This window comes from Thalassotalea euphylliae (assembly GCF_003390335.1).
In the GTDB taxonomy this organism is placed as follows: domain Bacteria; phylum Pseudomonadota; class Gammaproteobacteria; order Enterobacterales; family Alteromonadaceae; genus Thalassotalea_F; species Thalassotalea_F euphylliae_B.
In genome coordinates this window covers 3,459,429-3,517,099 of the sequence record NZ_QUOU01000001.1, presented here as the reverse complement: position 1 = coordinate 3,517,099, position 57,671 = coordinate 3,459,429, and the positions used below count along the sequence as shown (strand labels likewise).

Below are 57,671 nucleotides of genomic sequence, written 5' to 3'. Positions count from 1 at the left end.
AACGTGCAATATCAAAAGCTTCTCTAAGCCTTAATTGGTTCATCATAAATTCAAACGGCAGCTCCTCTGCACCTACTGTGTTGAGGTGATCAAGGGCAGGGCGATCTGCTTCAAGGTAGCCTTTGGGGTGTTTGACTTTTACGGTGCGATAAATCTCGCCGCTGGCAAGGTCAGTAATTTTGCCATGTGCACCGCAGCCAATGCCAAGGTAATCGCCAAAACGCCAGTAATTGATATTGTGTTGACTGCGCTTACCCGCTTGGCTGTATGCCGAAATTTCATACTGCTGAAAGCCCGCGTTGGCGAGTACTTGCACTCCTTGCTCTTGGATATCCCACAAGGTTTCATCTGCGGGCAGTTTTGGCGGTTTTGAGCCAAACGCGGTGTTAGGCTCAATGGTCAGTTGATACCAAGACAAATGATCAGGCTCAAGTGCGACAGCTTGCGCTAAATCATCCATCGCAGCATCGAGCGACTGCCCCGGCAAACCATGCATCAGGTCTAAATTAAAGCTTTTGACCCCGCAGCTCTTGGCAAACTGTGCCGCACGGATTGCTTGCTGGTTATCGTGAATGCGGCCTAATTTGATCAGCTTATCTGATTCAAAGCTTTGTATGCCAATAGATAGGCGCGACACGCCAGCTTGGGCAAAGCCTTTGAATTTATCAGCTTCAACCGTACCTGGGTTGGCTTCCAGTGTCACTTCGATATCACTGTCGTGATCAAAGCGTGCAAAAACACCCGCAAGAATTTCACCAATGGCCTTAGCTGAAAACAGGCTTGGTGTACCACCACCAATAAAGATGCTGTGCAGTTTGCGATCGTTAAGTTTGAAACGCGCAATATCATCGTCTAAATCTTTGAGCAGTGCTGCTGTGTATGCTTGCTCTGGCAGTGCTGATTTGATGCCATGTGAATTAAAGTCACAATAAGGACACTTTTGCACGCACCACGGAATGTGGATGTATAGCGATAACGGCTGTTGAACCAATAAACTCATCGATTAGGTAACTTTTTGCTGGCTACATTTAAAAATGCTTAACTAACTGGGCAAGCGCTTGACCGCGATGGCTCAGCTGATTTTTATCGCTGCGGTCAAGCTCAGCAGAGCTACATTGGTACTGCTCTACCCAAAACAGCGGGTCGTAGCCAAAGCCTTGTTCGCCGCGCTTTTCGGTTAAAATTGAACCTTCCCACACACCGTGGCAAATCACTGGCGTTGGGTCGTCGGCATGGCGCATATACACTAACACGCAGTGGAATCTGGCTGTGCGCTCTTGTTCTGGTACATCGGCAAGGGCAGCAAGTAGTTTATCGTTATTTGTCGCGTTGCTAACTTGGTCGGCGATGTCACTGGAATAACGAGCAGAATACACGCCCGGAGCGCCGCCAAGCGCGTCAACCGCCAGACCTGAGTCGTCGGCAATCGCCGGTAAGCCGGTAATTTTAGCTGCATGGCGCGCCTTGATAATGGCATTCTCAACAAAGGTGGTGCCGGTTTCGGCAACATCCGGCACATCGAATTGGCTTTGTGGCAATACTTCGATGTTATGCGCTGCCAATAAGTTGGCAAGTTCATTAACTTTACCTTGGTTGCCTGTGGCTAAAACAATTTTGGTCATAAGGCTTAGGTTATCCAGACGGGGTGAATTGAAATTGCGCGCATTATAGCGTTAAACAAGACGCTAGGGTAGGAGTGGGCTATTCAATACGGCTAATGAATGTAGCTAATAATAGAGGCGTATCACAAGCTACACAGAAAAGTGATTTTTGTTGAACAAATTGTATATGTTTTCAGCGATGTTTAGTTGTTAGATTAAGCTGCTAGCGTGTGCTTCGCTCGTTTGTTTTTTACGGTTTTTTAGGCTTTTTTAGAGAGGTTCGCCATCGAAGTCGTAGCGGCTTGGTTTTACTCTCCTTGGATTTGCTAATCTAGGGTTTACTGGAATATATGGATGTCACTTAAAGATAGTTTGCTCGCTTTTGTTATCGTCGCCATCTGGGGTTTTAATTTTATCGTTATCGCATGGGGATTAGCGCATATGCCGCCACTGATGATGGGCGCGGGGCGCTTTTTGTTTGTCGGTGTGATTGGTTGCTTATTGGTGAAACGCCCGAATATTAAGCTGCGCTGGTTAGCACTATATGCATTAACTTTGTGCTTTGGGCAGTTTGCTTTACTCTTTTGCGCGATTGCCTTTGGTATGCCAGCAGGGCTTGCTTCGCTGGTGTTGCAATCACAAGCGCTTTTCACCATTGTGTTGTCGGCATTACTGCTAAGCGAAGCGATAAAGCCTGCGCAACTACTCGCCATGCTGGTGGCCGGGGCTGGCCTGACAATTATTGGTTTGAGCGAGCAAGCTACGCAGATGACAGCTATTGGCTTTGCACTCACTATTGCCTCCGCAGCACTTTGGGGCAGTGGTAATGTGATTAATCGCAAGATCAATCAAGCGGGCTACTTGGCTAACGCTCATTCATCGAGCGGAAGTCGCGCACCGAGTCTAAGAAATAATCCTGGGCTTGGTTTAGTGGTGTGGTCTTCTTGGTTTGCATTGATCCCTTTTGCCGTCGCAAGTTTGCTATTTGAAGGTAGCGAGGCAATTGTGGCGAGCTTAGCGCAATTTAATCTCACCGGGTTTGGTGTACTGCTGTATTTGTCAGTTTGTGCGTCCATGCTCGGTTATAGCTTGTGGAGCTACTTGCTCACCCGTTATCCAGCAGGCCAAGTGGCGCCGCTAACTCTTGCTGTACCCGTTGTCGGTTTGCTCTGCGCTATGGTGTTTTTAAATGAACAAGTGACGAGCGGGCAATGGCTAGGGATTGTGGTTGTGATGTTTGGATTAGTGATTAATATGAAAGGCGAGCGGCTGGCGCAATTATTCAAACTCAAGGTGAGTCGCAACGCGAAAGGCTAGCAGGAAAATAAAAAATAAGTGGCATAGGTAAAGGAGCATACAAACGGTGAAAGGTAAATTACAGGTCGCCATCAGCAGCGCTGTAATCTTGGTATTAATGTCGTGCACAACGGGTCAGCTTTATTATCAGGATGCACAGGGAAGGAAAAAGCTTGCCTGTGATGTTGAATTTGTCGGGCTGCCTAGTGTTGATAAATATGCGGTTGAATACGCATTGAGTCTGTGTGCGAAGAGTGTGGTTAATAAAGGCGGGGTAATTGAAGAAACTTACCTGCTCGATATTGATACCCGTATTCCCGATGCGCCATGTGGGCAACAATGGTCACATGAGGTCGCCAAGTCTCACTATAAACAAGGCATACTTGCCAAGAAAGAGTATGGTTATATCGTTGCTCATATCGATATGGGATTGGCTAAAGTCAATCAGTGTACGGGATAACTTTTGAGGTAGGAAAAGCAGGGTGAGCTAACCTAACACCCCAACTTTGTTAGGCTAGCATGAATGAGAGCCAATACAGGTTTACAACGTATGCTCAGAAATCACTTTGGAAATCGCCAAAATCGACGTTTGACCATTAAATTCGAACTTCACTTTACCCAAGGCTGAAAAGTAAATTTCTAGCTCAGAATCTAAGTCAAACGTACCTGAGGTTTCCACTGAGTAGGCGACAATATTTTTGTAAGGTAGTGAGGTAAAGTCTTTCTTGCTGCCAGTAATGCCTTGCACGTTAACGGCGATAATACGTTTGCTGGTAAACACTACCCCGTCACGCATTGATTTATAGGCATCGATAATTTCTTCGCCATCAATCAACAACTCAGTGACCATCTCACCATACTCTTCATTTTGTTTAAGCTTAAACACTTCTTTATTATTAAAATCAATCATTGTTATTCCTTGTGGTTTAGCGAAGCAAATTTGTCAGTGATTATGTTCTGGTTATAAATGTAGCAGCATAATAAAGCTGGGCTCAACAGCTTTATTTTAATAACAAAAAGCCGCCTTTAGTTTCCCAAAAGCGGCTTAATCAGTTACTACAGCAGTATGGGCTGCTTTGGATTAATCAACATAAAACGTTTGATCAAAGACTAACTGGTGCGTTTCATTGCCATCGGTAATGTTAATTTCAAATTTAACTTTCTCTTTATCGCGAAAGTTAAGTTGTGCGAGGTAGTAAATGGCTTGCCCTTCACGCACTTCGGCAAACTCCAGACGTTTGTATTGGCCTGTTAAGTTGAGTGCGGTACCAGAGATGCCAACAGCTTTGGCGGGTTTATTGGCCTTAGTGTTATCCATCACCGAGATATTAATCAGCGCATTGTATTTACTGCGCTCAATACCGTAACTTTTAGCCACTTGTGGCGTTAAAAATGTCGCGCCGATGGCCATGTAGTGAACGTCTAAAGAGCCCAAGGTTTTCATATTCTCCGCGCTGGCAGACAAGCTGGCAAGTGCTAGCGCAATGAGAGTCAATGTACTGCTCAGCCAAGTGCGAATTGATTTCATCGTAAACTCCATCCGAAATACGTTATTAACCATTATAGCTAATACCGCGAAAGTGGGACTTAAACGCCACCCCAGTATGGGACTGCGCCAGTCAGTAAAATATTGACTACGTTCAACGCTAAAAACGCGACTAAAATCGATAAGTCTAAACCACCAATCACAGGTACAACTCGGCGGATTGGGCGCAAGAAGGGTTCGGTAAGCTGCTGGAATATCACCATAGTAGGGTTATAACCTTGTACCACCCAGCTCATAATTGCCATCACTAGCATAATGATAAATAACAAGAAGCCCACTTGCTTGATCAGCGCGAGCGTTCCCAAGTACATGGCAAATAAGAAATCAATTTGACCTGTGCTCAAACCTTGGAAAACCACCCATTCTAAAATGGCGAAAAACAGTGCCACGACTATGGTTGCCACATCGAAACCGCCAATGCCGGGAATGAGGCGACGAAATGGCACAACCAGTGGGTTGGTCACTTTAACCACAAATTGACTGAGTGGGTTGTAAAAATCGGCTTGAACCATTTGTAGCCATACGCGAAGAATGAGTAAGGTCACAACGGCGTCGAAGAAAAATCGCAATAAATAAACGACTGCTTCCATTAAAAACTCCTAGTTGAGAAAACAGCTCAATCATAGGTGACAGCGCCTTGATGATCGAGCCTAAACCAATAAAAACTGTTAAATTATTTTGCTGCCATTGCTTTAGCACGGGCAATGGCTGCTTGCATGGCGTCACTCACCAGCTGTGCCAAGCCGCCCTCGGTAAAAGTGTTTAGGGCGGCTTGTGTGGTACCGCCCTTGGAGGTGACGTTTTCACGCAACTGGCCGATAGCAATATCGTTCTCCACGACCATTTGAGCCGCGCCCAGTGCCGTTTGCTGGACAAGTGTTCGAGCGTCATCAGCACTGAAACCTAGTCGTTCCGCTTCACTTGCCATGGCTTCCATAAATAAGAAAAAGTAGGCTGGGCCGGAGCCAGAAACGGCGATAATGTGATCGATTTCTGATTCTTGTGCTAGCCATTTTACAATGCCTGTGGCTTTCATGAGGCGATCGGCGGCGATCCGTTGTTCGTCATTCACTTGTGCTGAGGCAAAAGCCCCTGTAACGCCTAACCCCAGTTGAGAAGGGGTATTGGGCATAGCGCGAATAACGGCTTTGTCTTCGCCCAGTGCTGCCTGAATTTGTGCCATGGTGGTGCCTGCTGCCACCGAAATAAAGCACTTGTGGTCAATATCAATGGTCTGGGCTAATTCGCGGCAAACCGTTTCAATTAAGTGTGGTTTAACCCCAAGTACAATAGTATCGGCATGCTCCGCAGCTTGGCTATTACTTGGCGTTTGATGAATGCCGTAGTCATTGGCGAGCGCTTCGCGTTTGGGGGCTGAAGGGTTGGAAACCGTGATACTACTTGGCTCGACACCATTGTTGATCAAGCCAGCGATAATCGCGCGGTTCATGTTGCCTGCGCCGATAAATGCGATTTTGTTCATATGCTTCTCTGTGATTATTGTGCTCTGTGATTATTGTTCTCTGTGACTGTTGCGCTAGTCTCGGCTGCCAAAAATAGCGGTGCCAATACGCACCATAGTTGAACCCGCGGCGATAGCAGCGTCCATATCATTAGTCATGCCCATTGATAAGGTATCTATGGTTGGGTAGCTCTTTTTCAAATCGGTAAACAGTTGGTGCATGTGGTTGAACACAGAGATCGGCGCTTGTTTTTGTGGGATTGCCATCAAGCCACGCAAGGTTAAGTGTTGGCAATTATTCACATAGGCGGCAAGGGCATTTAGCTCGTCGAGCGTTGCGCCTGATTTCGCTTGTTCACCGCTAATATTCACTTGTAAACAGATGTTCAGGGGAGTATCTTGGGCAGACCTTTGATCATTAAGGCGCGTGGCAATTTTGATACGGTCAACACTGTGTACCCAAGCAAAATTTTCGGCAATGAGCCGAGTTTTGTTGGACTGAATTGGCCCGATAAAATGCCAGCAAATATCTGACAGATGCGACAATTGAGACACTTTATCGACAGCTTCCTGCACATAGTTCTCACCGAAGTGGCGCTGACCCGCTTGGTACGCTTGCATCACCATCTCTGCCGACTTAGTCTTACTGACCGCTAATAATTGCACCGCGTTTGGTGCGCGTTCAGTATTTTGGCAGGCGATGGCTATTTGTTGTTGGATTTGCGTTAAATTATCTTTAATGTTCATGGTGATTAATGAAAATTTACCCGAAATAAGAGGTTCTTATGGATATTACCGAATTATTGGCCTTTAGTGTTGAGCATAATGCATCTGACTTGCATTTATCGACAGGTACGCCACCGTCTATTCGCGTTGATGGCGATGTTCGTAAGTTGAATATTCCTGCCTTTGACGCCAAAGATGTAAACGCCTTGGTCTATGACATTATGAGCGACCGACAGCGTAAAGAATATGAAGAGCATATGGAAGTGGATTTTTCCTTTGAGGTGCCAAATTTAGCACGCTTTAGGGTAAATGCCTTCAACCAAGCGCGTGGGCCGGCGGCCGTGTTCCGTACTATCCCAAGCAAAGTACTGACCCTAGACGACTTGGGTTGCCCCGATATTTTCCGTGACATTGCCGATACTCCGCGCGGCTTAGTGCTGGTGACAGGCCCAACGGGTTCGGGTAAGTCAACCACGCTAGCGGCGATGATTGATTACATCAACTCCAATAAGTTCCACCATATTCTGACCATTGAAGACCCGATTGAATTTGTTCACGACAATAAAATGTGCCTGATCAACCAACGGGAAGTGCACCGCGATACCTTGAGTTTTGATAACGCATTACGCTCGGCGCTGCGTGAAGACCCTGACGTTATTCTCGTCGGTGAGATGCGTGACTTGGAAACGATTCGCCTAGCGATGACAGCAGCAGAAACGGGCCACTTAGTGTTTGGCACGCTACATACCACCTCAGCCCCTAAAACCATTGACCGTATTATTGATGTCTTCCCAGCGGAAGAAAAATCTATGGTGCGCTCGATGTTGTCTGAATCACTACGCGCCGTTATTTCGCAAACCCTGGTTAAGAAAGTGGGGGGGGGCCGAATTGCGGCTCATGAAATTATGATTGGCGTACCAGCTATTCGTAACCTCATTCGCGAAGATAAAGTGGCACAAATGTACTCTGCCATTCAAACGGGGATGTCGCATGGCATGCAGACCATGGATCAATGCTTGTTGAACCTCGTCAATCGCGGGTTGATCACGCGCCAAGATGCAGCGTCAAAAGCGGCAGACAAAAACCAGTTCCAAGGCTTCTAGGCTGTTTGACCAGTTAAGGAGTAAGTTAAGGAGTAAATGATGGACTTTCATCAACTACTAAGAACCATGGTAGAAAACCAAGCCTCTGATATGTTTGTCACGGCTAAGTTACCAGTCAGTGCGAAAATTAATGGCGAGCTGCGCCCGATTGACGAGCAAATGCTATCCCCTGAGCAAGCGCTTGGCTTAGTGCACGATGCCATGAACGATAAGCAGAAAGCGCAGTTTGACGAGGAAAAAGAGTGTAACTTCGCGATTTCTATCGACGAAATTGGCCGTTTCCGTGTCTCGGCCTTTTGGCAACGAGATATGGCGGGTATGGTCATTCGTCGCATTGTGACCGACATTCCAGATGCTGATGAGTTGGGATTACCGCCGATTTTGAAAGATGTGGTGATGTCAAAACGCGGTTTAGTGCTATTTGTCGGTGGTACGGGCACCGGTAAATCCACGTCGATGGCGGCCTTAATTGGCTATCGCAATAAAAACGCCCGCGGGCATATTCTGACGATTGAAGATCCGGTGGAATTTGTTCACGAGCACGGCAAGAGCATGATCACTCAGCGCGAGGTAGGGCTAGATACAGAAAGCTTTGATGCCGCGCTGAAAAGCTCTTTGCGTCAGGCGCCTGATGTTATCTTAATTGGTGAGATCCGCTCACAAGAGATTATGGAGCACGCGCTCGCATTTGCCGAAACAGGTCACTTGTGTATTGCTACCCTGCATGCCAACAACGCCAACCAAGCGATTGACCGTATCATGCACTTAGTGCCTGCTGATCAGCACAAGAAACTGCAATTCGACTTAGCCCTAAACCTGCGCGGTATTGTTGCGCAACAGCTTATTCCCACCAAAGACGGTCATGGCCGAGTGGCGGCGATAGAGATTCTGCTTAACTCGCCGTTTATCTCTGAGCTGATCAAAAAAGGGGAAGTGGGCAGCATCAAGGAAGTGATGGAGAAGTCCAATGAACTGGGTATGCAAACCTTTGACCAAGCCTTGTTTGAACTATATCAGCAAGGACTCATCAACTACGCAGATGCGCTCCACCACGCCGACTCGCCAAATGATCTACGCTTGATGATCAAACTGCGCTCGAACGACCAAGGCGGAACAGGTGGCTTACAAGGGGTCACTTTAGCGGGCATGGACGAAGAAAAAGAGAAAAACGATCTTAGGTTTTAAGACTGGGCTTTAATGCTTTGACAGCCTAATTCTTTTAGAAAAGAAAACAAAAATAAAATAGCGAGTTAGCATCGGCTTACTCGCTATTTTTTTGTCTGCTCAATACTGCGTTAATGGCAATCGTGGCTATTTAATTCACTTGAGCCCAATCTTGGAAATCAGCTGATTCGAGCAACGTGATTGTCCCACTGAATATGTAAGTTTTGGCTCCAAGTATCGCGTTTCACCCTGGCCTGTTTTTGCGCTATCCCGGGCTGACTGCCGACGATGCGGCCAAGACCATTGGTTAAAACAAACTCGTTTTGATGGTAGCTTACGCCTGCACCATCGCGATACTTGTGTTTGGCCAGTAAGGTCAAGTCCGATAATTGCCAATAAGAGGTAATATCACCTCGTGGTGAGCTAATCGCGGCAATCGTACCTTCGTCGTTAATGCAAACGCTGGCCGTGTAATGGTTGAATTGTCGCCAAATATCCTCATTTGCCTGCATTGGCGTCAGCTGATTCTCACCTTGGTGGGACAAAATGAGTGGCTCGATCAACCCTTGCTTGTTTTGCTGTTGAATGCCCATGATCACTTGTCCAGTGCTCGCCACCGCTAAATGGCGGATACTCGATTGAAAGTGGTTAGGCTGATAGCTGGCGATAATTTTACCTGTCGCAATATCCATATAACTCAAGTTCGGTGCCATGGTCGCGAGATTAAGCTTTTTTCGTGGTTGCTTGGGGTGCGTGTAAATACCACCATTGGCGATCACTAGGGTTTTGCCATCCGGCATTAGCTCACATTGGTGTGGGCCAACACCACCTGAGTCGTATTCTGCAATGACTTGATAGTTACGGCTATCGCGAACGACAATTTTGCCATGCACTGGCTTAGCAGGAAGTTGCTCTGTATAGGCGTGTTCAGTGGTAAATAAATACCTGCCGTCGGCACTGAAACAGCCATGACCAAACGAGTGATGGTGAGTTTCTGTGGTAAATTGTTGGCTAATCTCGCCGGTTAACGCATCAATTTCGACCAACCAGTTACCAGGACGACGCGCAAAGGCGAGCACTTTGTTCGCTTTGTTCGGGACATCAATCACTTGGTGGCCCCGGCCCGGCAATTGGGCTCGACTGATAATTTCACCAGCTTGATTAAATACGCCAATAAAATAAGGATCATCAGCAATACTGGTGTCTTTTAATGCGCTGACAAAAAGCCCCGTATTAGTGTTAACGTCAGAGGAGAGCAACTGACCAAGGCTAGCTTTACCTGCGCCCGAGCTATCACAGCCAAACAGTAGGCTGCTGGTGGCACCAGCAACCAAGAGTTGGCAGAAATTTCGACGCGGTAAGCGACTCAATTGCTTCATGTTAATCGCCGTCGTTGCTATTAAAACCTGGGTTGATATCAAGCGCTTGCACTAGCTCGGTATCGATAAGGTCTTGAGTTACGTCCATCGCATCAGCAAGCGCGTTGATTCTTGCTTGTCCCTCTACTGAACCCGCTTCGGTTTGAAAACTATCGTCGAGCGCAGCTGCGGCAGCGATACTTGCGGTATAGCTTTCAATGAGCTGCGTTGCGATAGCATCTTGTTCATGGGCGCGAATTAACACATCATCTAAGCCAAAATCATCATCGGCAGTCACTGCTTTGGCAAAACTGTCGATGTTGGCGCGAACATTAAACGTAGTTAGGTCACTTACCGCATTTTCCGCGCGAGCGGTATTGGTAAGTCCCTCCGTCAATTTGTCGTCTTTGACTATTTCTGAATAGGCGAGCAGATCACTGACGATTTCTTCGATAGCATCTTTGCGGCTGCTATAGTTACCTGTACCATTGATAAGCTCCTGTTGAATGCCATCACTTGCTTGCCATGCCGTGGTGAAGCTAACACTCAAGTTGTGTACGTTGGTGGCAATCGCGGAGAGCACTTCACATTCTTTGGCCTCAAAAACCGGATCGACAGGTGTTGCTTGAGTGCGATACAAGATATATTCCATCGCTGATAATCCTTGGCTACCGGCTAAACCGGCGGCAACCGTTTCCGCGGTCACTGTTTCTGGATTAGCTTCTAGCGCCGAGACGCCATGTGTAATCGTGTTGTTTGCATCGGGCCATGCTTGAATCTTAAAGCGGTTATTGCTATCACCGGCTGGGCCTTGCTTTAACCAAATAATTGCTTGCCAAGCTTGGCTGGCCGCGCGCCAACTCGTCTTAATATTAGTAAAGTCATTGGCCTCATTACTTGCCCCTGCGTTTTGGCATTCTGCTGCCGTTGTTGCCATTAACGCTTGGGCTTGAGTTTGAAAATTCTGATAGCCAGTAACGATCACACGTGAGGTCAGTGCCGTTAAATATTGCTCAAACGCTTGGTCTTGTGTCAGTGGCTCTGGCGTAGGGTTAGGCGCTGGCGCAGGAGGTGGCGTTGGTGTTGGCGCGGGATCTGGCTCACTACTTTCGCCACCACCGCCACAGCTGGCAATGCTCAGTGTTAATGCCACAAGGGCGCTGTTGGTCACTAGTTTAAGTGGTTTGTTGGTTTTCATGTTCACCTCTATATCGCCCGCAAAAATTTTATCAAAGCTTTACGTTCTGTTGCTGTTAGTTGCTTAAATACTTGTTGGCTGGCCTGTGCTTCACCACCATGCCATAAAATCGCTTCGCTGATACTTCTCGCCCGTCCGTCGTGCAAGAAGAGTTGCTGTCCTTGCACCTGCTGTTGCAGGCCAATCCCCCACAGCGGCGGTGTGCGCCATTCTTTGCCATTGGCATCGTTCTCGAAAACGCCATCGGCCAGACCTTCGCCCATATCGTGCAGCGCTAAATCTGTGTATGGCCAAATTTTGATGCTCGCGAGGTCTTGATGTGGGTAAGTTGCTGACGTTGTGTAGCTGGGGGTGTGACAAGCTTGGCAGTTGAGCTGATAAAAAAGCTCACGCCCTTGTTGGGTTTCGGTATCCTCTAAATTACGTGCCGGAGGCACACCAATATGACGGCTAAATATCATCACGTCTTGCACTAACCGTTCGGCAATTTCATGCTCACCTTTCGGGTTGGTGATCTTCGATGCTTGTTGACACCCGGGCTGGCTGTCGGTGCACACTTCATTGGGAAACAATGGGTTTACAATGCCAATGTCGTTGTTAAATGCATCGGTGACCTGCTGAAGCAAGTTAGGGTGCTTAGCTTTAAACCCATAACGGCCAATGGCTTTTTCACCCGTTACCACGTCAAGCCCCCGATTGTATTTGGCACTGATGTGGTCGCCATTAGCATCAGCCAGATCTTCTTGCGCAATTAAGTCTTTATCGCTGATCGCATCGAGTAGCCCCATACCAAAAATATTGGGACCAAATCGTGGCGATAGACCAATACCTGAGGCCAGTTCACCGTAGCCAAGTTCTGCTAGCTTGATGATAGGTTTACGCAACTGATACGACTCACCGTCAGCGTACTGGCCGTCGGTATATTCAAATGCGAGGTCAATTTTGGCTTCTGGCAAGAGCGGGTCGGTAAGGTATTTCTTCGCCGCAGCTATGGTGCGCACTTGTATTTGGCCACCGTATACCGGATCAACTTTGGGCGCGTTAGGGTGGGTAGGGCCCAGCCTGATAAGCAAGCCTGACTGCTCACCGATACCTTCATCAAAGAACTTACCACGACTGCCTTTACCGTGACACGATAGACAAGAGTGGGTGTTAAACAAAGGCCCGAGACCATCTCTAACACTTGTTGAGGCTGGCGCTTCAACCCAAGGCATTTCGAAAAAGGTAAAACCCGCCCAAAAATCGACGCGATCTAAGCCTGTTAAGTGGGCACCCGGTTTGATAAAGGTGCGATAGTTGAAGTTTTTTATTGTCGCTTTGCCACCGGGCGAATGTTCACTAGCATCGAATGCTGGGGCGACAGTTTTAGGTTGTTGCTCACATCCTGCAAGTAAATTGATTGCGGTGAGGCCAATAACTAGGCCAATAGACGACGAGATAACCGTTGGCAGCCGCAATCTTGTTATCTCTTTTGTTGTCTCGAGTAGGTTATTGATATTCACTTACGCTGTTGCACCTCTAAAGTGAATTGAGAAACGCGAGTAACTGATCGCGTTCCGCTTTGCTAAGCGCTTTAAAGGCTTGTTGCGCACTTTTAGCCTCGCCGCCATGCCATAAAATGGCTTCTTCTATGGTGCGTGCTCTGCCATCGTGTAAGAAGGTGGCCTCGCTGTTAACGGTTTTGACCAAACCCAAGCCCCACAGTGGTGGTGTACGCCACTCCGTACCTGTTGCTTGTCCTTCCGGTCTATCGTCAGCTAACCCTTCGCAGCGTTGGACATAAAAACAGGCGTCACCTGCTTGACAGCTCGTGCCGTCGTTTAATTCACGGGTCACTTGGCAGCTACCGCCCATGTCGTGAAGCAATAGGTCGGTGTAGGGATAAATGGTTTGGTTTGATAAGACTTCGATGGGCTCAGCATTGGGGCTTAAACCAGATAAGCTCAACTCGCCTAAAACGCTACCTGCGGCTTCGCCCGTGACATGACGCGGGGTGTGACAATCAACACAGCCAGTGTTAAAAAATAATTCTCGGCCACTGCTAACATCTGTCTGCCAAGTACCATTACTTGAATCAAAACCTCGACGTTGAGGGACCGCTAGGGTACGCACATAAAACTCAACTTCTGCTAGCCTAACATCGTCGAGGTCGAGTTCGTCGCCGCTTGTCGTTTCTTGCTCTGCCGCAAGGTTACAGGCCAACTGTTGGTCAGTGCACGGCTCTGCTGTTGCAAACTTGTTGGTAATGCCCATGTCACCGCGATAGGCACCTGCCGACTGCTGCAAGACATTAGTCGTTGTTAGTTTATAACCAAATCGTGCCAATTCTTGCTGCTGGTTAACGCTATTAGTCACCATAACCGCACGACCGGATATGCCATCGCCATTGGCATCGTTTTCATCGGCGAGTTGTTGGATATTCGCCGCTGGTATTTCGGCGAGTAGGCCAGAGCCGAAAACACTAGGGCTGACGCGAGGCGAAAATCTAACGCTGTCGTTAAAGTCGCCGTAGGACAGATCTTTAATAAAATAAGTAGGCTGGCGTAAGCTGTACTCAGTGCCATCGTCGTATTGCCCGGTAATTTCTTGATAGCGAATAAAGGCATAGGCTTCACCCAATAGACGGTCACCATTAATTGAACCGCCAGCAACAGGTAAGCCTGAATCTCGGTCACTCGTGGTAAATGATTGCACGGCAAAGGTTTGCAGTTGATTGCCATAAATTGGGTCTGGGCTGCCATCGGATTGACTGATGCGCATAAACATACTCAGCATTGGCTCGTCTTCAGCGCGTGGCACTAAACCTCGACCGTCTTTTAAGTGACAGCCTTGGCAAGTGGCTGAATTGAGTAGTGGCCCCATGTTGTCGTGTTGACGGCGAAAAACAAAATTTCCGGCTTTAAAATTTGCATTCAAGGTGAAGTCATCTTGAACGGCATTGGGCATCTGGCCAAACGCTTCATCATTCACTATTACTGTTGTTGCCGCGCCTCCTGACAAGTGCTCACCCTCGACAATTTCGCTCGCTGACAGCGGTGATAAACCACTGTGATCAGTTGTTGGTTCAGGAGGCGGCTCTGGTGTCGGCGGTGGCTCCGGCGTAGTTGGTGGTGTTGGCTCTGGCGCGGAATCACCGCCACCTCCGCCACAGCTTACCGTGAGTGAGAGAAGAAATGTCGTAGCAAGTATTTTTAATTTGCTGTTAGATGAAGAAAACATAGCGAACCCCAAGCATGTGCGCTTATTTGTTTAAGACACTTATCAAATAAGTGGTTACAGTAATAAGTTATGGTGTGGCGGTTTAAATGCCTACTCGTTGCGAGCCATCATTGGCTGTTGATACCTTAAAAGAAAGTCATTTTCTTTATAATTTGTTGAACTGGTTTAATCAGGTTGAACACTGTTAAAACCTTGAAGATAAAATAGGGCAATTAAGCCCTATTTTATTTTTCAATCCTTGAAAAGGTGGCTCAACAGCCACCTTGGCAGCTGCTTATTGTGGGCAGTTACCAACACCAGTTTCAGTACCTTCACAGGTTTCGATGCTAGGTAAGTTAAGCTCACTAACCACGTCTTCAATAGACTCAGTCTGTTTTTCTAAGCTGGCGATAACCGCATTAACCATTGCATTACCTTGCGTGTTACCCGGTTGAATTAAGTTATCAAAAGGCATACCTGCAAGTGCTTGATCAGAAATCACAGAGGCTTTTACCATAGTATCTTCAAGGGCAGCACGAAGCGTGTTAGCAAGCTCCGGTTGCTCTTGTACCACTAGGTAATCTTGTAGTGAAGCACCACTAACAATTTCACCGTTAACGCGCGTGTAACTGCCGGTAAAGGTGTTTTGTACGCCCTTGGCATTTAGGAAAATGTCACGGTGTGTGTTGTCAGCAAAACAAGAGTGCTCGTCTTCTTGCGAGTTATCACGCAGTGCAATGCGCATACGCTCACCAGCAAGTTCGCCTAAGCTCAAGCTACCCATGCCGTCTAACATTAGGCGTAAAGAAGCATCGCCGCCGGCAACAAAGTTTGCGTAATGGTTACCACTAACGCCTGGCTGCCATGCGTTTACGATGCGCTCTAAGTCATCAATTAATAGCTCTGATGCCGCAAGTAAGTATTGACCACGGCGCACACAGCTACCGTATGCATCGCCAGCTACGTCTTGAGCAGAAGTATTGCGACCGGCAGTACAGATAGTACCGTTTTGGGCATCACCGTCTGCTGCACTTCTGAAGTAATCAGTCACTGGGCGTTGACCGCCGCTCATGTCGCGTGGACCATTACCGCTTAAATCTTCGTTTAAATCTTGGCCCCAAAGTAAGAACTCAATAGCGTGGTAACCCGTTGTTACATTCGCTTCGTCGCCTTGGTTTTCAAAGAAATCAGCGATAACTGCTTTGTTAATGGTTGGCGCAGCGGTGTCGTTGAAAATAATACCACCAGCGATAGTACCAGCATCAGCCGTTGCTGTACCGTCAACTTCTGTTGCAACGTAATCAATAATCGACTCGGCTAGTGGCCAAGCATTGATTTGACCTTCAGGGCCGTCACCGTCTTGACCAATAGTGCCGTCTTCTTTTAGTGCATCGATTGGGCCTTCGCGGAAGCGATAAACTTCGGTTTGACCATAAGGTTCACGAGCAGCCAACCATGCGTCACGCGCTGCTTGCAAATTGTCAGCCGTTGGGTTGCTAACGAATGTTTCTAATACTTGGTGCATTTCACGCGCAGCAATTAACGAGTCACTGTAGACTGCGTAGGCAATATTGGCGTTTGTTTTTACTACGTCGTCACGTGTCACTAGGTTGGTTACACCGTCAGTACCGTTAGTGCCGTCAGCACCGTTTTGGCCCGCAGGGCCAGCTACACCCGCAGGACCCGCTGGGCCTTGTGCACCATCATTGCCATCATCGCCATCACAGGCAGTTAAAGTAGTTGCAACTAGCAAGGCTGCAGCGATTTTACTTAGTGAGCTAACTTTCATTATATCCTCGTCTTAGTGTTGTGGCTCGACGCTGGTTTTTACACAGTAAAGTGTATCTTTTCGAAAAAATGCTGATACGAGCCATTTAGTAGTAGGTATTTCAATCGCGCAATAGAGTAAATAAATTGACCGATAAAAGCAATGTAATTGCAAATAATTATTATTTGCGACCTGTATTCTATTTGGTTTTGCGATAATAGCTATCTCGGAGGATAAGTCGAACGGTATATTTTATTAACTAAAAGGTTTTTGATTTACATCAATTTTTGGAAATTATGAGCAAGCGCAGTGAGTTAGCTATGTCATACACTTTGAGTTTAAGGGAAGGCTGTGTGGGCATAATTTTGGGTTAACTAATTGAGGTTAACTAATGTCGAGTGCTTTGTATTGTCCTGGCAAGAGTGAATCAGGTAGCTCAAAGCTGCCAATCCTGCTTCGGTGTAGTGCTAATACCGGATTGCGAAATCGGCCAAACATACGTTTAATTTGATGATACTTTCCTTCGGTTAACACAACATGGGCGCGGTAATCGTCGAGAATCGTTAGTCTGGCAGGCTGTGTGGTGATATCTTCACAACCAAAATACATCCCGTCAGCAAACGCCGTGATGTACTCTGGCGTGAGCTTATTGGCGAGGGTTACCTGATAGTGCTTTTCAACTTTGTGCTTTGGATCGGTTAACGCCTCAGACCAGCGACTATCATTTGTTAACAGCACTAAGCCTGAGGTATTGAGATCCAGTCGACCAACGATGTGTAGTTGCTTTTTGAAGGACTCGTCGATTAAATCAATCACCGTTTTGTGCTGCTTATCAGTTGTGGCGCAGACGACCCCCACAGGTTTATGTAACATCAAGTAGTGAGCCGTTTCTCGCTGAATAACTTTGCCATCAAGTGCAATAACCGAAAATTTATTGATCTGCTGATCAACATGTGTGACGACAATATCATCAACAACAACCCGTTGCTGCGCAATAATCACGCGTACTTGCTTACGTGCAATATTGAGGTGTTGGGCGATAAATTTATCAATGCGGCTGGTGCTTAGGGACATTTACTTCTTGCTGATTTCATATTTTTAAGTGGTGTAGCTTAGACCAAGTTCAGCCAAACCAACCAAAGTGGCAAAGTCATAACGGATGCTACTGTGCTCACAACGACACTACTGGCAACCGCTTTACGGTGCACTTGATGCTGCTGTGCGATCAGGTAAGCATTAACGCCAGTTGGGCAAGCACTGAGTATCACTAGCACTTGTACGATCAAGGTATCTAGTGCTAAAGCGTGCTTTGCTGTCAGGTAAACCAGCAGCGGCAAGAGCATAAGTTTTATCGTGCTAGCCAGCGCAATAAAACGGCGTTCACCGCGGATATCGTATTTGGCAATAGACGAGCCAAGGGCGATTAAGGCAAGCGTAATAGCGGGTTGCCCCAGCATGTCTAATGGGCGAGCCACTAATGCTGGAATTTGGATACCTGCGGCATTCACCAGTAGGCCTGAGAGAATACCAAAGACCAATGGATTGGTGATGGTTTGCTTGATAAAAGCGAGCCAGTTGATGCCCCGTTTACTGTTTTTTGCTTGTGTGCTATTGGCTTGGCTAGCGGCAATGGCACTCGTTAGCGCGAATAACATAGCGCTGTGGAAGGTCACAATCAGAAAAATAGTGGGGAGGGCTTGGTCGCCAATCACCAATAAAAGTAGGGGGAGGCCAACAATCACATTGTTGGAGTAACTGCTACCGAGCGCAAATACCGCAGAGCCTCTTCTGTGCTTTTTATACTCGGGATGAAGCCAATGGTTTAGGATGAAACCGAGGGCAAAACAGGTCAGTACTGGCAGGTAAAAAGCGGCAATCGGCAGCGGGTTTAGTACACTGGCTAAGTCTGCGGTAGCCATGCGATAAAACAAAAATGCCGGGATAAAAATTACAAAGGTGACTTTGCTTAATCCGCTAAGTTGAGCGTCATTAAGCCATTGGCGTTTAGCGATAAGGTAGCCAATCAGCGCCAGTGCTAAGAGCGGGCTAATGATCGTGAAAATATTACTCAAGCGCTGTGCTTCCGAGTAGGTATTTCCAAACAGGTATGTCAAACGTATGTTGAGCGGTTATTTTAGTCATACATCTGCTCAAAGTAACTTTCGACAATCAGTTTTGCCGACTCTGCGTCAATATTGTCTTTTGCGAGATTGCGGTAACCACCGCGTGCAAATAGAGATTCCTTCGCTGCTGCTGTGGTTAAGCGTTCATCGTTGAATTCGACATTGATACCGTAGCGGCCAAACAAGCGATTGCCGAACTTTTTCGCATCACGCGTTAATTGTTGTTCGCTGCCATCCATATTGAGCGGTAGACCAACAATCAAATAATCTGGCTGCCATTGCTCAATATATTGGCTTAGTTCGTCCCACTGGGGAATACCGTCTTTGGCTTTTACCGAGCCTAAAGGGGAGGCTGTGCCGGTAATTTCTTGACCAATGGCAACCCCGATATATTTTTTACCAAAATCAAAGCCTAACGCTGTACGCTCGCCAATTGGACGTTTGCTTTTCGCCATTGATATAACTCTCTAGATACTTTTGTGAACGCGATAAAAGCGCTTTGGCTTGCAGTAATGCTAATAAGCCGAGCTTTTATGGGAGTGAAAATAGGTAACAAGTTTACACTTTGTTGGCGGTAATTAGAATCGTCACCAATTCCAAGCCGCCTTAATGTGTTTGAGCTTGTGACTAAGCGTGCCCCACTTCTGATGACAGGTGAGCAAGGTCGATACCTAGCTTTGCTGTCGCCTTCTGCCAGCGCTGCTCAATCGGGGTTTCAAATAATATTTCATTGTCGGCAGGGGTCGTTAGCCATGAATTTTCAGCGATCTCTTTTTCCAGCTGGCCAGGCCCCCAACCCGCGTAACCCAAGGTTACCATAAACTGTGGCGGCGCTTGCTCAGTGCCTAGTGCCATGAGAATATCTTTTGAGGTGGTGATCATCACTTCATCACTTAACGCCAACGAGCTAGACCAGCAATTTTGCGGACTGTGCAAGACAAAACCACGCTGCTGCGCCACGGGGCCGCCAGTGAGTACTTGCTGTTCAAGCGAGGGAAGTTGCGGCTTATCGGCATCAATTTGTTCGAGTAGTTCATTTAAGGTTAACTCAACGGGTAAATTGATGATAAGCCCCATCGCGCCATCGTCGTTGTGCTCACAAATGTAGGTCACCGTACGACTAAAAAAAGGATCACCCATGGTTGGCATAGCAATTAACAACTGATTTTCTAAACTTTCCATCGTGTGCTCCTTTTTCTATATTTTATGGTGCTTTGTCTTGGTACTCGATTTGTTAGGGCGAATAGACTATCGCTGCGCCAAGGCTTGCTCGATAGCATCCATCAATTTACCCGAAATATTAATGGCAAAGGCCGCTTCAATTTCGCGAATGCAGGTTGGGCTGGTAACGTTAATTTCAGTCACTTTATCGCCAATTACATCAAGGCCAACAAAGAACAAGCCGCGTTTTTTCAGCTCAGGGGCAATGGTTTCCGCAATCAACTTGTCACCGGCGGATAATGGTCTTGGCTCACCGCTGCCACCTGCTGCCAGATTACCACGTGTTTCCCCTTGCGCAGGAATACGTGCTAAACAGTATGGCATGACTTCACCGTTAACGATTAAGATGCGTTTGTCGCCATCTTTAATCGCGGGCATGTACTCTTGTACCATAGCATATTGACTGCCATGTGCGGTTAAGGTTTCAATGATCACACCGACATTGGCATCGCCTTCTTTGATGCGAAAAATAGATGCCCCCCCCATGCCGTCAAGCGGCTTGATGATGACATCCTTTTCTTGGCGATGAAATTCGCGAATGCGCTCGCTGCTGCGAGTTACTAAGGTTTTTGGTGTTAGCTCTGGGAACCAAGCGGTAAATAATTTTTCGTTACAATCGCGTAAACTTTGCGGCTTGTTAACAATCAGCGTACCCGCTTGTTCGGCACGCTCTAGCATGTAAGTTGCGTAGATGTATTCGGTATCAAATGGCGGATCTTTACGCATTAATACCGCGTCTAACTCGGTTAATGAGATATCTTGCGCTTCTTCTAAGTCGTACCAGTGATCAGCGTCATCATAAACTTTAACAGGGCGTACGGTTGAGCGACACTCACCTTGTTCAAGGTATAAATCGTTCATTTCGATATAAAACAGTTGGTAGCCGCGTTGCTGTGCTTCCAACATCATCGCCATTGACGAGTCTTTTTGTACTTTTACTTCAGAAATTGGGTCCATTACGACCCCAAGTTTAATCGTCATATTTATTCCTATAAATCGCCAAAGCGACACTGTAATGCCGTGATCGCAGTAAGCGCGGCAGTTTCTGTTCTTAACACGCGCGGCCCAAGTAATACATCGGTAAAGCCGGCATCGCGGGCGCTGCTGATTTCGTCATCGCTTAGCCCACCTTCTGGGCCAATCAGCAAACGCACTTGCTCAGTTTCCACGGGCAAACTCATAATTGAATGTGCTGCGCGTGGGTGTAAATTTAATTTTAACGCATCGGTTTGCTGCGCCTGCCACTCGGCTAGGCTGATCGGTGCTTTGACCTCAGGGACAAAACAGCGACCACTTTGCTCACAAGCACTAATCACTATTTTCTGCCACTGTTCTTGCTTTTTCTTGAGCCTGTCACCAGTTAGCTTAACACCGCAGCGTTCGGTAAACAGCGGAGTGATAGTTTGTACACCTAACTCAACCGATTTTTGCAAGGTAAAATCCATGCGATCACCACGAGAAATACCTTGCCCTAAATGAATATTAAGCGGCGACTCGTTGTTAACCATTTGCTCGCTTTCAATCTCGGCAAATGCCTGCTTTTTGCTGACATTAACCAGCCTAGCTTGATACTGAGTATACTGCTGCTGAGCTGTGTCACCACTTGCTTGATCTTTAGGCAAGCCGTTAAACAAGGTGATTGGATCACCTTCGCCCAATCGCAAGACTCTGACTACATGACCTAAGGCATCATCAGATAATTGCACTTGAGTATTCACGGCTAATGCCTGATTAAGGTAAATTCGAGGGTTGCGCATCGCGATATTGGTGATAAATCAGCTTGTTAGAATGCAAATTAAATAGGGGCTGAGAAGCAAAAATACAAGGCTGCATGACAAAATATTCTGAGCTAATGATATTCATGCCCTAGCTATCGTTTTTTAATGAACCAAGCACGTAACCCGCAATCGAGCTGAGTAGGGCGATGGCGGCCTCCGATAATTGACCTGCTAGTGCGAGATAGGCGGCAGTTACTAAAATCGCAAATACGGTCAGAATTTTTAACGAGTTCCCACCATTGAAGAACTCTTTAAGTGACTTTGACGCCGCCTCTGGGGCATTTTTAATCGCAACGATGGCCGCAATCGCGGAAATAAGCAGGGCAACGATTAACACTAGCGTAAGTGCGTAGATAGCGATAAGGGACAAATTGGGATCTGTCGGCTGCATAGCTGTGACCACCGTAAGCAAGGTATGCAATAAAGCTTAACAGTGCACGCTGAAATTGCGTATTTTTACAATACTCCCCCTTGCTTGTTATCAACTAACCTCAAGTTTAAACAGTAACCCTAAAAAGTCAGCCTAAAACGTTAGCCTAAAAATACTGCCGCTTTGATTTGCTTCTGCCACCACAGCTGAATTTGATGTTTTATTCGCTAAGCTAATAAAGCCGCCGTGCGCGAGCATAATTTGTCGCGTTAGCGCTAAGCCAACACCCGAGCCATCGCGCTTGGTGGTAAAAAATGGTACGAAAATCTTTTCAGCAATCGCTTGGTCGATACCGATGCCATTATCACTCACTTCAATAATCACGCGGCCGCGACTGTTTAGGCTGGCATTGACTGTGATATTAGCTTGGCTAACCCCCGCCACTGCGTGCTCGGCATTTTGCAGCAAGTTAATCAGCACTTGCTCAAGCATATCGTTATCAGCATTAAGGGGTAAGCTCGGCGGTGAAGCGTTAAACTGGTATGTAATGCCTTTGCTCGGCCAATGCTGGCAGGCAAGTCGCTCGACATTTTCAAATAAATTGACCAGCGAAATAGTTTGCTTGTTCGGGGGCGGTAATCGAGTTAACCGGCGGTAGCTAGTGACGAACTGCATCAGGCCGTCACTGCGTCTGGCAACGGTATTCACTGCGTCAGTAATATCGCTAAGCTCAGCCACTAGCGCTGGTTGGCTGGCCACTTGCTCGGCAACATCATCCACTAAATCAACGGCTGTTTTAGCGAGCGAAGCAACGGGGGTGATGCTATTCATAATTTCGTGAGTGAGCACTCGCACTAGGTCTTGCCATGCGCTCAGCTGTGCGGCGTCCAGCTCTGATTGAATATCTTGCAAGCTGATCAATAATTCTTGCTGTTGGCCTATGGTAATAGCCGTTGCGGCAATACTGAGTTGGTGTGGTGTGTCGTCGATTTTTATCGTGATCAGCGAGCGCTCTCCTGGGGTGAGGGTTGCGAGGTGATGACTAAAGCTGGTGTGAATAACATCGGTGTCAAATTGATCAAGGTCGCTGAGTTTAGTCACTGAATGTGTGCCAAACAATCGCCGCGCGCTGTTGTTCCACAAGGTAAGCTTTTGATTTGCTGACTTTTCGTCTGTGCTCTTTTCGTCTGGGCATTTGGGGTTAGACACCAAGCTGATGAGTGGCACAGGTACGTGTTCAACCACAGCTTTTAAGTGACGTAAGCTTTCTTCTTTTTGGTTACTCGCTTGTTGCAAGCGGCCAAGAATATCGCCAAAGGCTTGGCCGAGTTCGTCAAAACCAGTACCGAGTTTGCTTAAATCAAAGCGCTGTGAATAATCCGCGTGACGGGCGGCATCAAAAAAGCGCACTAACTCGCCATTGGTTTTGTTGACATAGCGAATTAATTCGAAAAGTTGGCTAACCACCAGTGTCGCGAGCAGCATACTCGCAGCGTGGTAACCCGGCTGGCTGATAAAGAACACCAAAAATAGCAAGGACACCATCGCCAGAATCGTTCGGGCGATAATGCGCAGTGAAAAGTGTTTAAAGCCCATGTTTTTCCATCCGGCGATACAGCGCAGCGCGCGTTAAACCAAGCTCTTTGGCGGTATGGCTAATATTGTAGCCATGTTTTTTCAGCGCCTGTGCAATGGCTATTTTCTCAATCGCTTCGAGGTTCAACTCATCAGGCAAAACAACAGATTCAGGTGCTGTATTTCGCGGGCTTTGATGAAGTATCGCCTGCTGCTCAGTCGTTAGTTGAAAGTCTTGTGGCGTTAGTGTGTCTGTGTCACACAAGATTACGGCGCGCTCAACGGCATGGCGCAGAGCGCGAATATTGCCCGGCCATGAATAGATTGTGATCGCTTGTTTGGCATCATTGTTAAGTTGTAGCGATGGCTTTTGATATTTTTTGCCATACAGGGCAATAAAATGCGCAGCGATGGCAGGAATATCGGTATGGCGCTCGCGCAGCGGCGGTAAAGTGATTTCAACGGTATTGAGGCGAAACAGCAAGTCTTGGCGAAAATAACTTTCATCGCTTAACTTGGCTTTGCTGACATTGGTTGCGGCGACAATTCGGACGTTAAAAGGCTCTTCATGATTGCTGCCAAGCGGCGTGACTTTGCGCTGCGCTAGTACGGTTAGTAATTTGGCTTGCAAATGCAGCGGCAAGTTGCCTATTTCATCCAAAAACAGCGTGCCACCTTCGGCGGCTTTGATTTTGCCGATACGATCTTGTTGCGCGCCGGTAAATGCTCCTTTTTTATGGCCAAACAATTCACTTTCGAACAGGTTTTCAGATATCGCGCCAAGATCCACGGAAAGAAACACTTGCTCGGCGCGCTGGCTGTGGCGGTGGATGTCACGGGCGATCAGCTCTTTCCCCGTACCATTTTCGCCCAAAATTAATACATTGGCATCTGTGGGCGCGGCGCGACTGACCAGCGAATGCACCTGTTGCATGGCTGGCGAGCTGCCTATAATGGTGTCACTGGCGGTTGTTGTCGCCTGCACTAACGCTTGGTTAGCAACTTTGAGTTGCTGTGATTCTTGGCGCGTGCGTTTTAGCTCAAGTGCGGTGGTCACGGTAGCGATAACTTTTTCATTGTGCCAAGGCTTAGCGATAAAATCCGTTGCCCCTTGCTTGATGGCGTCGACCGCGATATCGACGCCGCCGTGCGCAGTGATCATCACCACTACCACATCAGGCGCTAATTGCTGAATTTGACCAAGCCAATAAAACCCTTGCTCGCCGGAGCTTTCGCCGGGGCCAAAATTCATGTCGAGCAAGACAAGGTCATACGCTTTATCGGCCAGTAAACTGGGCAATTGCTCAGGCCGATTGCAAATATCGACATGGCTAAATTTACGTTTGAGTAATAACTTGCCGGCGATCAGAATATCTTGGTCGTCGTCAACAATTAAAATTTGGGCGTTTTGTTTCACCGGTTTTCCTTTGGCTTCTTTCTCTTAGCTATCTTGCCTTTGCAAACTGTTCATTAACGTACACCTAGTGTTCAAAAACGTACAGTTATTTCACGATAAATCACACTGTATAAAATAAAAAGTTAATTAAAACAGTATCTTGTTTTGTTGGTGTGATTCTTGTTGTGTACTACAGCACATCGATAACCTTGATAGGGCAAGGATTACGCCAATCCCCCTAAAAAGTTACTCACCTTGTGCCCCCTTGGCTCGAGGAAAGTAATTTTAGGAAAATGGCGCTAGGTAAATGAGTCGAGGTAAAAATAGCCTTTAAAGCCAATAGGTTAAATCAGCGAGTTAAACAAAAGACGAACACTAAGACAGCGATATGAATAATTCACTAAAAGCCGTAAGCAAAAAGGCCAAACAAGAGGCAATCCTTCAAGCTGGTTCAAGCCAAGCGCAAGCCGACTCAAGCCAAGTGCGAGCTGGCGCTGGTATGGATCGCAAAATTGCTAAACAGAAATCACCCTGGCCTAAGTTTGTGTGGGGTGGCGTTGCCATTGGTATTCTTGTTTGGTTACTTGCGGGAATTAGCGGGCAAACAGGTGGAAAGATGTTAAGTGTCAGTAGCCAGCGCGTTGTGATTTCAGCCGTAAGCCGTGGCACATTTGAAGACTTTATTCCGGTGCGGGGGCGAGTCGCACCTGCCAAAACCTTATTTCTCGACGCCATTGAAGGGGGGCGCGTAGAGCGTATTCTCGTTGAAGATGGCGCGGCACTGGAAGCAGGCGACTTGATTGTCGAGCTGTCTAACGCTTCCCTGCAACTTAGCGTACTAGGAAATGAGGCAAGAGTGGCAGAGCAGCTTAACAATATGCGCTCAATTGAGCTTAGTCTTGAGCAAAACCGACTGCGCCACAAACGCAATTTGATTGATATTGAGCATCAAATCAAATTACTTACTCGGCAAGTGGCGCGTGAGCAGGAATTAGTGACCAGTGGGGCGGTTTCGCAATCTCAGTTTGATGATACCCGTGATACCTTGCAGTGGTACAAAAATCAGCGCGAGGTAACGCTCGAAAGCCAAGCGTCAGACACGCGTATGCAGGAATCGCAACTGGCGTTTTTAAAGCAAACGGGTGAGCGTTTAGAGAGTAACTTAGCCATTTCACGTGAAAACTTAGAAAATATGAAGGTGCGCGCGCCAGTTTCGGGCAAGCTCTCGGGCTTTAATATTGAAGTTGGCCAGAGTATTGGCCGTGGCGAGCGCCTTGGGCAAATTGATACACCCAACGATTACAAAGTTACCGCTTTTATTGACGAATTCTACCTTGGCCGCGTCGATATAGGGCAAGCCGCAGTCTTTGAACAATATCCGTTAACCATCAGCAAAATATACCCGCAAGTGCAAAACGGCCAGTTTGAAGTGGACTTTACCTTTAGTGGCGAACAGCCAAACGGTATTCGCCGTGGTCAAACCGTACAAACCAAACTCACGCTAGGCGATGCCAGCAAAGCCTTACTGTTACCTAATGGCGCGTTTTATCAAGACACTGGCGGTAAATGGGTGTTTGTGGTGAGTGATGATGGCAGTGAAGCGGTTAAGCGCAGTGTGCGTTTGGGGCGTCGCAATAATCAGTTTATCGAAGTGCTTGATGGCTTAGAGCAAGGTGAGCGAGTGATCACAAGTCCTTACAGCAGCTATCGCGATATTGAACGGCTGGTCTTAGCTAGTAAATAGCCGAGTAAATAGCTCAAGCAACCTATGTTTTGTGCTCTTGGGTGCTCGATAGCGCTTGCCCAAGATAAATAACAGACGAAATTACAACGTATTACAGGAACAAACCAATGCTAAAACTACATAATTTATCCCGTGTTTATCAAACTCAAGAGGTGGAAACGCTGGCGCTCAATGGCGTTAACATTGAAATTGGCCAAGGAGAATTTGTTGCCATTATGGGACCATCAGGCTGTGGCAAATCAACTCTGTTAAACACCATTGGCATGTTAGATTCCCCGAGTTCTGGTCGTTATTACTTTAATGGCGAAGATGTCTCTGGCTATCGGGAAGGTCAGCTGGCGAGTCTACGTAAAAAGCATATTGGCTTTATTTTTCAAAACTTCAATTTAATTGACGAGCTAACGGTGGCGGAAAATATCGAGCTTGCCTTGCTTTATCACAAGATTCCCGCAGCAGAGCGCAAAGCACGCGTCAGTAAAATCATGGATCAAGTGGGGATTGGGCATCGCGCTGGCCATATGCCGAGCCAGCTTTCTGGTGGTCAACAGCAGCGCGTTGCCGTGGCGCGAGCCATAGTCGGTGATCAGCAGCTTATTTTGGCGGATGAGCCAACGGGGAACCTCGATAGTGCCCATGGTCAAGAAGTGATGGAAATGCTGCGCACGCTGAACGATGGCGGCACCACTATCGTCATGGTCACTCATAGCCCGGCGCATGCGGATTACGCCAAACGCACCATTAACTTATTTGATGGCCATGTTGTGCTCGAAAATACTCGGGCGGCCTAAGTGAGGGAGTTGACATGTTTAGAAATTACGTAATAACAGCATGGCGTAACATCGTTAAAAATGGTGTGTTTTCTGCCATCAATATTTTTGGTTTAGCGGTTGGGTTAATGAGCTGTATTTTGATCATGCTATTTGTCAGGGCTGAGACTGGCTATGACAAATGGTTGCCACAGAGCGATCAAGTTGTGCGTATTCATACCGCTTATACCATGCCAGATCGACAGCCATTTTTAACCGTAAGATCGCCAGGTCGCATTATGGAGGCAGTGCGAGATTATGCACGTGCAGAAGTTGAAACGGGCGTTCGGCTGATTCAATGGAATTTAACTATTCGCAAAGGTGAAAACATTTTTGATGAGGCGATCACTATGGCCGATGGCAGCTTTTTAGACGTTTTCCAGTTGCCCTTTGTTCATGGCGATCGTCAGTCTTCGTTTAGCCAGCCAATGCACTTAGTGATTACCGAGGCGCTCGCGAATAAATATTTCGGCCGTACAGATGTTATTGGTGAAACGCTTTCTGTCTGCTGTGTTGGCTCTCAAGGACCCGTTGACGTAGCAATTACTGGCGTGGTCAAAGATCTACCCAGTGAAACGCACCTTGATATTAATATGTTGTTTTACTTGCAACCAGCGCTGTTTCCGCCAGGTAATAATGTTCTAGATACTTGGACCAGCGTAAATGTTTACACTTATTTTAAATTAAAACCGCAAGTGAGTGCTGCGCAATTTCAAGAGCGGATTAGCTATTGGTTGGACAATGAGAGCCCATTTGGCCAGATGTTTCAGCAAATTATTGGTGACAAAGCAGCTGACAGAAAGGTTACTGACTTTTTCAATATTAAGGTGATGAAGCTTACTGATTTGCACCTGAATGCTAAACAAGACGCGGGCAATTTAGGGGACTTATCCCCAATGGGCGATGCTAACTTAATTCGCACTTTTTCAATTGTTGCTTTGATCGTATTGATCATCGCCGGCATTAATTTTATGAACCTTGCGACCGCTAAAGCGGGTAAGAGAGCAAAAGAAGTTGCCATGCGCAAAGTACTTGGCGCATCGCGTGGACAGGTTGCCGTTCAATTTCTCAGTGAAGCTGTCATTTTAGTGTTTGTTGCACTGCTATTTGCTGTTGCCGCATCAGAGCTTATTTTGCCGTTTTATAACCAAGTTATTGGCAAGAATTTGCAACTTCAACTGTTTGATGATCCAAGCTTGCTGCTGGCACTTATGTCAATTGCTACTCTGGTGGGGATTCTTGCAGGCATTTATCCAGCATTGTATTTATCGCGTTTTTTACCCGGCCATATTTTAAAAGCGAGTAAGGCGAGTGAGTCGGCAAGCTCAGCGAAAATGCGCGGTGTCTTGGTGGTCACGCAGTTTGCGGCGTCCATCACCTTAGTCGTTGCTACAGTTGTAGTGTATGGACAAACCTTATACTCAACCATGGCTGATGTCGGCTTTACCAGTAACGATAAACTCATCCTTAACGTGCGCACTGCAGCGGATAGAGCAGAGCGCTTGCGCCAAGAGTTGCTTAGCTTACCCCAAGTCAATTCAGTGACCTTTAGCTCGGAAGCTCCAACACAAGACGACGAAAATAATGATCAGTTTAGGCTACTTGAGCCAAATGATTATGGCGATGTGGTCGAGCCAATGTTCCTTAACTATCACAACATGGACTTTGGTTTTTTTGAAGCCTATAAAGTTAAACCGATTGCCGGGCGATTGTTTAGTGAAGAATTTGGCACGGATCGCATTATTCACGCGCCCGAAACACAGGAAGAAAAATTGCAGGCAAGTATTATTCTCAATTTAACTGCGGTTAAAAAGCTTGGTTTTAGTGCCCCTGAAAGCATTATCGGCAAAACATTAGTTAACCAGAGCCATCAGTTTAGGGTGATTGGCGTGATACCAGATATTCACTTTCGCTCAATGAAATTTGGTATTCGCGCAACTGTGTTTATGCTTAACCCAGAGCGTTTCCGAGTCGCTAATATTGCTTTTAATACTCAAGATCTGCCTGCGCTCGTGCGCAAGGTGGAGGAAATTTGGCAACGCAATGTGCCGCAGCATCCGATCAATTTGCAGTTTTTATCTGAAATGATGGCTGCCCAGTATCAGGATGAGCGAACCACTGCCCATTTATTTCTCGCTTTCTCTGTGCTGGCAATTATCGTTGCTTGTCTGGGGCTGTATGGTTTGTCGGCATTCACTGTTGAGCGGCGTACGAAAGAAATTGGCATCAGAAAAGTGATGGGCGCAAGCGTAGCTGATATTGTTAAGTTGTTGATATGGCAGTTCTCAAAGCCGGTCATGCTCGCTAATATTATTGCTTGGCCACTCGCAACTTACTTTATGCTAACCTGGTTGCAAGCATTCCCATATCGCATTGATGCATGGTGGATTGCACCAATTTGCCTAGGTGTTGGCGTTTTATCTCTAGTGATCGCTTGGCTGACCGTTGGCGGCAATGCCGCTTGGGTTGCGCGCCGCAATCCTGTTCATGCGCTCAGGTATGAATAACGCTTAAACCAAGCGTTTAAAACCTGAATGTGACTTGAATTCAGGGTATAAAAAAAGCGCTAACGTGATTAACGTTAGCGCTTTTTCGCAATGGGGTATACGTGGCTTACAAACCCGCCGCAGCGCGAAGTGCGTCAGCTTTGTCGGTTTTTTCCCAACTAAACGCCGTGAAGGTTTCACCATCAACGGTTTTTTCGTATGGTTCACGACCAAAGTGGCCGTAAGCAGCTGTTTCTTGGTACATAGGGTGTAGCAAGTCAAGCATCTTGGTAATGCCGTATGGGCGTAAGTCGAAGTGCTCGCGAACCAGCTCAACTAGCTTGTCTTCTGCAACTTTGCCCGTACCAAAGGTTTCTACCGTAATTGACGTTGGCTCAGCCACACCAATGGCGTAAGACACTTGAATTTCACAGCGTTCAGCAAGACCTGCTGCAACAATGTTTTTCGCAACATAACGACCTGCGTATGCCGCACTGCGGTCAACTTTTGATGGATCTTTACCTGAGAATGCACCACCACCGTGACGTGCCATACCGCCGTAGGTATCAACAATAATCTTACGGCCCGTTAAACCACAGTCACCGACTGGGCCACCAATGACAAAGCTACCGGTTGGGTTGATAAAGTATTTAGTCTCTTCCGTTAGCAACTCTTCAGGTAACACGTGCTTGATAATGTTTTCCATTACCGCGTCGTGCAACATGTCCTGCGTAATATCAGGATTGTGCTGGGTTGATAAAACCACAGCATCAATGGCAACTGGCTTGTTGTCTTCGTATACAAACGTCACTTGCGATTTTGCGTCTGGACGTAACCAAGGTAATACCCCTGATTTACGCACTTCTGCTTGGCGCTCAACCAATAAGTGAGAGTAGTAAAGCGGCGCAGGCATGTAAGTTGGTGTTTCGTTAGTGGCGTAACCAAACATTAAGCCTTGGTCACCAGCACCTTGCTCTTCTGGCTTAGCGCGATCAACACCTTGCGCAATCTCTGATGATTGCTGACCAATCAGGTTCATAATGCCACAAGTTTCGCCGTCAAAACCAACGTCTGACGAAGTGTAACCAATGTCGCTGATCACTTTACGCGTTAGGCTTTCTAAATCAACCCAGGCTGACGTTGAAATCTCACCTGAGATAATCGCAACGCCTGTTTTAACCATAGTTTCACAAGCAACACGGGCGTGCTTGTCACGCGCAATAATGGCGTCTAATACCGCATCAGAAATTTGATCGGCAATTTTATCCGGGTGACCTTCTGAAACAGATTCAGAGGTGAATAGGTGTCTAGACATAAAACCTCAATTATCATTGAAAGAGTGTGATTGTTGTCGTTTGGCAATTTTAGTTGTTAACGGTATTCATTAACCGCGCTAGTGAGGCTAACGACCAATGCCGCTTAAAACAGCTTCCGACAAATTTTTCGCCATTCTACTTGAACTCGACTTTGATGAAAAGTTTTTTACGCCTAGACGTCTAAATGTCTTTTTTGATTGGCTAGGATTACAGTTGATGAAAGCTCAGTTGGCTTGGCCAGAAGGAGCGAATCACTTGCTGTTGTATTTCCGTTAATGCACTTGAATAAACCTGATAGGGCTTGCTGGCGTTTGGGCGAGCTGTCAACAAGTTGAATTGTGATAGTCGGCGAATCAGCTCATTGGTAACAGGCTGCGCGGTTTCAACAAGTGCGATCCCCTCAGGTAAGTGGGCTTTTATTTGCGTTTCGATCAATGGGTAATGGGTGCACCCGAGTACGAGCGTGTCTATTTGCTTCGCCACAAGTGGGGCAATGAAACGGTCGAGTAATTGATGGCAAGTATCGCTGTGGTGCTGGCCTTGCTCAATTTGCTGGACAAGCCCCGGGCAGGGTTGAATATGCACTTGTGCAGCTTGTTTGTAAGTGTCAATTAGTGCCAAGAATCGCGCATTCTTCGCAGTGGCTTGCGTCACTAAAATGCCCACTGACTTTGACGTCGATTGTTTAGCGGCAGGTTTAATGGCCGGTTCAACACCAATAATGGGCAATGCGTATTTGGCGCGCAGTGCCTCAATGGCTACGACGGTTGCGGTATTACACGCCACAACAATGGCTTTTACGCCTTGTGCTATCAGGAAATTAGCAACGACATCAGCTCTGGCTATAATGTCTTTATGGCTTTTGTCGCCGTATGGGGCAAAACCACTGTCTGCAACGTAAATAAGCTGCTCATTCGGCAGATTTTGTGCGACGCATCGTGCAATGGAAAGCCCGCCTATACCTGAGTCAAAAATTCCAATGGGAGCCTGTGTGTTGCTGCTAGCCTGAGTTGTTGTCATATCATTAATTAAAGGTCGTAAAGATGCAGAGCCAAGTTAAGAGCGCGCGTTGCCGTTATAGGCAGTTTTGCTGAGTTTGTAAAGGAAATACTTGGCTGGAAACTTGCTGCTTATTTTTGTCAAGACAAAGAACTTTGAAGCCACGTAACGTTGATGAGAGGCCATGGAAAGTAAAGTGTCGTTTGCTCAGCTTAAACAATTCCCGCGATTGATGTGGATTGTCTTATTCGGCGATCTGATCACTCGTGGCAGCTTTTACATGGTGTGGCCATTCTTAGCAGTAATGCTTTACAAGTCGTTTGGTATTTCGGCAACTCAAGTGGGACTAATTTTATCGGGCGCTGCGGTGTTATCGGTTTTTATTGGCTTTTTTGGCGGTGCGCTGTCTGACAAGTTCGGTCGCAAAGTCATTATGTTTAGCGCAGGTAGCCTGTACGTTTGCTCGTTTGTGTTACTTGCAAATGTTGAAACCGTTACGGGTTACGTGATTGTTATCGCCCTGTGCTCGATGTCGAAAGCCATTTGGGACCCACCCACGCAAGCGCTAGTTGCTGACATTTTACCTGATGTGCAAGTACGAGAATTGGGCTTACAAGCGCGCTATTTTGTCATTAATGTTGGTTGTGCCATTGGCCCAATGGCGGGTGTTTATATTGGAATAACTGGGCAGCAATCCGGCTTTTTAGTAACAGCAGGTACGTTTGCCCTGTGGATGACACTACTAGCTTATGGGATGCGTCATTTTGCCAAGCGACAAGCGCGTCGCCCTAAAAATGAGCAGCAAAAGCTGCGGGAACAGAGCGAATCGGCCGCTGTAACAACAGCTGACTTAAAATCAAAGCCAATACCCAAAGCGCCGCGAAAGCCCAAATCTACTCTGCTGGAAACACTGAAAATACTGGCAAAAGATCGCGTCTTGCAGTGTTTAATTGTCGCCAATATTATCTGTAAGTTCGTTTATGCACAGATGGACTCGACTCTTATTCAGTACCTGACAAGGGCTGATGTTCCGCAGCTGATGACGCTGATCTCCAGTATGATTTTTGCCAATGCTGCGGTTATTGTGTGTTTGCAGTTTGTTTTGTTAAAAATGATGGCGCGGCTGTCATTAACCCAACGCATTCAAGTGGGCTTAGTATTGCTGGCAGCTGCGCAAATTTGGATGGCAGTAAACCCAGTTAACGCGTTTTGGGGCTGGATTGGCGCGGTTGTGATACTGAGTATTGGTGAAGCAATTCTGTTTCCTACCATGAATGTTCACATTGATCGATTGGCGCCTACGCATTTACGCGGCGCATATTTTGGCGCGGCATCGTTTTATTACATAGGGTTTGCGCTAGCGCCACTGGGCGGTGGCGCCTTGTTAGATTTTCTTGGCGGCGCTTGGGTATTTGCCATTGCCGCTTTGCTGGTGCTGTTAGTGATGTATCTGTATTCAATATTGGAAACCTTACCGAGGCCAGACTTTAACAAGCCAGACAGGGTTTCAACTAAATAGGCGTTATAACAGGCTGCCCAGAGGTAGAGGTATACGTTAATGTTCAGTGAAATGAATGATTAGTGGAATAAACGATATCATTAGTGAGCAGTAAAAGTGAGCCGTAAAATGAGTGGCGAGTGCTAACTCAGGCATGAAAAAACAATAGTGAAAAAACAAGGATGAAATAACTGATGACTGTCTATTGAAAGACGATCAAAGAAAGGCTGCTTCCAGAATGCCGTAGCCAACATCAGCCCTTGAACACCGTGTGCTCAAGGCGGGAATCAATATACTCACCGTAGGCTTCTCGGTACAAGCCGAGCTTGCTCAATAGCCAGTAAATGACACCCTGGGGTAAAGATTATCGGCTCAGGGACATAGTTAACTTACGAACATCCCAGAAGACAGGTGTTGAGTATAACAAATTCCCATCACGGATTAAGTAATTTATTGCGTTTACACGCTGACTGCTGACGAATTGAACTAAGTGATTAATTCTTGGTGATTTTGGTTATCCAACTTACGGTATTTAGTTATTCAACAAGTGGACAAGGCTGATAGTCGGGGTTCAGTGATTTGAGTTTTGCTTCGGCGAGTAAGGCGTTAACTGCCGCTTGCTCGCCAAAAAGCTTGCCGTTTTCAAGCCAGGTAAACATCAGCTCTTGGTCATATTGCAGCAGCGATTGCGCATTCACCCAGTCTTGATTGTATAACTGGCTGTAGCGTAGCTGATCAATTTCAGTTTGCGCGGCTAACGCATCGTTATCACCGAGTTTGCGATACATCTCTTTTAACAGTCCCGAGCCAAAGGTTTGCAAGTCAACATTGGTGCTATTGCCGTCAAGTGATTTTGCCAAGCTCAGGCAATTGTCTTGATATTGCTCGATATTTGCGGTGCAAAAATCTATAAGGTAGCTCAGGTTATTTGCTTGAGCTGAGGCTAGCTCATCACCGGTATTCCGCAATTTGGTGTAAGCAATATCAATGCGACCGACACTGGCGCTAAGAAACAGGTCAACATAGCGAAAAAAATAATTGTCAAAGCGCGATTTACTCGCTGCTATCTCCAAGTATTCGAGAAATGCTTGCGGTTGGCGCTGGATAAGTTTATTGGTGGCCAGTTGCAACCAAAGATAGCCATTTTCAGCATCTGCTTGCGCGACAATGGTGTCGAGTTGCTGGCCACAGCCTTCGTCATGTGGCAGTTGTAAACAGACCTTGAGTAATTGGTGGGCAGCGATAGCGTCACTGGGGGTGTTGGCAAGGTAATCACTGAAAAATAAGCGTTTGTGATGGTTGGTTACGGCTGAGCTTGCGGAAAATATGTAACCCAGCTTGCGCTGCTCTGTATCAACATCATTGACGGTTTCACTGAGAAACGCAGATAGCTGAGTATCAAGTAGTTGATGTTCTTCATCGGTAAATTGAGCAAAAGGGCAACTTTTGATGGTTGAACTTGTCGTTTGCTTTTCATTAGCTGCGAGTTGAGCGTCTGTGTCGGCTAGGGGAGCGAGTTTTGTTTTAGGTTCGTTGCTAGCGAGAGGGGCGTTGGCTTGCGCAAGTAGTGAAAAATTATCTGCCCAGAGTGTGGAGGTCTCAGCCGCGTTTTTGTCAGGAGTGGCCGTTTGCGTGCGCGCAGTGGCTTTGGGTTTTGCAGGCTCGTATTGCCAGTAGAACACTAGTGCAAGGAGTAAGCTAATTAACAGCCACACCTTGCCATTCATGATAGTTGCTTCCTAGCTATGCCAGGTTATGCCGATTTATCAATTTGAGAAACCAAGGCTTGTTCGATGGTTTCTTGCAACAAACTGATTTGGTTTTGCGTTTCTTGCTGCTCAACTTCTCGTTGCTTGTTCGCGGCAAGCAAGTCATGAGCAAGATTTAACGCGACCATGGTCATGGCTTGCTCGGTTGTTGCTATGGTTTCGCTATCGCTGTATGCAGCCAATCGCTTGTCTAGCTCAGCGGCGGCGGCGAAAAGCGCACTTTCTTGCCCACTCGGACAACCGATTTTAAGCTTTCGACCTGCAACGGATATTTCAACTTTATTGCGCATTGGCGGAGCGAATTCCTTATAAATCAATAATAACCTCGAACTATAACGACCTGACATGGCAGATGCAAGCAGATCGTAACGCGAGCAGCCGAATTTAATGGGCTTTAATACAAACGTACGCTACCAATTAGGGGGCTGTTTCTCTAAAAAGCTAAACATCTAATACTAGAGGATCAGGTTAAGCCGGTGGGCGCGTTCAACGTTTTTGGCCAGTAGCTCGGGGTCATCACTAAAGGGAGCGACGACTTCGGCAACTTCTTCGATGGGGTAGTCGACCGTACCTTCAAAATCACTATGGTAAACATAGCGGTAGTTATCTTTAATTTCGGGGTCAAGGGGGTAACGCGTTTTGATATCGGTACCCTCCCAAATTGCAGAAGAATCATCATCAATATTAAATTGCACCGCATTTAAAAAACCATAGGGGATGGGTTTATTTTTATCCATAAACTCAGTCAGCAGTGTCCAGTAACGACAGGCTTGGTCATAGTTGTCGGCAACCAACACTGCGTATTGAAAATCCCATTTGGCGGCTTTGGGGTACATTTTGGGGACAACACACTTTGCCGCCATACCCGAGCCACGGCTATAGCCGACTGAGCCGACATAGAGTTCCACTTGATCAAAGGGAATAACCAGCTCAGGGTTTTTACCAAAGGCGGGAAAATGCACATTACCGGTTTTACGGTCGCAAACGACGGCTTGTGCTTGTTTTTTTTTCGATTTTTTAAATTCACGTAGGGCATATAGCGTTAATAATACTTGGACAAAAACGTCATATGCGGGAGTAAATATCGTCCAGACACCATGTGAAAGCCCCCATATTAATTGAGGGACAAAAATAGCGAATACCAGAGTCATGGCCATAGCACCATTCGCCCAGTGATGCATATCTTTAAATGAACCCATCATCATCATTGAGACGTAACGGCCGTCTATATTGAGGGTTGTTGCGCGATAGCCCAAAAAATTATTGTAATCCACTTCCACCTTACGAAAATATTTGCCAAAGGCTTTTTCTGCGGGCTTTTTGGGCGGGCGCAGGTCGGTGGTTAATTGCTCGGTATTGAGTGGGTTACTGGGTTGTTTTTCGCTGTTCTGGTTCAGGTTTGTTTTATCCATTAGTTTAATCCCCTTTCTTTTTTAAAGATGGGCGTTTTTAGTTTCACATCATTTAATGACCAATTGACCTCCGTGGTCTGCCAGCCAAGGTCTTGAATTAGTTTACCGCCTCTATTTTGTTCGATTGTAGCGTGGCGATTGCTTGCATCACTTAGATTTATGCTTATTTTCATGGTGTTTAATTCACAGATTAAAACTACTATTTGCGGTTAAGGCTTAGAGAATTAGGTTAAGTTGATGGGCGCGTTCTACGTTTTTGGCGAGTAGCTCGGGGTCGTCACTAAAGGGAGCGACGACTTCGGCAACTTCCTCGATGGGGTAGTCGACCGTACCTTCAAAATCGCTATGGTAAACATAGCGGTAGTTATCTTTAATTTCGGGATCAAGGGGGTAGCGCTTTTCGATATCGGTACCCTCCCAAATTGCAGAAGAATCATCATCAATATTAAATTGCACCGCATTTAAAAAACCATAGGGGATGGGTTTATTTTTATCCATAAACTCAGTCAGCAGTGTCCAAAAATTACAGGCTTGGTCGTAGTTGTCGGAAATCAATACTGCGTATTGAAAATCCCATTTGGCGGCGTTGGGGTACATTTTGGGGACAACACAGTCTGCTGCCATGCCAGAGCCAAGGCTATAGCCGACTGAACCGACATAGAGCTCCACTTGATCAAAGGGAATAACCAGCTCAGGGTTTTTACCAAAGGCGGGAAAATGCACATTGCCAGTTTTACGGTCGCAAACAACGGCTTGTGCTTGTTTTTTTTCGATTTTTTAAATTCACGTAGGGCATATAGCGTTAATAATACTTGGACAAAAACGTCATATGCGGGAGTAAATATCGTCCAGACACCATGTGATAGCCCCCATGTTAATTGAGGGACAAAAATAGCGAATACCAGAGTCATGGCCATAGCACCATTGGCCCAGTGATCGGAATCTTTGAGTGAACCTACCATCATCATCGCGACATAGCGTCCATCAACACTTGTTGTATTTACTCGGTAACCTAAAATGTTGTTGTAATCCACTTCGACCTTACGAAAATATTTGCCAAAGGCTTTTTCTGCGGGTTTTTTGGGCGCGCGCAGGTCAGTGGTTAATTGCTCGGTATTGAGTGGGTTACTGGATTGTTTTTCACTGTTCCCTTTTCTATCAGTAGTGGCCATTAGTTTAATCCCCTTTCTTTTTTAAAGATGGGCGTTTTTAGTTTCACATCATTTAATGACAAATTGACCTCCGTGGTCTGCCAGCCAAGATCTTGAATCAGTTTACCGCCTCTATTTTGTTCGATTGTAGCGTGGCGATTGCTTGCATCACTTAGATTTATGCTTATTTTCATGGTGTTAAATTCACAGATTAAAACTACTATTTGCGGCTAAGGCTTAGAGAATTAGGTTAAGTTGATGGGCGCGTTCTACGTTTTTGGCGAGTAGCTCGGGGTCGTCACTAAAGGGGGCGACGACTTCGGCAACTTCCTCGATGGGGTAGTCGACCGTACCTTCAAAATCGGTATGGTAAACATAGCGGTAGTTATCTTTAATTTCGGGGTCGAGGGGGTAGCTATTTCTGACGTCATTATCAGGCCAAATAGCAGCTTCATCTCTATCGAGGTAAAGCTGCACAGAGTTTAAAAAACCATAGGGGATGGGTTTATTTTTATCCATAAACTCAGTCAGCAGTGTCCAAAAATTACAGGCTTGGTCGTAGTTGTCGGAAATCAATACTGCGTATTGAAAATCCCATTTGGCGGCGTTGGGGTACATTTTGGGGACAACACAGTCTGCTGCCATGCCAGAGCCAAGGCTATAGCCGACTGAACCGACATAGAGCTCCACTTGATCAAAGGGAATAACCAGCTCAGGGTTTTTACCAAAGGCGGGAAAATGCACATTGCCAGTTTTACGGTCGCAAACAACGGCTTGTGCTTGTTTTTTTTTCGATTTTTTAAACTGCAACGCAGCATATAGCAGCAGCAGCAGTTGGGTAACCCAAGTGTAAGGCTGTGTTAGATAGGGGCCTAATTCACCAAACTTGACCAAAGCCGTTATCTGCATAAAAACAATTATACCGAAAAAGGTCATGGCCATAGCACCATTGGCCCAGTGATCGGAATCTTTGAGTGAACCCATCATCATCATTGAGACATATCGGCCATCTATATTGAGGGTTGTTGCGCGATAGCCTAAAACGTTGTTGTAATCCACTTTCACCTTACGAAAATATTTGCCAAAGGCTTTTTCTGGGGGCTTTTTTGGCGGGCGCAGGTCAGTGGTTAAGTGCTCGGTGTTTAGTGGGTTACTAGATTGTTTTTCGCTGTTCTGGTTCAGGTTTGTTTTATCCATTAGTTTAATCCCCTTTCTTTTTTAAAGATGGGCGTTTTTAGTTTCACATCATTTAATGACCAATTGACTTGGGTGGTCTGCCAGCCAAGATCTTGAATCAGTTTACCGCCTCTATTTTGTTCGATTGTAGCGTGGCGATTACTTGCATCACTAAGATTTATGCTTATTTTCATGGTGTTAAATTCACAGACTAAAACATCTATTTGCGGTTAAGGCTTAGAGAATTAGGTTAAGTTGATGGGCGCGTTCTACGTTTTTGGCGAGTAGCTCGGGGTCGTCGCTAAAGGGGGCGACGACTTCGGCAACTTCTTCGATGGGGTAGTCGACCGTACCTTCAAAATCACTATGGTAAACATAGCGGTAGTTATCTTTAATTTCGGGGTCGAGGGGGTAGCGCTTTTCGATATCGGTACCCTCCCAAATTGCAGAAGAATCATCATCAATATTAAATTGCACCGCATTTAAAAAACCGTAGGGGATGGGTTTATTTTTATCCATAAACTCAGTCAGCAGTGTCCAGTAACGACAGGCTTGGTCATAGTTGTCGGCAACCAACACGGCGTACTGAAAATCCCATTTGGCGGCTTTGGGGTACATTGTCGGTACGATGCATTTCGCCGCCATGCCAGAACCAAGGCTATAGCCGACTGAGCCGACATAGAGTTCCACTTGATCAAAGGGAATAACCAGCTCAGGGTTTTTACCGAAGGCGGGAAAACGCACATTACCGGTTTTTCGGTCGCAAACAACGGCTTGTACTTGTTTTTTTTTCGATTTTTTAAATTCTCGCAGGGCATATAGCGTTAATAATATTTGGACAAAAACGTCATATGCGGGAGTAAATATCGTCCAGACACCATGTGATAGCCCCCATGTTAATTGAGGGACAAAAATAGCGAATACCAGAGTCATGGCCATAGCACCATTGGCCCAGTGATGCATATCTTTAAATGAACCCATCATCATCATTGAGACGTAACGGCCGTCTATATTGAGGGTTGTTGCGCGATAGCCCAAAAAATTATTGTAATCTACTTCGACCTTACGAAAATATTTGCCAAAGGCTTTTTCTGCGGGCTTTTTGGGCGGGCGCAGGTCGGTGGTTAATTGCTCGGTATTGAGTGGGTTACTGGGTTGTTTTTCGCTGTTCTGGTTCAGGTTTGTTTTATTCATTAGTTTAATCCCCTTTCTTTTTTAAAGATGGGCGTTTTTAGTTTCACATCATTTAATGACAAATTGACTTGGGTGGTTTGCCAACCAAGGTCTTGAATCAGTTTACCGCCTCTATTTTGTTCGATTGTAGCGTGGCGATTGCTTGCATCACTAAGATTTATGCTTATTTTCATGGTGTTAAATTCACAGATTAAAACTACTATTTGCGGTTAAGGCTTAGAGAATTAGGTTAAGTTGATGGGCGCGTTCTACGTTTTTGGCGAGTAGCTCGGGGTCGTCGCTAAAGGGGGCAACCACTTCGGCAACTTCTTCGATGGGGTAGTCGACCGTACCTTCAAAATCACTATGGTAAACATAGCGATAGTTATCTTTAATTTCGGGGTCGAGGGGGTAGCCATTTCTAACGTCTTTATCAGGCCAGATAGCTGCTTCGTCTGTATCGATATAAAGCTGCACAGAGTTTAAAAAACCGTAGGGGATGGGTTTATTTTTATCCATAAACTCAGTCAGCAGTGTCCAAAAGTTACACGCGCGATCATAGTTATCGGCAATTAGCACATCATACTGAAAATCTCGCTTGGCGGCTTTGGGGTACATTTTGGGGACAATACATTCTGCTGCCATGCCAGAGCCACGGCTATAGCCGACTGAACCGACATAGAGTTCCACTTGATCAAAGGGAACAACCAGCTCAGGGTTTTTACCAAAGGCGGGAAAATGCACATTACCGGTTTTACGATCGCAAACGACGGCTTGTGCTTGTTTTTTTTTCGATTTTTTAAATTCACGTAGGGCATATACAGTTAATAGCAACTGGACAATAACCTCATATGCAGGATTAAAAAGCGTCCACTCGTTATGCCCTAATCCTGATACAATTTGCAATACTAATATAGTCACAACAAAGGTCATCGCCATAGCACCATTGGCCCAGTGATCGGAATCTTTGAGTGAACCTACCATCATCAATGCGGCGTAGCGACCATCAATACTGCCAGTTCCCTCACGATAGCCTACGACATTGTCATAATCGACTTCCACCTTACGAAAATATTTGCCAAAGGCTTTTTCTGCGGGCTTTTTGGGCGGGCGCAGGTCGGTGGTTAAGTGCTCGGTATTGAGTGGGTTACTGGATTGTTTTTTGCTATTCTGGTTCGGATCAGTTTTATCCATTAGTTTAATCCCCTTTCTTTTTTAAAGATGGGCGTTTTTAGTTTCACATCATTTAACGATAAATTGACTTGGGTGGTTTGCCAGCCAAGGTCTTGAATCAGTTTACCGCCTCTATTTTGTTCGATTGTAGCGTGGCGATTGCTTGCATCACTTAGATTTATGCTTATTTTCATGGTGTTAAATTCACAGACTAAAACTGTTATTTGCGGCTAAGGCTTAGAGAATTAGGTTAAGTTGATGGGCGCGTTCTACGTTTTTGGCGAGTAGCTCGGGGTCATCACTAAAGGGAGCGACGACTTCGGCAACTTCTTCGATGGGGTAGTCGACCGTACCTTCAAAATCACTATGGTAAACATAGCGGTAGTTATCTTTAATTTCAGGGTCGAGGGGGTAGCCATTTCTAACGTCTTTATCAGGCCAGATAGCTGCTTCGTCTGTATCGATATAAAGCTGCACAGAGTTTAAAAAACCGTAGGGGATGGGTTTATTTTTATCCATAAACTCAGTCAGCAGTGTCCAAAAGTTACACGCGCGATCATAGTTATCGGCAATTAGCACATCATACTGAAAATCTCGCTTGGCGGCTTTGGGGTACATTTTGGGGACAATACATTCTGCTGCCATGCCTGAGCCACGGCTATAGCCGACTGAACCGACATAGAGTTCCACTTGATCAAAGGGAATAACCAGCTCAGGGTTTTTACCGAAGGCGGGAAAATGCACATTGCCAGTTTTACGGTCGCAAACGACGGCTTGTGCTTGTTTTTTTTCGATTTTTTAAACTGCAATGCAGCATATAGCAGCAGCAGTTGGGTAACCCAAGTGTAAGGCTGTGTTAGATAGGGACCTAATTCACCAAACTTGACCAAAGCCGTTATCTGCATAAAAACAATTATACCGAAAAAGGTCATGGCCATAGCACTATTGGCCCAGTGATCGGAATCTTTGAGTGAACCTACCATCATCAATGCGGCGTAGCGACCATCAATACTGCCAGTTCCCTCCCGATAGCCCAGCACATTGTCATAGTTGACTTCCACCTTACGAAAATATTTGCCAAAGGCTTTTTCTGCGGGCTTTTTGGGCGGGCGCAGGTCGGTGGTTAATTGCTCGGTATTGAGTGGGTTACTGGGTTGTTTTTCGCTGTTCTGGTTCAGGTTTGTTTTATCCATTAGTTTAATCCCCTTTCTTTTTTAAAGATGGGCGTTTTTAGTTTCACATCATTTAATGACAAATTGACCTCCGTGGTCTGCCAGCCAAGGTCTTGAATCAGTTTACCGCCTCTATTTTGTTCGATTGTAGCGTGGCGATTGCTTGCATCACTTAGATTTATGCTTATTTTCATGGTGTTAAATTCACAGACTAAAACATCTATTTGCGGTTAAGGCTTAGAGAATTAGGTTAAGTTGATGGGCGCGTTCTACGTTTTTGGCGAGTAGCTCGGGGTCGTCGCTAAAGGGGGCGACGACTTCGGCAACTTCTTCGATGGGGTAGTCGACCGTACCTTCAAAATCACTATGGTAAACATAGCGGTAGTTATCTTTAATTTCGGGGTCGAGGGGGTAGCTATTTCTGACGTCTTTATCAGGCCAAATAGCAGCTTCATCTCTATCGAGGTAAAGCTGCACAGAGTTTAAAAAACCATAGGGGATGGGTTTATTTTTATCCATAAACTCAGTCAGCAGTGTCCAAAAATTACAGGCTTGGTCGTAGTTGTCGGAAATCAATACTGCGTATTGAAAATCCCATTTGGCGGCGTTGGGGTACATTTTGGGGACAACACAGTCTGCTGCCATGCCAGAGCCAAGGCTATAGCCGACTGAACCGACATAGAGCTCCACTTGATCAAAGGGAATAACCAGCTCAGGGTTTTTACCAAAGGCGGGAAAATGCACATTACCGGTTTTACGGTCGCAAACGACGGCTTGTGCTTGTTTTTTTTTCGATTTTTTAAATTCACGTAGGGCATATAGCGTTAATAATACTTGGACAAAAACGTCATATGCGGGAGTAAATATCGTCCAGACACCATGTGATAGCCCCCATGTTAATTGAGGGACAAAAATAGCGAATACCAGAGTCATGGCCATAGCACCATTGGCCCAGTGATCGGAATCTTTGAGTGAACCTACCATCATCATCGCGACATAGCGTCCATCAACACTTGTTGTATTTACTCGGTAACCTAAAATGTTGTTGTAATCCACTTCGACCTTACGAAAATATTTGCCAAAGGCTTTTTCTGCGGGTTTTTTGGGCGCGCGCAGGTCAGTGGTTAATTGCTCGGTATTGAGTGGGTTACTGGATTGTTTTTCACTGTTCCCTTTTCTATCAGTAGTGGCCATTAGTTTAATCCCCTTTCTTTTTTAAAGATGGGCGTTTTTAGTTTCACATCATTTAATGACAAATTGACCTCCGTGGTCTGCCAGCCAAGATCTTGAATTAGTTTACCGCCTCTATTTTGTTCGATTGTAGCGTGGCGATTGCTTGCATCACTTAGATTTATGCTTATTTTCATGGTGTTAAATTCACAGACTAAAACTGTTATTTGCGGCTAAGGCTTAGAGAATTAGGTTAAGTTGATGGGCGCGTTCTACGTTTTTGGCGAGTAGCTCGGGGTCGTCGCTAAAGGGGGCGACGACTTCGGCAACTTCTTCGATGGGGTAGTCGACCGTACCTTCAAAATCGCTATGGTAGACATAGCGGTAGTTATCTTTGATTTCGGGATCAAGGGGGTAGCTATTTCTAACGTCTTTATCTGGCCAGATAGTTGACTTATTCCTATCAAGATGAAATTGCACCGAATTCAAAAAGCCGTAGGGAATCGGTTTGTTTTTATCCATAAATTCGGTTAGCAATGTCCAGTAACGACAGGCTTCGTCATAACTATCAGCTATTAATATGGCGTACTGAAAGTCCCGTTTGGCGGCTTTGGGGTACATTGTCGGCACGATGCATTTCGCCGCCATGCCGGAGCCACGGCTATAACCGACTGAACCGACATAGAGCTCTACTTGGTTAAAGGGAATTACCAGCTCAGGGTTTTTGCCAAAGGCGGGAAAATGCACATTACCCGTTTTACGGTCGCAAACGACGGCTTGTGCTTGTTTTTTTTTCGATTTTTTAAATTCACGTAGGGCATATAAAGCTAATAGTATTTGAACAATAATTTCATATTCAGGGTTGAAAAGTGTCCACTCGTCATGCCCTAACCCTGATACGATTTGTAAAATCAATATAATCACAACAAAAGTCATGGCCATAGCACCATTGGCCCAGTAATGCATATCTTTGAGTGATGCCATCATCATCATCGCGGCATAGCGACCATCTACACTAGTCGTGCCCTCCCGATAGCCTACGACATTTTCATAATCCACTTCCACCTTACGAAAATATTTGCCAAAGGCTTTTTCTGCCGGCTTTTTTGGTGGGCGCAGATCGGTGGTTAATTGCTCGGTATTGAGTGGATTACTGGATTGGTTTTTACTACTCAACTTCGGATCTGTTTTATCCATTAGTTTAACCCCAGCGCGGATTTTAGATTCACATCATTTAATGACAAATTGACCTCCGTGGTCTGCCAGCCAAGATCTTCGGTTAGTTTTCCTTCCTCATCTCGCTCGCTGATCGGCAGTACAAATTCATTATCAGCAAATGCGCTGCTGACCGGTTTCCCCTTGCCATGTGGGTAGGTTTTAATGCGCAGCCTAAAGGTGAGGCGAGTGGTGTTAAAGTGTTTAAAGAGCGGCGCGCATACGTATTGGTTGAGGTCGATGCGCAGCCCTTGTCCGCCAGATAATGAGGTGGTGATCACCTGTTGCCAAAATTGTTGCAGCCAGCGTTGGCCTTGCCCTGAGGCGTTGCCCAATATTAAGTTTTGGTACTGCTCGTCATTGTCGTTATTACCCCATAAGGAAGTACTATTAGGTTTGGCGGCAAATTCTACTTGCACATTATTGTGTGCGGTATTGGTGGGGCAAGAGACAATAAGATAAGCTTGGGTAAAGTCTTCATAAGTTACCACCATGCCACGGCTATAGGTAATGGTATGCACATCATGCAGCTTTTCTACATTGTCGCTATGCACTTGCGGCGACATTAGATAGCGGGCAAGGTCATGGTAGGCGTAATCGGGCCTTTTTGCCCAGCTGGCGCTGTTATCATCGCCAAAGCTGTTGTTGCCCCAAGGGCATATTTTAAACCAGCGTTGGATGTCTTCATCAACAAAACAGTAGTAAATAACGGCGCCGATTAACACGATAAGCAGGCCAATCCAACCTAATCGAGAGCCAATAATTAGGCTGCGTGTTAATAATGCTCGCAGCACAATATAATCAGCACGAGCCATTAAAACAAATCCTACCCCCATGGTGGCGAGGCCAAAGGCCGCATCATTATCGCCGCGACGAATGGCGTAATATGCCTCATAAACACTTAAAGCCGAGCTAAATACTGAAGCAGCAATATTGGCGCGATACATCCATGTTGTTACAGTAAACCAGCGTGTAACTTGCGCAGGAACATTGATATCTCCTTTTTTTAGAAGGCTAAGCTGCTTTTCACTCGGCTGTCCAGTTTTCATCACATAAGCTTCACGTGCGATTGTCATTACCACGGCAGTAAAGTCAGTAATAGCAGCACCAGCATAGACGCCGGTTTTTAGGTTTTTTTGCTCTAGAAACGCCTCAAAGCTGCGCGTTAAATTAATGACCTCAAATAAACCAACAGCACCCAATACGCCAATATTGGCGCGGCTTAGGGTTTTTACTGAGGTGCTGGATAAAAACTTTTGGTTGGCCAGTTTTTCCGTGGCTTCGGCAAGGTCGGCCAGTTTTTTATTGGCGATATGATTTTGGGTAATATCTGCTTCTATTTTGACTTTAGCTTGGCTAAGTTCAGCAATTTCGTGTTTAAGTGACGTGGTTGCCAGCTGCTGGGCATGAATAGATTCTTTTAACGCGATCACTTCCAGTTTTAACTGGGCTGCCCCTTCGCCAGCCAGCACACCTTGGGCTTGTTCCGCCAAACTCAGTAGGTGGTTCACTTTACTGCGCATATGCATAATGTCGTCAACCGTATCAAACATAGTGCCATTTGGGGTAACCAAGCGAGTGCGGCTGTTGTTTTGGCTACGCACTAAATCGCGAATTTCTTTGCTCAGTTCTTGTGCTATTTCCGCGCGGGCGCGGGCGTTTAAGGCAATAAAGCCTTCGGAGAATTTACCGTTGTGGTAGTCTTGCGCGGTCATTTCGATAGCGGTAAATTGGCCGTTTTCCAGCTGGTTAATAATACGCAGTGCCGCCATTAGCCCTTTATTTTTGCTTAGATGCGCACTGCCTTTTTGGGTGATTTCCAGCTCAATATGCGCCAGTTGATTGTTAATATTGCGCAGGGATCGTTGGGCTTTGTTCAGTTTGCTGTCAATTTCTCCCATCTCGGTTTTGAGTTTGGCTATTTCGGGGTACGCTAATTGGTGTTGGCGTTGATATTCAGCATCGGTTTTCGCCAAACCTTGGGTTTTGACCGCAAGAGCCTGCTCAGCTTGTTTTAGCTTGGCAGCCGTTTGTTGGCGTTTAACTTTTTCTGCCGCAAGCTGGCGGTTTAATCGCTCTTGCGTGGCAATACCGTCGGCTTTTTCAGATTGTAATTGCTGATTTAGTGCGGCGGCGGTTTGTGCTTGCCCCTGATTTGCACTGGCAATTAATGATAAATCCAGATAGTTAGTGGCTAAGCCCATGATTGCTTGGCTTATCCGGCGGCCAATTTGCTCTGTCGCCTCTTGGTCGATATCGCTGGGTGATTCGTCTTGGGCGACCATGTGTAATCGCTCAAGGCTAAATTGGGGGTTGTAAGGGTCTTGGTGGTCGTCAGTGTCAAGCTCAATACTCGCCGGCTTTTGTGCTGTTGCGGGTGTTTTGGGCTTGCCAAAAAACAACTCGGCGATTGGGAGGGCCGCTTCGTCTGGGTGCTCGCCAACGAGCTTTAACAGCGTTGATGAAGTGGTGGTGGTAGTGTTCAGATTATCCCAGTCTTTTTTGTCCAGTATAATGGTTGGATACTGCTGGGCGGGGTGCATTTTTAGTGCTAAGGCAATGTCTTTAAGGACATCAATGCCCGAGGCATAGTTATTATTATTGTGGTAGGCGAAATCTTGCATACAGTGCAGTAATTTGACGGCGCTTTGGTCTTGTTCAATTAAGTCGACCAGCAACAGTTGCTGGGCTTTAATTTCTTGGGAAAGCTCTAATAGTTTGTCGTAGTGCAGAAAGGTTTTAAGCTTTTGCAGGTTAATGCCGCCATCACGCCATGCTTTAATTTTATTGGCAAATTTAACTTGCTCTTGTTGGAGTTTGTCTGCTTTTTCGTCACCAGCGATTTTAATATCGCCGTCAAGTATTGCGTCATTCATTTGGTAGCAGCGGTTGATCATTTTCTCGGCCAGCTCGAAATTGGCTTTTTTCACTGGGTCAACAATAATTTCTTCGCCTTGCTTACCTGCTCTTACTCCTTTTACTTGATGAATTAACCGAGCAATTTCACCTTGTAGCTTTAAAATGGCATCAATATGGTTACGAGCAACGTGCAAGCCATTGGTTAATACCACAGGTGCCAGCTTGTCAGCGGCAAAGTGGGTAATATTTCGGTGCACTCTGTTGCCCGGTTTAATAATGCCAGACTGAGTAAAACCGTTTTCAAAGTCAGATAGGTTGTCTAGCAGCTGCATGCGTTGCTGACGTGCGCTTGCCGCTTTTGCCTCATCTGGGCAAGCGCGCTCGGCTTGCGAAAGCGGATCACCATGATTCAACCTAGGATCTTCCGGGTTCATACCACCAAATTTTAGTATTTGTGTCCACGACCATTGTGATTCAGAAAAGGCCATTTCCACTCGACATTGCTGCCCCCTAAGTTTATTGGGTACCACAATGGTTTCCATTGGGCGCCCTGTGGCATCACGTCGGCCTTGGTTGGCATGATGCTTATTTTTCGCCTTTTTCCAGGGTAGGAACCCTTTTTGATAGGCTAAATTTACATCGCTGAAGGTACGGTTGTCTTGCTCGCCAACGATGACTTTTAGCTCACGCCACAGGTAGCCATCAACATAGACATAAATGTAACCTTCTGGTGGTTGGCTGATGTATTTTTCGTCTTCGTCTTGGGTGTCAAAAATGAGCGGGCGCGTGTAAACCAGTTCAATATCAGCAGTATTATTGCCCGATGCTTGCGGGCGAGCTTGGTAGAGCGGGATCTTGTAGAAAGTGTCTTTGTGTTTAGGGTTCTTGTCATCATAAATCATCAACGAGAGATTTTCTGTTTCTGACGCAAAACCCTCAAAAATCAGTTCTCTGTGACTATCGTTGGTGATTATTTTTGTTGGATTGGTATGTTCACCCATATTGAAATCCTTTTCTTGGCATACTTTACTGTTTGGCGACAAGCATTACTACGCTGGGCTGATTAACCAATCAGCATGCTATCGTCGTCTAATTTTTCATCGCCTGATGCTTTGATGGCAATTTGATTGGGTTTGTTTTTATCTTTGATGGGATCTTTAGGGGCAATCTCTAGCCCTTGTGGCAATGGCCCACCCGGTTGCATCAGTGGTGCTGGCGGGGTGTTCTTGTTGTTAGAGACCATTAAATCCCCTTGACGCACGGCAGGTTTTCCCTCGATAAATACATCCAAAGAGCTGGTAATAAATTCCGCTTTGCCTTCTGTCGTGCCACTAGCAACGCCTTTTTTATCACCCGGTTGATCGCCGGTACTTTTAGAAAAGTTACTTTTGATATGACAAGCGGGATTACCATTGATCTTCACTGAACTCGCTGTGCTAGCAGCATCGCTTGATTGGGCTAAATTAGGGTAAGCAATGGGGATTACAGATTTACCAATGGTTGTTAAACAAACGTCTACGGTTTGCAATGCGCCACCGCTGTCTTGATGAACGGCCGTTTTTCCATTAATTAGCACGTTATTACCTGTGACCGTTGATACATTTGGCGCCTGTGACTGCTGATCTTTTTCAATGTTTTCTACAGACCCCATTTGCCAGCCAATATGCTCCTCGACTAAAGTTAAGAGCGCCTCGTAATTAGTGAGCTTTGCGTTCATGTCTAGACCCGTTACTGGCTCTAGCCATGGTAATATTGGCTCGCTTTTTTCTTCATCCCATTGTGGTGGCTCAACGATATGTTCAGGAATAAAGCGGTTAATCATTTGCCCTAGAGTATCACCTACATATTTGGGGCGTTGGCATTCGTTAAGAAAAGCCTGCTGGCTTGATTCCTTGTCGGGAAATATTGCCACACCATTGGCCATGCCTATACCACCTGCTTGGCGTGATGAAATATTAAAAGGCAGCAAGGCCACATTGTTGTGTCGCCATGCTTGATTGCCACCACTGCGCACCTCGGCGGTCAGCTGGTCGATATCGTATTGAATAGATTGCGGGTCACTGCCCAAGTGGGCATTGATATAGTTGGTCATATAAAAGTCCTTTAGCGCTTGTCTTCCATGACGCGTATTAGTTTGTCACTAATGCACGGACTGTTATTTTAAGGCGCAGTATGACTCATTGAAAACGATTGGCTTATTAATACTGTGCCCAAATAAAGCACTTATTAAGGTAATAAAGTTGTTACTGCTTGTCGACAGTTTTTAACGAGTATTTCCTGTTGACTGGCGGGTTTGACAATTGAAAGCGATATATTGTCAACTTTGTTGGACTCTCAGTGTTTTTAACTGGTGTCAAAACCCTTGCCAATGGTAGGATTACTCCTATCTAATCCCATGACATTTGTGAATTTTTATGTCTGACCAATCTTTACTCGATTTTGCTGATTTACAAGCAACGCTCAGTGCCGAAAGCCTGCAAGCACACGCCAGTGAACTACATGGCGTATTAACGGGCCTAATTGCCTCAGGTTATGAATTTGAAAGCACTGACTACCTTGCCATGCTCAACGATATGTTTAACAACGGTGAAGGCTTTCCGTTAGCGGTGAAATCGGCTATCAAGCAAGTGTACAGCGAAATTTGGCAGTCACTGCTAGATGACTCATTTGGTTTTAAATTAATGCTACCGGATGACGACGACACTATCGCCGAGCGTGCCAATGGCCTAGGCCACTGGGTACAAGGCTTTAACTTAGGTTATGGCTTGCAGCAAAAAGACAACGCTGTGGCATCAGAAGATGTTAAAGAAGTGCTGTCGGATTTTAGCGAAATTGCCAACTTGTCGGATGAAATTGACGATGATGAAGCCACTGAGCAAGCCTACTATGAAATTGCTGAGTACGTGAAGGTCTCCGTTTTGCTGTGTTTTGCCGAGCTTGCCAGCCCGCCAAGCACAGACGATAAGAAAACCATTCACTAAGCCAATACAGAACATACAAGACAACGTAAGCCATATCAGCCATTTGGAACGTATTTACCTCTTATGCTAAAGCACTCGTTACTCCCCGTTGAAGAATTCACCGCACGTCGTCAGACCATGCTTGACGCTATGCCAGAAAACAGCCTAGCGATTATTAGCGCGGCACACGAAGTGACGCGCAGTAACGACACGGAATATCCATTTTGCCAAAACAAAAATTTTTATTATTTGACGGGGTTTAACGAGCCAGAAGCCGTTTTACTACTCGTGAAGTCGACGCCGCAAAAGAGCGTGCTATTTTGCCGAGATAAAGATCCTGAAATGGAAGTGTGGCATGGTCGCCGTATTGGGCCTGAACTTGCCAAGCAAGAGTTTGGGGTTGATGAGGCGCTGAGCATTGATGAGCTAGACGACTACGCCGTTGATTGCTTTGCGCAGGTGAGCATGGTGATGTGCTGCTTTGACGACAATGACACCATGGCGTTGGCTACTGACTGGCTGGCACAAGTTTCCGCAAAAAGCCGTATTGGCAAAAAAGCGCCCGTTAATTTAACCAACTGTGCTGAACTTATTCACGAGCTGCGCTTGCACAAAAGTGAGCGAGAAATAGCGCTGATGCGCAAAGCCAATGTCATTAGTGGACACGCGCACCAACGAGCAATGAAAGCAACTGCGCCAGACAAATTCGAATACCAAATTGAAGCAGAATTACTGCATGAATTTGCAGTAAATGGTGCTCGCCATGCCGCGTATAATTCGATTGTTGCAGGTGGCGACAACGCCAATATTTTGCATTACACCGACAACAATGAAGCGTTAATTGACGGTGACTTATTGTTGATTGATGCTGGCGGTGAGCTAGCGGGTTACGCCGCCGATATCACCCGCACTTTTCCTGTCAGTGGCAAGTTCAGCGAGCCGCAAAAAGCGATTTATCAGCTAGTGCTGGATGCGCAAAATGCCGCGATAGCCGCTATCGAGCCGGGTAATACCTTGGCATCACTCAACGACTTAGTGTGCGATATGTTAACTAAAGGCTTGTATGAGCTTGGCATTTTAACGGGCGATTTAACCGAACTTATCGAAGAGAAAGCCTGTAAACAGTACTTTATTCATGGCTTAGGCCACTGGCTTGGCCTAGATGTGCACGATGTTGGCGATTATCACGCGAATGAAAAACGTCAGCAATTACGACCGTTTACCGCAGGTATGGTCATGACCATTGAGCCAGGTATTTATATTCCCAAGGGCGCCGATGTTGACGAAAAATGGCAAGGCATTGGCGTGCGCATTGAAGACAATGTTTTGGTTACCGAAACAGGTTATGAGAATTTAACCGTGAGCGCGCCAAAATCTATCGCTGAGATTGAAGCGCTTATGTCGGGTGTGGCTAAGACGGTTTGAAGTAGCTCAAACAAGTCAAAGTAAGCCAATAAGTCCAATTTGGCTATAAAAAGTGTTAAGGAAAACATTTGGTTCGTGGTTAAGGTATTGTTATGAGTAGTGTTAAAAGTAGTGATGTAGGTAGTGTTACAAGCCAATCGCAAAGCGCAGCACAGCAACTTGATATTTGTATTGTCGGTGGTGGCCTGTCTGGCTTGCTTATGGCGGTCAGCCTACTCAAACAACCAGCCATCGCTAATCGCTATCAAATTGCCATTATTGAAGCGAATAAGCTCGAACCAAGCCAAGTGAATCAATTTGATGATCGCGTATTAGCACTTTCCCATGGCAGTGTTGAATATCTGCGCTCACTTGGCGTTTGGTCATTAATGGCTGATGATGCCAACCCGATTGAGCATATTCATATTTCTGATCGCGGTCACTATGGCAAGGCACGTATCAAGGCCGAGCAACATCATGTTGAAGCCTTAGGTTATGTGATACCGCTAGCAAGTATCGCAAATGGTTTACTTAGTGCACTTCAAACAGCCGATGAGCATAGCAACCCAATTCAATGGTTTACCGATAGCCAAATTGAACAGCTAAGCATCAAGGCTGAGCATACAGATATCAAGCTATCAGCCAGCGCTCAAGCTGAACCTATTGATATTGAGGCAAAGCTTGTCATCGCCTGTGATGGCGGCCAGTCATTGTGTCGCCAAGCGGCCAATATCGGTACGTCGCAGCAAGATTATGACCAGTGGGCGGTTATCGCTAATGTTTGCCCTGAATTACCGCACAACAACCGCGCGTTTGAACGCTTTACCGAACATGGCCCTATCGCTATGTTGCCAATGACCAATCAACAATGCTCATTGGTGTGGACACTTCCTCCTGAGCAAGCAGAGCAAATGAGCACGCTTGATGACCAAGCATTTTGTTTGGCGCTTGAACAAGCTTTTGGTCATTGGTTGGGGGGCATTCGCACCGCCAGTAAGCGAACTATTTTCCCACTGAGTCTAGTGCAAGCAGAGCGACAAAGTTTTCACCGTATGGCACTGGTGGGTAATGCCTCACACACCATTCACCCAATTGCTGGGCAAGGTTTTAACTTGGGATTACGCGACGTTAAGGTGCTGGCTAACTTGCTCGCGAGCGAATTGTCGAACGAACTGGCGAGTAAAAAGCACGACGCTGGAAGTGCGCCATTGCTTAATCAATATCAAACTTTACGCGCATCAGATCAGCAAGCCATTATCAAGCTAACCGACTCCATGGTAACCTTATTTTCCAATGACATAGCGCCACTTGTTGCCGGTCGTAATGTGGGCTTAAAGGTGATGAATTATTTATCGCCATTACAAAAAGCGTTTGTGAACAAAACTATGGGTTACTAGAGTTTGTGGGTTATTAGCGCTAAGCGCGATTTACAGGAATAAAGAATGCAAAAATACGATTTGCTGATTGTTGGTGGTGGCATGGTGGGGTTAAGCCTTGCCCTTGCGGTTAGAAAGCTGACCGACTTAACCGTTGCCATTGTCGAGCCCAATACGCCGAGTGCGCTGGATTCAGCGCCAGAGCTAAGAGTTAGCGCCATTAACGCAGCAAGCGAGCAGTTTCTGGCCAATATTGGTGCTTGGCATGCGATAACTGAACAGCGTTTACAAGCCTACAGCCATATGCATGTCTGGGATAAAGGCAACATTGGCACGTTAGATTTTGACGTAGCGCAATTCGCAGCTGCTCGTGAACGCGACAATATCGGCCATATCATCGAAAATAAAGTGGTGCGCAATGCGCTGTGGCAACAAGCACAAGCAGACGCCGGTATTAGCTTGCTAACACAAGCGCCATTGCAAAATATTGCCATGGGCGATCATGAAGTGTTTGCCAGTTTCGCCAGTCAAATGCCGGTTATGGCAAAGCTTGTCGTAGGCGCAGACGGCGCAAATTCATGGTTAAGGCAACAACTTGATATGCCGATGGCGTTTCGCGATTACGACAATCACGCACTCGTTGCTACAGTCAATTGCGAATTGGGTCACCAAGACACTGCCTGGCAAGTCTTTTTACCAGAGGGGCCACTGGCTTTTTTACCGCTGTTTAATCAGCAGCAATGCTCTATTGTGTGGTCAACCACGCCTCAAGAAGCCGACCGCTTGCGTGCACTAAATAGTGATGAATTTTCTAAAGCACTGACCGCAGCCGCTGATGGCAAACTCGGGCAAATAAGCTTAGCCAGCGATATCCAAGGCTATCCATTGACCATGCGTTTAGCCCATAAATTTGTCAAGCAAAGAGCTGTACTGGTTGGCGATGCCGCACACACTATTCATCCGCTGGCAGGGCAGGGGGTAAACCTGGGATTGCAAGACGCGGCAAGCTTAGCGCAGCTTATCAGTGAGCATTATCACGGTGACAAGGCTGCTGGCACTCAGCAACATCAAGGACAACAAGCGTCTGACAATGGTGCATGGCATAGCGATAAAATGTTGAATCAATACAACCGCTGGCGCCGCGCAGAGGCGCTTGAAATGGTCACGGCAATGGAAGCCATCAAACAGAGCTTTACGCCACAGCTTGCGCCCGTTAAATTACTGCGCGGTATCGGGATGGGGTTAATCAATCATATTCCGGCGGTCAAACAGCAAATGATTAAACAAGCGATGGGGCTTAGCGGCGACCTGCCAGAGATTTCTCGGTAAGCTATACCAATAGTCCATAATCAACAGTCTAAGTAACTGTTTTTACGTCAGTAAAAAGGCCAGCGATAACAGCTGGCCTTTTTGTCTTTCTAAGACGGCATATTGCCAATCTTAATTCTTGTATACCTCTTCCAATGGTCGGTATTGAATACCGTGGAATAAGCAGAATAGGACAGGCACAACAATTAGCGTAAGAATTGTGGCCACACCTAAACCGAACATGACCACGGCTGCCATCGATTCGAAGAAGGCATCAACCAAGAGTGGCATCATACCTAAAATCGTTGTAATCGCCGCCATAGACACCGGGCGTACACGACTGACCGCTGAATCAAATACTGCTAGGTAAGGCTCTTTGCCAGCGGCAAGTTCGCTATTGATTTGATCAAGTAAGACGATACCATTTTTCAGTAGCATCCCCGATAAGCTCAGCATGCCCAGCAGTGCCATAAAGCCAAACGGTTTATCCAACACCAACAAACCAGTCACGATACCGACTAACGCCAGCGGTACACAAGCCCAAATCACCAGTGGCTTTTTCACCGCATTAAACAGGAATACTGTGATCAAGAACATTAACAAATAGCCCACAGGTAGCGAGGCAAATATCGCTTTTGAAGCGTCTTGCGAGTCTTCGTATTCGCCGCCCCAGTTAATGCTATAGCCTTGTGGCAACTCTACAGCTTCTACTTGTGCCAAGATTCGATTGCGCAGTGAATCAGCCGTTTCATTGGTTTTAAAGTCGGGATCCATCATTACCGTGATCATACGTTTTCTGTCTTTACGCATAATGATCGGGTCTTCCCAGCGCAGTTCCGTGCTAGTAATGACTTGATTAATCGGCACTAACTGGTTGTAGATAGGCGACCAAATTTGAATGGTGGATGCTGATGATGGGCGCTCGTCTTCCGGTGTGCGGGTCACAATGGGGAGTAACGAAGTCCCTTCTTTATACAAACCGACCGTTAACCCCGAAAGGTTCATTTGCAAGGTGTTATCAACGTCTTCTTTCGTGATACCTAAGCGGCGTGCTTGGGTTTCGTTAAACTGAGGTTCAAATACTTTAGTGCGCTCGCGCCAGTTATGGCGAACGTTTACTGTACCACCGGCTTCACGGAAAATACTAATGACTTCCGTTGCCAATGTGCGCAGGGTGTCTGGCTCTGGGCCGGTAATTTCTACTTCAACTTTTGCCGCAGGCGATGGGCCAATTTCTAAGCGCTTAAACTTGTTGAGCAGCTCAGGATAGTTTTGATCGATATAAGCCTGTGCATTCTCCATCGTCGCCAAAACATTATCGAATGAGTCAACACGCACCATTAGCTGCGCATAGGCTGAGTAACTGCGCTCGGTTTCGTAAGTCAACATAAAGCGCTGTGCACCTTGACCTGTGGTCGAGGTCACGTGTTCAACCGCCTCATAGCTCATGACTTGTTGTTCAATTGCTTGTGCAATCTCATAGGTATGGCGAATATCAGTGCCTTCTGGCATCCATAAATCGACCAAGAAAATAGGTGTAGTTGATGGCGGGAAGAAGGCTTGTTTAACCGAGCCAAAAGCAACAATGGATAATGCAAATAAGGCAACAACGGTAATAATGGTTAACGCTTTAAAGCGCATACAAATATTTAAAAACGCTTTGTAGAAAACAAAGATCGCGCCTTTGTACGGGTCATCTTGCTCAGAGCCGTTGTCACCGTCTTTGTTACTGTTGAGGAGTGAAGTTGGTGTTTCTTTAAATAACAAGCTGGCAAAAAATGGTGTTAAGGTCACCGCCGTTATCCAGCTAATAAAGAGCGAAATCAGTAATACCCAGAACAAGCTACCGGCAAACTCACCAGTGGCGTCAGGACTCAGGCCAATCGGCGCAAAGGCAGTAATGGCAATTACAGTAGCGCCTAATAATGGCCAAATAGTTTGTTTAACGATGGCGTTGGCTGCTTGCAGCTTGGTTTGCCCTCGTGCTTGGCCAATCAGTATCCCTTCGACGATAACAATGGCATTATCCACCAGCATACCTAGGGCGATAATCAATGCACCTAGCGATATGCGTTGCAGGTTAATGTCGTACAAGTTCATCACCAAGAAGGTGCCCAGTACAGTCAGCAATAAGATCCAGCCAATTAATAGGCCAGATTTAATGCCCATAAAGACTAATAACACAACGACAACGATAACGACCGCTTCAATGAGGTTCAGCATAAAGGCGGCAACTGAATTATCTACTTCTTTGGGTTGATTGTAGATTTCGCCGACCACCATCCCCGCTGGACGATACTGCTCAAGCTCTGCCATACGCTGCTCAATACGCGTACCGACATCGACCACGTTAACACCCGTCACAAAAGATACGCCGATGTTAATGGCTTGGTTACCGTTATAGTTGATTAAGTTGCGGGGTACTTCTTGGAAACCTTTACTGATAGTTGCCACGTCTCTTAGGTAGATGAGGCGGTCACTGCTCGGGCTTGAAATAATTAAGTCTTCAAGTTGCTTAACCGATTTAAATTCGCCCGTTGGGTGCACATAGATATAATCAGGGCCGCTGCGCATAGCGCCCGCACTCTGCACAATATTTTGCGTTCGTAGCACATTGTAAA

General features: G+C 46.3%; 50 protein-coding genes and 1 other RNA gene (2 of these 51 cut by a window edge). 12 read left to right on the top strand and 39 right to left on the bottom strand.

All coding sequences use genetic code 11. From position 1 onward, the window contains the following. On the bottom strand, positions 1 to 1,000 hold the 5' portion of the coding sequence (gene hemW, locus DXX93_RS15420; protein ID WP_116008877.1) for a radical SAM family heme chaperone HemW. It extends 152 nt beyond the left edge of the window; 1,000 of the gene's 1,152 nt are visible here — the first part of the coding sequence; the start codon lies at positions 998 to 1,000; the stop codon falls past the left edge of the window. A 28-nt stretch (positions 1,001 to 1,028) separates the two neighbouring features. Next, positions 1,029 to 1,622, bottom strand: a complete 594-nt coding sequence (rdgB, locus tag DXX93_RS15415) for an RdgB/HAM1 family non-canonical purine NTP pyrophosphatase (protein ID WP_116008876.1) — start codon at positions 1,620 to 1,622, stop codon at positions 1,029 to 1,031. 333 nt (positions 1,623 to 1,955) lie between these two features. On the opposite strand from rdgB, the gene DXX93_RS15410 reads away from it, so the two are divergent. Both DXX93_RS15410 and DXX93_RS15405 read left to right on the top strand, forming a co-directional pair. Beyond that, positions 1,956 to 2,918: an EamA family transporter gene (locus tag DXX93_RS15410; protein WP_116008875.1), complete on the top strand. Its 963-nt coding sequence runs from the start codon at positions 1,956 to 1,958 to the stop codon at positions 2,916 to 2,918. A 46-nt stretch (positions 2,919 to 2,964) separates the two neighbouring features. Further along, a complete protein-coding gene (locus DXX93_RS15405) occupies positions 2,965 to 3,357 on the top strand; it encodes a hypothetical protein (protein ID WP_309545400.1) in 393 nt (130 codons plus the stop codon). Positions 3,358 to 3,438: 81 nt separating this feature from the next. On the opposite strand, the gene DXX93_RS15400 is transcribed toward DXX93_RS15405, so the two are convergent. The 5 genes from DXX93_RS15400 to DXX93_RS15380 form a co-directional block, all read right to left on the bottom strand. Continuing rightward, complete coding sequence (locus tag DXX93_RS15400) at positions 3,439 to 3,807, bottom strand: PH domain-containing protein (protein WP_116008874.1); 369 nt, start codon at positions 3,805 to 3,807, stop codon at positions 3,439 to 3,441. A 171-nt stretch (positions 3,808 to 3,978) separates the two neighbouring features. Beyond that, positions 3,979 to 4,425, bottom strand: coding sequence for a DUF4426 domain-containing protein (locus DXX93_RS15395; protein ID WP_116009996.1), 447 nt, complete (start codon positions 4,423 to 4,425; stop codon positions 3,979 to 3,981). Between the two features lie 59 nt (positions 4,426 to 4,484). After that, positions 4,485 to 5,033, bottom strand: coding sequence for a YggT family protein (locus DXX93_RS15390; RefSeq protein WP_116008873.1), 549 nt, complete (start codon positions 5,031 to 5,033; stop codon positions 4,485 to 4,487). Between the two features lie 83 nt (positions 5,034 to 5,116). Next, positions 5,117 to 5,926 carry a pyrroline-5-carboxylate reductase gene (proC, locus tag DXX93_RS15385; protein ID WP_116008872.1) on the bottom strand — a complete coding sequence of 270 codons (810 nt, stop codon included), beginning with the start codon at positions 5,924 to 5,926 and terminating at the stop codon, positions 5,117 to 5,119. A gap of 54 nt (positions 5,927 to 5,980) precedes the next feature. Beyond that, positions 5,981 to 6,652 carry a YggS family pyridoxal phosphate-dependent enzyme gene (locus DXX93_RS15380; RefSeq protein ID WP_116008871.1) on the bottom strand — a complete coding sequence of 224 codons (672 nt, stop codon included), beginning with the start codon at positions 6,650 to 6,652 and terminating at the stop codon, positions 5,981 to 5,983. A 38-nt stretch (positions 6,653 to 6,690) separates the two neighbouring features. Here DXX93_RS15380 and DXX93_RS15375 point away from each other — a divergent pair, with 38 nt between their 5' ends. Next, positions 6,691 to 7,734 (top strand): type IV pilus twitching motility protein PilT, encoded by a 1,044-nt coding sequence (locus DXX93_RS15375; protein ID WP_116008870.1) that lies wholly within the window; start codon positions 6,691 to 6,693, stop codon positions 7,732 to 7,734. A 39-nt stretch (positions 7,735 to 7,773) separates the two neighbouring features. Next, entirely contained in the window at positions 7,774 to 8,919 is a 1,146-nt protein-coding gene (locus tag DXX93_RS15370) for a PilT/PilU family type 4a pilus ATPase (RefSeq protein ID WP_116008869.1), read from the top strand. A 158-nt stretch (positions 8,920 to 9,077) separates the two neighbouring features. Here DXX93_RS15370 and DXX93_RS15365 read toward each other — a convergent pair whose 3' ends face one another. The 14 genes from DXX93_RS15365 to DXX93_RS15300 form a co-directional block, all read right to left on the bottom strand. Further along, entirely contained in the window at positions 9,078 to 10,277 is a 1,200-nt protein-coding gene (locus DXX93_RS15365; protein WP_116008868.1) for a DUF1513 domain-containing protein, read from the bottom strand. A gap of 1 nt (position 10,278) precedes the next feature. Then, positions 10,279 to 11,454: an imelysin family protein gene (locus tag DXX93_RS15360; RefSeq protein ID WP_116008867.1), complete on the bottom strand. Its 1,176-nt coding sequence runs from the start codon at positions 11,452 to 11,454 to the stop codon at positions 10,279 to 10,281. A gap of 8 nt (positions 11,455 to 11,462) precedes the next feature. Continuing rightward, positions 11,463 to 12,956, bottom strand: coding sequence for a di-heme oxidoreductase family protein (locus DXX93_RS15355; RefSeq protein ID WP_258872682.1), 1,494 nt, complete (start codon positions 12,954 to 12,956; stop codon positions 11,463 to 11,465). Positions 12,957 to 12,972: 16 nt separating this feature from the next. Then, the gene (locus tag DXX93_RS15350; RefSeq protein ID WP_116008866.1) at positions 12,973 to 14,673 is read right to left on the bottom strand and encodes a di-heme oxidoreductase family protein; all 1,701 of its coding nucleotides are present in this window, start codon (positions 14,671 to 14,673) and stop codon (positions 12,973 to 12,975) included. Between the two features lie 274 nt (positions 14,674 to 14,947). Further along, entirely contained in the window at positions 14,948 to 16,441 is a 1,494-nt protein-coding gene (locus tag DXX93_RS15345) for an imelysin family protein (protein ID WP_116008865.1), read from the bottom strand. Positions 16,442 to 16,804: 363 nt separating this feature from the next. Continuing rightward, on the bottom strand, positions 16,805 to 17,494 hold the full coding sequence (locus DXX93_RS15340; RefSeq protein ID WP_116008864.1) for a pseudouridine synthase: 690 nt from the start codon (positions 17,492 to 17,494) through the stop codon (positions 16,805 to 16,807). Between the two features lie 38 nt (positions 17,495 to 17,532). Beyond that, positions 17,533 to 18,492: an AEC family transporter gene (locus DXX93_RS15335; protein WP_147302701.1), complete on the bottom strand. Its 960-nt coding sequence runs from the start codon at positions 18,490 to 18,492 to the stop codon at positions 17,533 to 17,535. A gap of 62 nt (positions 18,493 to 18,554) precedes the next feature. After that, a complete protein-coding gene (ruvX, locus tag DXX93_RS15330; RefSeq protein ID WP_116008862.1) occupies positions 18,555 to 18,998 on the bottom strand; it encodes a Holliday junction resolvase RuvX in 444 nt (147 codons plus the stop codon). 172 nt (positions 18,999 to 19,170) lie between these two features. After that, entirely contained in the window at positions 19,171 to 19,725 is a 555-nt protein-coding gene (locus tag DXX93_RS15325; RefSeq protein WP_116008861.1) for a YqgE/AlgH family protein, read from the bottom strand. Between the two features lie 66 nt (positions 19,726 to 19,791). Next, the gene (gene gshB, locus DXX93_RS15320; RefSeq protein ID WP_116008860.1) at positions 19,792 to 20,745 is read right to left on the bottom strand and encodes a glutathione synthase; all 954 of its coding nucleotides are present in this window, start codon (positions 20,743 to 20,745) and stop codon (positions 19,792 to 19,794) included. An 8-nt stretch (positions 20,746 to 20,753) separates the two neighbouring features. Beyond that, positions 20,754 to 21,521 (bottom strand): 16S rRNA (uracil(1498)-N(3))-methyltransferase, encoded by a 768-nt coding sequence (gene rsmE / locus DXX93_RS15315; RefSeq protein WP_116008859.1) that lies wholly within the window; start codon positions 21,519 to 21,521, stop codon positions 20,754 to 20,756. A gap of 109 nt (positions 21,522 to 21,630) precedes the next feature. Next, on the bottom strand, positions 21,631 to 21,933 hold the full coding sequence (locus DXX93_RS15310; protein ID WP_116008858.1) for a hypothetical protein: 303 nt from the start codon (positions 21,931 to 21,933) through the stop codon (positions 21,631 to 21,633). A gap of 132 nt (positions 21,934 to 22,065) precedes the next feature. Beyond that, on the bottom strand, positions 22,066 to 23,508 hold the full coding sequence (locus DXX93_RS15305; protein WP_116008857.1) for a sensor histidine kinase: 1,443 nt from the start codon (positions 23,506 to 23,508) through the stop codon (positions 22,066 to 22,068). After that, complete coding sequence (locus DXX93_RS15300) at positions 23,498 to 24,904, bottom strand: sigma-54-dependent transcriptional regulator (RefSeq protein ID WP_116008856.1); 1,407 nt, start codon at positions 24,902 to 24,904, stop codon at positions 23,498 to 23,500. Before DXX93_RS15300 ends, DXX93_RS15305 begins: the two co-directional genes overlap by 11 nt. Before the next feature lie 367 nt (positions 24,905 to 25,271). On the opposite strand from DXX93_RS15300, the gene DXX93_RS15295 reads away from it, so the two are divergent. The 3 genes from DXX93_RS15295 to DXX93_RS15285 all read left to right on the top strand — a co-directional run bounded on the left by DXX93_RS15295 (position 25,272) and on the right by DXX93_RS15285 (position 29,940). Next, positions 25,272 to 26,627, top strand: coding sequence for an efflux RND transporter periplasmic adaptor subunit (locus DXX93_RS15295; protein ID WP_116008855.1), 1,356 nt, complete (start codon positions 25,272 to 25,274; stop codon positions 26,625 to 26,627). A gap of 107 nt (positions 26,628 to 26,734) precedes the next feature. After that, complete coding sequence (locus tag DXX93_RS15290; RefSeq protein WP_116008854.1) at positions 26,735 to 27,415, top strand: ABC transporter ATP-binding protein; 681 nt, start codon at positions 26,735 to 26,737, stop codon at positions 27,413 to 27,415. Positions 27,416 to 27,429: 14 nt separating this feature from the next. Continuing rightward, the gene (locus DXX93_RS15285) at positions 27,430 to 29,940 is read left to right on the top strand and encodes an ABC transporter permease (protein WP_116008853.1); all 2,511 of its coding nucleotides are present in this window, start codon (positions 27,430 to 27,432) and stop codon (positions 29,938 to 29,940) included. Positions 29,941 to 30,046: 106 nt separating this feature from the next. Here DXX93_RS15285 and metK read toward each other — a convergent pair whose 3' ends face one another. Together metK and murI are read right to left on the bottom strand one after the other, a co-directional pair. Next, positions 30,047 to 31,234: a methionine adenosyltransferase gene (gene metK / locus DXX93_RS15280; protein WP_116008852.1), complete on the bottom strand. Its 1,188-nt coding sequence runs from the start codon at positions 31,232 to 31,234 to the stop codon at positions 30,047 to 30,049. Between the two features lie 208 nt (positions 31,235 to 31,442). Further along, entirely contained in the window at positions 31,443 to 32,255 is an 813-nt protein-coding gene (gene murI / locus DXX93_RS15275; RefSeq protein WP_220347575.1) for a glutamate racemase, read from the bottom strand. A gap of 163 nt (positions 32,256 to 32,418) precedes the next feature. On the opposite strand from murI, the gene DXX93_RS15270 reads away from it, so the two are divergent. Then, on the top strand, positions 32,419 to 33,753 hold the full coding sequence (locus DXX93_RS15270) for an MDR family MFS transporter (RefSeq protein ID WP_116008851.1): 1,335 nt from the start codon (positions 32,419 to 32,421) through the stop codon (positions 33,751 to 33,753). Between the two features lie 205 nt (positions 33,754 to 33,958). Here the strand turns inward: DXX93_RS15270 and ssrS are convergent. The 15 genes from ssrS to DXX93_RS15195 all read right to left on the bottom strand — a co-directional run bounded on the left by ssrS (position 33,959) and on the right by DXX93_RS15195 (position 50,094). Next, positions 33,959 to 34,142: non-coding RNA, 6S RNA (gene ssrS, locus DXX93_RS15265), on the bottom strand. 126 nt (positions 34,143 to 34,268) lie between these two features. Beyond that, on the bottom strand, positions 34,269 to 35,459 hold the full coding sequence (locus DXX93_RS15260; protein WP_116008850.1) for a hypothetical protein: 1,191 nt from the start codon (positions 35,457 to 35,459) through the stop codon (positions 34,269 to 34,271). A gap of 26 nt (positions 35,460 to 35,485) precedes the next feature. Then, positions 35,486 to 35,791: a cell division protein ZapA gene (locus DXX93_RS15255; protein ID WP_116008849.1), complete on the bottom strand. Its 306-nt coding sequence runs from the start codon at positions 35,789 to 35,791 to the stop codon at positions 35,486 to 35,488. A gap of 165 nt (positions 35,792 to 35,956) precedes the next feature. Then, positions 35,957 to 36,913 carry a hypothetical protein gene (locus tag DXX93_RS15250; RefSeq protein ID WP_116008848.1) on the bottom strand — a complete coding sequence of 319 codons (957 nt, stop codon included), beginning with the start codon at positions 36,911 to 36,913 and terminating at the stop codon, positions 35,957 to 35,959. A 216-nt stretch (positions 36,914 to 37,129) separates the two neighbouring features. Then, positions 37,130 to 37,537: a hypothetical protein gene (locus tag DXX93_RS15245; RefSeq protein WP_147302700.1), complete on the bottom strand. Its 408-nt coding sequence runs from the start codon at positions 37,535 to 37,537 to the stop codon at positions 37,130 to 37,132. After that, positions 37,465 to 38,085: a hypothetical protein gene (locus tag DXX93_RS15240; RefSeq protein ID WP_116008846.1), complete on the bottom strand. Its 621-nt coding sequence runs from the start codon at positions 38,083 to 38,085 to the stop codon at positions 37,465 to 37,467. Before DXX93_RS15240 ends, DXX93_RS15245 begins: the two co-directional genes overlap by 73 nt. Before the next feature lie 216 nt (positions 38,086 to 38,301). Next, on the bottom strand, positions 38,302 to 39,261 hold the full coding sequence (locus DXX93_RS15235; RefSeq protein WP_116008845.1) for a hypothetical protein: 960 nt from the start codon (positions 39,259 to 39,261) through the stop codon (positions 38,302 to 38,304). 216 nt (positions 39,262 to 39,477) lie between these two features. Further along, the gene (locus tag DXX93_RS15230; RefSeq protein WP_116008844.1) at positions 39,478 to 40,434 is read right to left on the bottom strand and encodes a hypothetical protein; all 957 of its coding nucleotides are present in this window, start codon (positions 40,432 to 40,434) and stop codon (positions 39,478 to 39,480) included. 216 nt (positions 40,435 to 40,650) lie between these two features. Continuing rightward, positions 40,651 to 41,607 (bottom strand): hypothetical protein, encoded by a 957-nt coding sequence (locus DXX93_RS15225; protein ID WP_116008843.1) that lies wholly within the window; start codon positions 41,605 to 41,607, stop codon positions 40,651 to 40,653. A gap of 216 nt (positions 41,608 to 41,823) precedes the next feature. Next, positions 41,824 to 42,231 (bottom strand): hypothetical protein, encoded by a 408-nt coding sequence (locus tag DXX93_RS15220; RefSeq protein WP_147302699.1) that lies wholly within the window; start codon positions 42,229 to 42,231, stop codon positions 41,824 to 41,826. Then, a complete protein-coding gene (locus tag DXX93_RS15215) occupies positions 42,159 to 42,779 on the bottom strand; it encodes a hypothetical protein (protein WP_116008841.1) in 621 nt (206 codons plus the stop codon). The genes DXX93_RS15220 and DXX93_RS15215 overlap by 73 nt, the downstream gene beginning before the upstream one ends. A 216-nt stretch (positions 42,780 to 42,995) precedes the next feature. Then, on the bottom strand, positions 42,996 to 43,952 hold the full coding sequence (locus DXX93_RS15210) for a hypothetical protein (RefSeq protein WP_116008840.1): 957 nt from the start codon (positions 43,950 to 43,952) through the stop codon (positions 42,996 to 42,998). Positions 43,953 to 44,168: 216 nt separating this feature from the next. After that, positions 44,169 to 45,125 carry a hypothetical protein gene (locus tag DXX93_RS15205; RefSeq protein WP_116008839.1) on the bottom strand — a complete coding sequence of 319 codons (957 nt, stop codon included), beginning with the start codon at positions 45,123 to 45,125 and terminating at the stop codon, positions 44,169 to 44,171. Then, positions 45,125 to 49,003: a hypothetical protein gene (locus tag DXX93_RS15200; protein WP_116008838.1), complete on the bottom strand. Its 3,879-nt coding sequence runs from the start codon at positions 49,001 to 49,003 to the stop codon at positions 45,125 to 45,127. Before DXX93_RS15200 ends, DXX93_RS15205 begins: the two co-directional genes overlap by 1 nt. A gap of 62 nt (positions 49,004 to 49,065) precedes the next feature. Next, on the bottom strand, positions 49,066 to 50,094 hold the full coding sequence (locus DXX93_RS15195; protein WP_116008837.1) for a DUF4150 domain-containing protein: 1,029 nt from the start codon (positions 50,092 to 50,094) through the stop codon (positions 49,066 to 49,068). Between the two features lie 322 nt (positions 50,095 to 50,416). Here DXX93_RS15195 and DXX93_RS15190 point away from each other — a divergent pair, with 322 nt between their 5' ends. The 4 genes from DXX93_RS15190 to DXX93_RS15175 all read left to right on the top strand — a co-directional run bounded on the left by DXX93_RS15190 (position 50,417) and on the right by DXX93_RS15175 (position 55,071). Beyond that, positions 50,417 to 50,983, top strand: a complete 567-nt coding sequence (locus DXX93_RS15190) for a UPF0149 family protein (protein WP_116000974.1) — start codon at positions 50,417 to 50,419, stop codon at positions 50,981 to 50,983. Between the two features lie 63 nt (positions 50,984 to 51,046). Then, positions 51,047 to 52,387 (top strand): Xaa-Pro aminopeptidase, encoded by a 1,341-nt coding sequence (gene pepP / locus DXX93_RS15185; RefSeq protein ID WP_116008836.1) that lies wholly within the window; start codon positions 51,047 to 51,049, stop codon positions 52,385 to 52,387. Positions 52,388 to 52,479: 92 nt separating this feature from the next. After that, entirely contained in the window at positions 52,480 to 53,763 is a 1,284-nt protein-coding gene (ubiH, locus tag DXX93_RS15180; RefSeq protein WP_116008835.1) for a 2-octaprenyl-6-methoxyphenyl hydroxylase, read from the top strand. A gap of 45 nt (positions 53,764 to 53,808) precedes the next feature. Further along, positions 53,809 to 55,071, top strand: coding sequence for an FAD-dependent monooxygenase (locus tag DXX93_RS15175; protein ID WP_116008834.1), 1,263 nt, complete (start codon positions 53,809 to 53,811; stop codon positions 55,069 to 55,071). Positions 55,072 to 55,182: 111 nt separating this feature from the next. Here the strand turns inward: DXX93_RS15175 and DXX93_RS15170 are convergent, their stop codons facing one another. Then, positions 55,183 to 57,671: the 3' portion of an efflux RND transporter permease subunit gene (locus DXX93_RS15170; RefSeq protein WP_116008833.1), read on the bottom strand. 610 nt of this gene lie beyond the right edge of the window; only the last 2,489 of its 3,099 coding nucleotides appear in the window; its start codon lies beyond the right edge, outside the window — the gene reads right to left on this strand; it ends in the stop codon at positions 55,183 to 55,185.

Coding starts and splice junctions, on each gene's coding strand:
- rdgB (WP_116008876.1), bottom strand. CDS start 1,622: ATGACCAAAATTGTTTTAGCCACAGGCAACCAAGGTAAAGTTAATGAA.
- DXX93_RS15410 (WP_116008875.1), top strand. CDS start 1,956: ATGTCACTTAAAGATAGTTTGCTCGCTTTTGTTATCGTCGCCATCTGG.
- DXX93_RS15400 (WP_116008874.1), bottom strand. CDS start 3,807: ATGATTGATTTTAATAATAAAGAAGTGTTTAAGCTTAAACAAAATGAA.
- DXX93_RS15395 (WP_116009996.1), bottom strand. CDS start 4,425: ATGAAATCAATTCGCACTTGGCTGAGCAGTACATTGACTCTCATTGCG.
- DXX93_RS15390 (WP_116008873.1), bottom strand. CDS start 5,033: ATGGAAGCAGTCGTTTATTTATTGCGATTTTTCTTCGACGCCGTTGTG.
- proC (WP_116008872.1), bottom strand. CDS start 5,926: ATGAACAAAATCGCATTTATCGGCGCAGGCAACATGAACCGCGCGATT.
- DXX93_RS15380 (WP_116008871.1), bottom strand. CDS start 6,652: ATGAACATTAAAGATAATTTAACGCAAATCCAACAACAAATAGCCATC.
- DXX93_RS15375 (WP_116008870.1), top strand. CDS start 6,691: ATGGATATTACCGAATTATTGGCCTTTAGTGTTGAGCATAATGCATCT.
- DXX93_RS15370 (WP_116008869.1), top strand. CDS start 7,774: ATGGACTTTCATCAACTACTAAGAACCATGGTAGAAAACCAAGCCTCT.
- DXX93_RS15365 (WP_116008868.1), bottom strand. CDS start 10,277: ATGAAGCAATTGAGTCGCTTACCGCGTCGAAATTTCTGCCAACTCTTG.
- DXX93_RS15360 (WP_116008867.1), bottom strand. CDS start 11,454: ATGAAAACCAACAAACCACTTAAACTAGTGACCAACAGCGCCCTTGTG.
- DXX93_RS15350 (WP_116008866.1), bottom strand. CDS start 14,673: ATGTTTTCTTCATCTAACAGCAAATTAAAAATACTTGCTACGACATTT.
- DXX93_RS15345 (WP_116008865.1), bottom strand. CDS start 16,441: ATGAAAGTTAGCTCACTAAGTAAAATCGCTGCAGCCTTGCTAGTTGCA.
- DXX93_RS15340 (WP_116008864.1), bottom strand. CDS start 17,494: ATGTCCCTAAGCACCAGCCGCATTGATAAATTTATCGCCCAACACCTC.
- ruvX (WP_116008862.1), bottom strand. CDS start 18,998: ATGGCGAAAAGCAAACGTCCAATTGGCGAGCGTACAGCGTTAGGCTTT.
- DXX93_RS15325 (WP_116008861.1), bottom strand. CDS start 19,725: ATGGAAAGTTTAGAAAATCAGTTGTTAATTGCTATGCCAACCATGGGT.
- gshB (WP_116008860.1), bottom strand. CDS start 20,745: ATGACGATTAAACTTGGGGTCGTAATGGACCCAATTTCTGAAGTAAAA.
- rsmE (WP_116008859.1), bottom strand. CDS start 21,521: ATGCGCAACCCTCGAATTTACCTTAATCAGGCATTAGCCGTGAATACT.
- DXX93_RS15310 (WP_116008858.1), bottom strand. CDS start 21,933: ATGCAGCCGACAGATCCCAATTTGTCCCTTATCGCTATCTACGCACTT.
- DXX93_RS15305 (WP_116008857.1), bottom strand. CDS start 23,508: ATGGGCTTTAAACACTTTTCACTGCGCATTATCGCCCGAACGATTCTG.
- DXX93_RS15295 (WP_116008855.1), top strand. CDS start 25,272: ATGAATAATTCACTAAAAGCCGTAAGCAAAAAGGCCAAACAAGAGGCA.
- DXX93_RS15290 (WP_116008854.1), top strand. CDS start 26,735: ATGCTAAAACTACATAATTTATCCCGTGTTTATCAAACTCAAGAGGTG.
- DXX93_RS15285 (WP_116008853.1), top strand. CDS start 27,430: ATGTTTAGAAATTACGTAATAACAGCATGGCGTAACATCGTTAAAAAT.
- metK (WP_116008852.1), bottom strand. CDS start 31,234: ATGTCTAGACACCTATTCACCTCTGAATCTGTTTCAGAAGGTCACCCG.
- murI (WP_220347575.1), bottom strand. CDS start 32,255: ATGACAACAACTCAGGCTAGCAGCAACACACAGGCTCCCATTGGAATT.
- DXX93_RS15270 (WP_116008851.1), top strand. CDS start 32,419: ATGGAAAGTAAAGTGTCGTTTGCTCAGCTTAAACAATTCCCGCGATTG.
- DXX93_RS15260 (WP_116008850.1), bottom strand. CDS start 35,459: ATGAATGGCAAGGTGTGGCTGTTAATTAGCTTACTCCTTGCACTAGTG.
- DXX93_RS15255 (WP_116008849.1), bottom strand. CDS start 35,791: ATGCGCAATAAAGTTGAAATATCCGTTGCAGGTCGAAAGCTTAAAATC.
- DXX93_RS15250 (WP_116008848.1), bottom strand. CDS start 36,913: ATGGATAAAACAAACCTGAACCAGAACAGCGAAAAACAACCCAGTAAC.
- DXX93_RS15245 (WP_147302700.1), bottom strand. CDS start 37,537: ATGGCAGCAGACTGTGTTGTCCCCAAAATGTACCCCAACGCCGCCAAA.
- DXX93_RS15240 (WP_116008846.1), bottom strand. CDS start 38,085: ATGGCCACTACTGATAGAAAAGGGAACAGTGAAAAACAATCCAGTAAC.
- DXX93_RS15235 (WP_116008845.1), bottom strand. CDS start 39,261: ATGGATAAAACAAACCTGAACCAGAACAGCGAAAAACAATCTAGTAAC.
- DXX93_RS15230 (WP_116008844.1), bottom strand. CDS start 40,434: ATGAATAAAACAAACCTGAACCAGAACAGCGAAAAACAACCCAGTAAC.
- DXX93_RS15225 (WP_116008843.1), bottom strand. CDS start 41,607: ATGGATAAAACTGATCCGAACCAGAATAGCAAAAAACAATCCAGTAAC.
- DXX93_RS15220 (WP_147302699.1), bottom strand. CDS start 42,231: ATGGCAGCAGAATGTATTGTCCCCAAAATGTACCCCAAAGCCGCCAAG.
- DXX93_RS15215 (WP_116008841.1), bottom strand. CDS start 42,779: ATGGATAAAACAAACCTGAACCAGAACAGCGAAAAACAACCCAGTAAC.
- DXX93_RS15210 (WP_116008840.1), bottom strand. CDS start 43,952: ATGGCCACTACTGATAGAAAAGGGAACAGTGAAAAACAATCCAGTAAC.
- DXX93_RS15205 (WP_116008839.1), bottom strand. CDS start 45,125: ATGGATAAAACAGATCCGAAGTTGAGTAGTAAAAACCAATCCAGTAAT.
- DXX93_RS15200 (WP_116008838.1), bottom strand. CDS start 49,003: ATGGGTGAACATACCAATCCAACAAAAATAATCACCAACGATAGTCAC.
- DXX93_RS15195 (WP_116008837.1), bottom strand. CDS start 50,094: ATGACCAACTATATCAATGCCCACTTGGGCAGTGACCCGCAATCTATT.
- DXX93_RS15190 (WP_116000974.1), top strand. CDS start 50,417: ATGTCTGACCAATCTTTACTCGATTTTGCTGATTTACAAGCAACGCTC.
- pepP (WP_116008836.1), top strand. CDS start 51,047: ATGCTAAAGCACTCGTTACTCCCCGTTGAAGAATTCACCGCACGTCGT.
- ubiH (WP_116008835.1), top strand. CDS start 52,480: ATGAGTAGTGTTAAAAGTAGTGATGTAGGTAGTGTTACAAGCCAATCG.
- DXX93_RS15175 (WP_116008834.1), top strand. CDS start 53,809: ATGCAAAAATACGATTTGCTGATTGTTGGTGGTGGCATGGTGGGGTTA.